The sequence below is a fragment of the Mycobacterium sp. 852014-52144_SCH5372336 genome (assembly GCF_001665615.1).
GTDB classification, from domain to species: Bacteria; Actinomycetota; Actinomycetes; order Mycobacteriales; family Mycobacteriaceae; genus Mycobacterium; species Mycobacterium neumannii_A.
On the sequence record NZ_LZSW01000027.1, the window covers coordinates 1 to 57375 of the forward strand.

The window sequence follows — 57375 nt, forward strand, 5'->3', positions numbered from 1 at the left end:
ATCTCGTCGGCCGGTGACAGCGTCACCACCTACGGCGAGCCGTGGAACATGAACTGACAGACGCTCTCCCGAGCAACGAACAGCCCCCGGAACACTCCGGGGGCTGTTCCGTTGCGATCAGGTTTTGTCGGCGCTCGTGGTTTTCGCGGTGTCGGGGTCGGGACCGGTGCCGGGGGCTGCGCTGTGTGCGCCCGGGGATCCGTTGGTCTCGGCGAGGATGTTGCGGATCTCGGTGAGCAGGGTCAGCTCGGTGTCCTGGGCCTGCTCGACTTCGCCCTTCTTGCGCAGCCGGTTGTACGGCAGCACGACGAGGAAGTACACGACGGCCGCAACCAGGATGAAGTTGATCGCGGCGGACAGCAGAACATTCAGGTCGATTGTCTGGCCCCCGCCGATGCTGATGCGCAGAATGCCGTAGTCGGATTCACCGCCCGCGCCGATGCGGCTGATTAGCGGCTCGATGATGCTGTCGGTGAACCTGGTGACCAGTCCGGTGAACGCCGTACCGATGACCACCGCGACCGAGAGGTCGACGATGTTGCCTCTGGCGAGGAAATCTTTGAAGCCCTTCAACATGTGTCTCAGATCCTCCCTGCCTGGTATGTGGTCGACAGCTACGCACGTTAGCCGCGTTGCCACCGGACAGGGCAGGAATACCCGGCGTGGAGTGGTGTGCCACCGCCCGCCCTCAGTGCAGCGTGAGCGTCACCGTCTCCACCAGCGTCGCGGCGGCCAACTCGTTGGCGGCGTGGGCGGGCAGCGCCACCAGAACCACGCGATCAGTCCCCGCGCCGGTCCCCGTGGGCTTTTCGGACACCAACACGACGATCGCATCGCTGGCCACCACCCGCGGCCGGGTGTCGGAATCGCCACCGGCGGCCAGCACGTCGACCACATCGCCCGGGCGGATCAGATCGAGCACCGCGGTCTCGTCAAGCGACAGCGGCACGATGCGCGCGGTCGGGCCCGCCGCCGCTTCGGCGAGCCGGGGCGACAGCAGGCGGACGTCGGTGAGTGCCTCGCCGCGGCGGACGGGGCCGGCCAGCGTGGCGCCCACGACCGCGGCGGCATCAGTCTGAACACCATCGGGAACTGTTGCGGCGTCGAGCTTTTCGCGCCGAACGTCGTCGGCGGTCAGTTCGCTTCCCGGGCTCAGGTCCCGCGTGGCGACGACGGCGTCGACGTGCTGGTCATCGGGATCGGGGCGCACCGCGGCGGCGGCGGCGAGTACCACAAGAGCGCCCGCGGCGATGCGGCGGGCCAGCACCGTGCGCGTCCAATCGGGCCGCACGATCTCGGTGATCCGATGCAGCGGCGACGGATTGAGTGAGTCCCCCATGCGGCCAAGTTAGGCAGCGCAGCGGGAGGGTGGGCGAGGTACTCGCCGTCCTGTGGATAACTTCGAGCCTCAGCTCGATGCGGCGGCCGCTGCCGGAGAGCCGGACGAGCTCGAGGAACTGCTAGAGGTGCTCGAACCCGCAGAGTCCGACGACTTCTTCTCCGACGACGACTTCTTCTCCGACGAGGAACTCGACTCCGAGGAGCTCGACCCGTTGCTGGAGCCGTTCGACGAGCTCTTGGCGGATTCACGGCTGTCGGTGCGATAGAAGCCGCTGCCCTTGAACACCACGCCCACGTTCCCGAACAGCTTGCGCAGCCGGCCGTTGCACTTTTTGCACGTGGTCAGCGAGGCGTCGCTGAACGCCTGGACAGCGTCGAACTTGTCGCCGCACTCGGTGCACGCATAGGAATACGTAGGCACGGGACCCCTCCCTGGTGGTCAAATCTGTTAGCACTCTACCGGCTCAAGTGCTAGAACCGCTACGTGGCGTGCGTCATTCCCGGCCCGGTCGCCCGGTCGAGGGCCACCAACCCGCGCCGCGGTGTCAGCGCGTGGGTCATCGACACGTCGTGCGGTTCGGCGGGCAGTCGGTCGACGAGTTCGTCGTCGCGCACGACCGCCACGAGCCGCGCCGACCGCGATGCCAACCGCAGCGACCGGTCGTAGAAGCCGGCACCGCGGCCCAGCCGCACACCACCGCGATCGACCGCGAGCGCGGGAATCAGCAATGTCGCGGCAAGCGCGATGGTCTCGGGTTCGAGCCGCGGCCCTTCGGGTTCCCGAAGGCCGAACCGCCCCTCCGCCAATTCGCCGGGCACGTACTCGCCCCACTGCAACGGCTGCGGATTACCCGCGACGTCGTACCTGGCGACCGGCAGCAGCACCCGCACGCCGCGCCGGTGAAGGGCGTCGATCATCTCGAGGGAGCCGGGCTCGGAGCCGACCGGAACGTAGGCGCAGACAGTCGTTCCGGTCGAGACGAGTGCCGACACATGCTCGGTCAACGCGTATGCCTCGGTGTCGTGCTCGTGCGCGGGCAGGGCCCGGCGGGCCACCAGAATCGAGGCCCGTAGCTCCGCTTTGGTCGCGCTCACATCATCTTCCCCAATCGGTCTCAACACGCCCGACCTCGCAACGTTCAACCTGCCCATGGACGTTAGTGTGTGAACGATGACACGGCCTCTGGTCTCGATCCCCCACACGGCGGTGGTTCCTGCGGCTGGCCTGGGCACTCGGTTCCTGCCGGCCACCAAGACGGTCCCCAAGGAACTGCTCCCGGTCGTCGACACACCGGGCATCGAACTCGTCGCCGCCGAAGCGGCCGAGGCGGGCGCCGAACGACTGATCATCATCACGTCCGAGGGCAAGGACGGGGTCGTCGCGCATTTCGTCGACGACCTCGTGCTCGAAGGCACCTTGGAGGCACGCGGCAAGAAGTCGATGCTGGAGAAGGTGCGTCGCGCACCGGCCCTCATCAAGGTCGAGTCCGTGGTGCAGGCCGAGCCGCTCGGCCTCGGCCACGCGGTCAGCTGCGTGGAACCGAAGCTGAGCCCCGACGAGGACGCGATCGCGGTGCTGCTGCCCGACGACCTCGTGCTGCCGACCGGCGTGCTGGAGACCATGTCGAAGGTGCGCGCCAAACGCGGGGGGTCGGTGCTGTGTGCGATCGAAGTGCCGCGCGAGGAGATCAGCGCTTACGGCGTCTTCGACGTCGAACGCGTCGCCGACACGAACAACCCGAACGTGTTGCGTGTGAAGGGGATGTACGAGAAGCCGAAGGCCGAGGATGCCCCGTCGCCGTACGCCGCGGCCGGTCGATACGTCCTGGACCGGGCCATCTTCGACGCGCTGCGGCGGGTTCCGCGCGGCGCGGGAGGTGAGATCCAGCTGACCGACGCCGTGGCGTTGCTCATCAACGAGGGACATCCGGTGCACGTCGTCGTGCACCGCGGCTCTCGACACGACCTCGGAAATCCCGGAGGCTACCTCAAGGCTGCGGTTGACTTTGCGTTGAAGCGCGATGACTACGGGCCGGAACTCCGGCGGTGGTTGGTGGAGCGATTGGGGCTGATCGACTGCTGATGAGCCCCGACGCATAGATAGGGGTGCAGTGCGTTCGGTCGAAGAACAGCAGGCACGCGTTGCGGCCGCGGCGGTGGCGCCGCGGCCGGTACGGGTGGCGATAGCCGAGGCGCAGGGGTTGATGTGCGCCGAGGAAGTGGTCACCGAGCGTCCGCTGCCCGGATTCGATCAGGCCGCGATCGACGGGTACGCGGTCCGCAGCGTCGACGTGCTCGGCGTCGGCGAGGCCGGCGACGCGCCAGACGGGGAAGAGCCGTCCGACGGCGAAGTGAGCCTGCCGGTGATGGGACTGATCGAGGCCGGCGCCCGGACCCCGAGCCGACTGCAGCCGCGTCAGGCCGCGCGGGTCCAAACCGGCGCCCCGATGCCGACGCTGGCCGACGCGGTGCTCCCGCTGCGCTGGACCGACGGCGGCGATGCGCGGGTGAAGGTGCTGCGCGGTGTGCGCTCGGGCGCCTACGTTCGGCGAACGGGCGACGATGTCCAACCGGGCGACGTCGCGGTGCGGTCGGGCACCATCATCGGCGCCGCGCAGGTCGGCCTGCTGGCCGCGGTCGGCAGGGAGCGGGTCTTGGTGCATCCGCGGCCGCGGTTGTCCGTCATGTGCGTGGGCGGTGAACTCGTCGACATCTCCCGCACACCGGGCAACGGTCAGGTGTATGACGTGAACTCCTACGCGCTGGCCGCCGCGGGGCGTGATGCGGGCGCCGAGGTGAACAGGGTCGGCATCGTCGACACCGACCCCAAGCGGCTGCGCGAAGTCGTCGAGGGTCAGCTCAACCGCGCCGAGGTGGTCGTCATCGCCGGGGCGGTCGGCGGGGCGGCCGCCGAGGGAGTCCGTTCAGTGCTCGCCGAACTCGGGGAGATGGAGGTGACCCGCATCGCCATGCACCCGGGCTCGGTGCAGGGGTTCGGCCAACTGGGCCGCGACGGCGTCCCGGTGTTCCTGTTGCCCGCCAACCCGGTCAGCGCGCTGGTGGTGTTCGAGGTCATGGTGCGTCCACTGATCCGGTTGTCGCTGGGCAAGCGGCATGCGCACCGCCGCATCGTGCAGGCCCGCGCGTTGTCACCGATCGAGTCGGTCGCGGGCCGGACGGGATATCTGCGCGGTCAACTCATGCGGGATCAGGACACCGGCGAGTACCTCGTCCAGGCGCTCGGCGGTGCGCCTGGCGCGTCGCACTTGCTGGCCACACTGGCCGAGGCGAACTGTCTCGTCATCGTGCCCACCGAAGCCGAATCGGTCCGTACCGGCGAGATCGTCGACGTCGCTTTCCTGGCACAACGCGGCTGATCCGCGCGGGTGTCGACGTGAACCTGTGGCGGTCGAGTTCGGTACATCCGGGTTGGCCGATGTCTGCGGGTCCGCTGCGTGTGGCGGCCGGCGTGGTGCGGTTGCGCCCGGTCCGGCTGCGCGACGGCGCGCAGTGGAGCCGCATCAGGCTGGCCGACCGCGCGCACCTGGAACCGTGGGAACCGGCCGCGGGTGTGGACTGGGAGACGCGACACGCGATCACGTCGTGGCCCTCGGTGTGTTCTGGGCTGCGGTCCGAGGCGCGCAAGGGCCGGATGGTGCCCTTCGTGATCGAATTGGATGACCAGTTCTGCGGGCAGCTCACGATCGGCAACGTCACGTACGGGGCACTGCGATCGGCCTGGATCGGGTATTGGGTGGCCAAGGCGGTGAACGGCGGCGGGGTCGCGACAGCGGCCTTGGCGTTGGGAGTGGACCATTGTTTCGGTCCGGTCGGACTGCACCGGGTCGAGGCGACGGTGCGCCCGGAAAACGCAGCTAGCCGAGCGGTTTTGACGAAGGTCGGCTTTCGGGAGGAAGGGCTGCTGCGCCGGTACCTCGATGTCGACGGCGCCTGGCGCGACCACCTCCTGGTGGCCATCACGATCGAAGAGATCACCGGTTCGGCGGCCGCGACACTGGTGCGACAGGGGCGCGCCGAGTGGGCATAGGCGTGTGATTTCGCGAGACGTACACCGGGGTCGCGAACCACGGCGAAACACCGCCCTGGTGTACGTCTCGCGAAAGCCGAACGCCCTCCGCTGTTACCAATGTGACATTTGTGACTGTTGGTGCTTGTCTTGTGTGAATTACAGGTGTGTAATTGCTTCGGCGCGCCGCCCACGGATGCGCAGGTCACAGACCTAGCCTTTAGGGGAAAGGAGCAGGCGACATGCCAAGCATCCCCCAATCTCTTCTGTGGATATCTCTCGTCGTTCTCTGGCTCTTCGTGCTCGTGCCGATGCTGATCAGCAAGCGCGACACCGTGCGCCGGACCAGTGATGTCGCGCTGTCCACACGCGTGCTCAACAGCGGCCGCAATGCGCGGCTTCTGAAACGACGTGGTCCGGCGGCCGGCCATGCCAGCGATCCGGACTGGCGCCCCTCCGAAGAAGACCTCGACGAGGAGATCGAACCCGAACCCGAACCCGTCAGCAGCCGCGCGGTCGTGCGCGCCGCCGCGGTCACCGTCGAGGAGAAGGCCGAACCCGACTACCTCGACGTCGATGTCATCGGCGAAGACTCCGGTGCTCTGCCCATCGGAGTGTCCGACCGTCCGGAAGCCGAAAAAGAAGAGCTGACACTGCAATTCGACGAGCCGGCGGATGAGGCGGTCGACGAGGAGGCGGTCGAAGAGCAGGAAGCCGAGCCCGAGGACGTCGACGCCGACGACGAGTACGAGACCGTTGACGACTCATCCGGCTTGGAGGCACCGTCGGAAGCGGACCTGCGGATGGCCGATTCGCTGTCCGAGGCGCGCCGGCGCAGGCATGAGTCCAAGACGGCAGCCGCGGTCAGCGAGCGCAAGTACCGGTTCCGCAAGCGGATGTTGACAGCGCTCGGCGTGCTGTTGGTGGCGACGGCGGCCGCGGCGTTCACGCTGAGCGCGACGTTGTGGTGGCTCTGCGGCGCTGTCAGCGGGTTCACCGTCCTGTACCTGGGCTACCTGCGGAGGCAGACCCGGATCGAGGAGCGGCTGCGTCGCAGACGTGCGCAGCGCATCGCTCGCTCGCGACTGGGCGTCGAGAACACCGATGACCGCGAGTTCGACGTGGTGCCTGCGCGCTTGCGGCGGCCGGGTTCGGTGGTGCTGGAGATCGACGACGAGGATCCGATCTTCGAGCATCTGGACTACGCGCCATTTGCGCGGCACTTCGACCTGCCGCGTGCTGCGGGGCAGTAAGCCCACCACAGAACATCGGGGCCGTCGATTTTCGGCGGCCGTCCGGCGACTGGTAGCCTGCTACCGGTATCAGGGGCTATGGCGCAGTTGGTAGCGCGACTCGTTCGCATCGAGTAGGTCAGGGGTTCGATTCCCCTTAGCTCCACAGAGTTTGATCAGGTCAGAGTCGATGCTTCCGCCGCCCGATGATCGCACTGGAAGTCACCGGAATCTCGCGGCCGGCGTGACGACCCACCCTTCGTTTTATGGCTCGGTTTACCGACTTGCCAAGTGGGGCACAGTTCGCGGCAGTGGGTGGCGATCGGTGAGGGTTGCACCGGTGCCACCCGCGAGGCGGTCAGCGGGGTCAACCTCTTTGTTGAGCAGACAGCTCTGCCTCGCTGCCCGTCGCCCTCGAGTCACTTGCTCGCAGTCGTGGCCAGTCCGCCGTCGACGGGGATGATCGCCCCGGTCAGGAACGCTCCGGCGCGACTGGCCAGGTAGACCGCGATCCCGGCCATGTCGTCGTCGCGTCCGATCCGACGCAGCGGCGCCGACGCCGCGATCTCATCGCCGAACGCATCCAAGGTCGCGGCCATCATCTTCGACGGGAACGCGCCTGGCGCAACGGCGTTGACCGTGATGTGCTGCGGCCCCAGTTCGCGGGCGAGTACACGCGTGAGCTGATGGACGGCCGCCTTACTGGCGCTGTAGGAATACGTCGGCAGTTCGGGCACCCGGATGCCGTCGACGCTGCCGAGGTTGATGATCCGGGCCGGATCGTTCGCGGTGCCTGCGGCACGAAGCGCGGGCAGGAACGCCTGAACGAGCCAGAACGGCGACTTGACGTTGACGTTGAGGATCTTGTCCCACGCGGAGTCGGGGAAGCTTTCCAGTGGCTCGCCCCACGTCGCACCCGCGTTGTTGACGAGGATGTGCACCGGCTCGCCGCCACCGGTCACCTCGTCGGCAAGCCGCAGGCACTCGTCGTGTCGTGAAAGGTCCGCAGGTATCGCGCGCACCTGGCCGAACCGGGACAATTCTTCCTGCGCGCGTTCGCAGGCGTCGGCTTTTCGCGAGCTGATCACCACGCTGGCACCGGCCTGCAGCAGACCGCGGCTCATCATCACGCCGATGCCGCTCGTGCCACCGGTGACGACGGCGCGCTTGCCGGTGAGGTCGAAAAGTTCTGTATGCGTGCTGAACTGACCGTCACTCATCGACAAGCGCCTCCATCATCGCCATGGCGGCGCGCGAGGCCGCCCCGCTAGAGACTAGAAGATGAGCCCGGATGCCTTGCTGGTGGCCGCGGCGAACCGGTTCTGGACGTCCTCCCAGTTCACTACGTTCCAGAACGCCTTGACGTAGTCGGCTTTCACGTTCTTGTACTGCAAGTAGTACGCGTGCTCCCACATGTCGACCTGCAGCAGGGGGATGATGCCCAGCGGCACGTTGGCCTGCTGGTCGTACAGCTGGAAGGTGAGCAACCCTTGACCCAGGGTGTCGTAGCCGAGCACACCCCACCCGGAGCCCTGCAAGCCGTTGGCGGCGGCGGCGAACTGCGCCTGGAACTTGTCGAACGACCCGAACTGGTCGTCGATTGCGGCAGCCAGCTCGCCGGTCGGCTTGTCACCACCGTTCGGTGAGAGGTTCTTCCACCAGATGGTGTGGTTGACGTGTCCGCCGAGGTGGAACGCGAGGTTCTTCTCGTTCAGGAAGATCGCCGCGTGGTCGCCATTGGCACGGGCCTCTTCGAGTTTGGCGATTGCGTCGTTGACGCCCTTCACGTAGGTGGCGTGGTGCTTGCTGTGATGAATTTCGTTGATCTGACCCGAGATGTGCGGTTCCAGTGCGCCGTAGTCGTAGTCAAGATCAGGCAGGGTGTACTCAGCCATGAACTTCCTTTCTGGAGGGGGTCGACGCTGTGTACCCGCGCTGGCCGAGATTCCACAGATGGCCTCGGCGTCGCGCAGAAGGGCTCCGCGCAGCCTATGCGGGAGGCCCGATATCTGTCTAGATGTTCAGATGTTGTGCTAACTTGGCGGTTGCGGGCGGCCGCCGAGTACATCGATGCAGCACATCATGTAGCGACTTGTCTTCCGACGGGTGGCGGAGCGCCGCGGCCGACCCGCGCCAACCCCGACGATTTGCTGGTCGATCGATTCGGTGATTGCCGCGCGACCGATGCCGCTGACGGGTGACTCGCGCGGTTCCTTGCTCGTGGCGAGGAGCAGCCCGTAGCCTCGTGAGGTGGCCGGCCTGACCGGCGTTCGCGCCGACGAACTCACTGCGCTGGAAATCTTTCGTGGCTATCGGTCCGAGGATCTCGTGCCGCTCGCGGCCCAGCTGACGCCTCTGAATGCCGCCTCCGGCCAGGTCCTCATGCACCAGGGCGAACTCGCGTTGTCCTTCTTGTTGATCGGCTCAGGCGCTGCCGAGGTCACGCACGTCGGAGACGACGGGCACGACACCGTCGCGCGGCTGACGCCGGGCATGATCGTCGGCGAGATCGCATTGCTTCGGGACACCACCCGCACCGCGACGGTGATCGCCACCGAACCTGTGCGCGGTTGGGTCGGGGCGCGCGAGGCGTTCGCGATCCTGCTCGAGATCCCGGGCATGCTCGACCGGCTGCTGAGCACCGCCCGACAGCGCCTCGCCGCATACGTCAGCCCCGTTTCGGTCCGGATGCGCGACGGGACGGAGTTGTTCTTGCGGCCGGTGCTGCCGGGGGACAACGAACGGACGTCCAAGGGTCCGGTCGAATTCTCCAGCGAGACGCTGTACCGGCGTTTCCAATCGATGCTCGTGCCGAGCAGGTCGCTGATGCGCTACCTGTTCGAGGTCGACTACGAACACCACTTCGTGTGGGTGATGACCGACGGTCCCGACGGACCGGTGGTCGCAGACGCGCGGCTCGTTCGCGACGAAGCGGATCCGGCCGTCGCCGAGGTCGCGTTCCTCGTCGCCGATGCATACCAGAACAAAGGTATCGGATCGTTTCTCATGGGGGCGCTCGCGATCGCTGCGAAAGGCCTTGGCGTACAACGTTTCACCGCGCGCGTGCTCGCCGAGAACTACCCCATGCGCACCATCCTCACCCGCCACGGCGCACACTGGCAGCGAGATGACCTCGGGGTGGTCACCACGACCATCGACGTGCCGCGCCCGGCCAATCCGCCGTTCTCGACGGAACTGACCAGGCAGATCCGCGATATGGCCACTCAGGTCGTGCGGGCGGTCGGCTGATGCGCGTTCCGCTGTCCAAGGACACCAGGCTGTGCATCTCGTTGGCGGGTCGGCCGAGCAACATCGGCACCCGGTTCCACAACTACCTCTACGACCTGCTCGGCCTGGACTTCATCTACAAGGCTTTCACCACAACGGATATCGCCGCTGCGATCGGGGGAGTGCGGGCGTTGGGCATCCGCGGTTGTTCGGTGTCGATGCCGTTCAAGCAGGATGTGCTGGAGCTGGTCGACGACATCGAGCAGTCGGCTCGCTGCATTGACGCCGTCAACACAATCGTCAACGACGACGGTCGGCTCACCGCGTCGAACACCGATTACCTTGCGGTGCGGGGGCTTATCGCCGAACACAGTTTGCCACCGTCACAGTCCGTGCTCGTGTACGGCAGCGGGGGGATGGCCAGTGCGGTCGGGACCGCGTTCCGCGACGCCGGATTCGACCACGGCACCATCGTGGCCAGGAATCCTGAGACCGGTCGTTCCTTGGCCGACCGGCTCGGCTACGACTACCTCGCCGAGGTCGGCGCGCGCCTTGCGGACGTACTCGTCAACGTCACCCCCGTAGGGATGGCCGGTGGGCGTGAGGCCAACGAAACGGCGTTCGGCGAAGAGGCCATCGCCAACGCGCACACCGTCTTCGATGTGGTCGCTATGCCGTCGGAGACACCGCTCATCAAGGCCGCGCGCGCGGCGGGCATCGGCGTGATCATCACCGGCGCTGAGGTGATCGCGCTGCAGGCCGCCGAGCAGTTCGAGCGTTATACCGGGGTTCGGCCGACGCCCGATCAGGTGATGGCCGCGTCGGCGGTGTCGCGCGCCTGAGTCAGGGCGTGATCTTGGTCTGTTCGTCGATGACGGACGTCGCGTCCATCAGGGCCATCATCTGATCCTCGCGGCCGTCGGCGTTGAGTTGCAGGACATACAGCCCGTCTTGGCCGGGGATCACGACGGTCTTCTGGGCGATCGCGCGCAGGACACCGTCTTTGGTGTACGTGCCGCCGATCTGCACCGCATCGAAATCGGAGAGCGTGGAGGGCGAACCTTCCTGTGCGCCATCGTATCCGGGTAGGTTCTTGATCTCATTGGGAGCGAATTCAAGAATCTTCGCCGGGTCGACGTTGCCGGTCAGCTTCGACACGAGCGCGATGATGGTCGGGGGGTCTTCGGCCATGGCTGGATCGTCGGAAACTATTGCGGCATAGGCCCATTGGGGCTTGCGTGGTCCGGCGTCACTCCAGCCGGGCGGAATCGGCAGATCGATGGTCGGCGAAGCGGGGTCGCCGCGCTGGACCGGGGTCTCCGTGATGTCGTTCTCGCGGATGTAGTCGACGATTGTGTAATTCGCGCCCTGGGCTTGAGGCGACGTGGGGGGTGCGGGCGAGGCACTGGTTTCCGATGTGGTCGTTTCCTCTGAGGTCGTCGTATCGGACGTCGCCTCGCCCTCGGTGTCCGAGCTGCAGCCGGCGAGGCCAAGGCCGAGTGCCACGGCCGCGACCGCGATGATGCCGGCCCTCATAGACGTACCCATTTGCTCCTCCATCGGTCTGGTCTGCGCCGTAGCCTACGGCCGCCGTTCGGCGTTTGCAGTGGAAAACGCGCGTAACAGCGGTTACACAGGTGTTACTGTTCGGAACAATATTTTGCTACGACGCTCCTACGTGGTTAGCTGGGAGACACTTCTGCGTGACAGCGGCGATGGGGTGAGAGGGAGACGCGATGCGGGGTCGGAATGCTCGACTGAAGACGACATTGCGTTCGCTAGGGGCGATGGTTCTGGCGGTGTTCGCAGCGATCGCCGTGGCGGTGGCGTGGACGACCGCAACCGCGGTTCAACTGGCGGCGAGCGCTTTGATCATGGGCGGTACTGAACACCCGTTGACCTCGCCCCCGGATGACCCCGCCTACATCAGCCAGTACTTGAGCAACGCTGTTCTGGGATTCATCAACCCGGCCTCGGGTACTGCCACGACGAGTCCCGACGTCCCGCCGATCGACGACGTCGACGGCAATGTCTATGCGGTCGTCTACCCGGCGGCGTTCTTCCCGGTGTTCGGGAGCAAGACCTTCGATAATTCGGTGGGCGAAGGCGTGAGCAGTCTCAACGGCTGTGTCCGCGGAAACTCGAACTGCGTCTACAACGGGGACGCGAGCTACGACATCGACGATCCTGATCAACCGGTGACGGCTCCCTCGGCAGACGAGGACTACGTCATCTTCGGCTATTCGCAGAGCGCCGTCGTGGCTTCGTTGGTGAAGCGGGACCTCATCGCGAACCCGAGGGACGCCGGCGAGACCTCGTTCTTCTTGCTGGCCAATCCGATGCGCCCCAACGGCGGCATCCTTGCGCGCGGCCCGGAAGGTCTCACGATCCCGATCATCGGCATCACCTTCTACGGCGCAACACCTACGGACAGCTGCGATCAGGGCCCCTGCATGCCGACGGTCGACGCCGCGGCCCAGTACGACCTTCTCGGAGGCGACGCACCCGCCAGCCTCACCAACGTGTTGGCTATCGCCAACTCACTGGCCAGTTATTACTACCTGCATGGCGATCTGCAGAACGAGAACTTCGGAGACGCTGTTTATCAAGGCTCTTACGGCGACACCGACTACTACCTATATCCGGCCGAACGGCTGCCGATCCTGATGCCGTTCGAAGCATTTGTGCCGTCTCCGATCCTGACGGCACTGGATGCACCGCTTCGGGTGCTGATCGAGGGCGCCTATGCACGCGACGTGAACCCGGGTGTCGCGACGAAGGTGGGCCTGCTGCCGTTCCGGAACCCGATCGCCACGGCGATCAATCTGGCGAAATCCATCCCGACGGGCCTCGACGACGCGATCGAGGAGGTCTCCGGGGACCGCCCGCTGGGCACCGAGGAGACCACCAGCCCCTTCGGTGTCGGCGGACCCGAATTGCCCACGCACCCAGCAGAAGACAGCACCGCGACGACGGTCGAAGACAACACCGCGAGGACGATGTCGTGGGCGCACGCGGCAGACGCCGACCAGACCGAGCAGACTGTCGTCGCCGACGACGTAGCGCCCGTTGTCGGTGACCCCGGGCCCTCGGGTGACCAACTCGGCCAGGCTCCTCCGATGGGAGACACCACGATTCAGGCCGTCGAGAACCCGGCACCGCCCGGTGGCGAAGGCGTGACGACAAACCTCCGCCAGGACGCGGTCGTTGAGGAGGCCGTCGGCGGTACCGGCTCCGAGAACACCGGAAACGGTGTCCTCACCGACAAGGCGCCGAGGGTCGGCCTCAAGCCCGCGCTGCCCAAGCTGCCGAAGCTGCCCAAGTTGCCGAAGCTGCGCGGGCCGATCAGCTTCGATTCACCGGTTCGGCTGGGCCCCTCGCCCACGAGTCGGCCGGATCGCAACCGGACAAGCAGCACCGAGACGGTTTCAGAGCCCGAGAACAAAACGCCTGCCGGCGGTGAGACGGGCGGCGAACCCGGCGGACAGGACGCCGCTGCCTGACGGGATCAGCGGGAGCAGTTGAGCGAGACGGTGATCGATCTGCTCACCACGACCGTGATGAACTCGCGGTCTTCACCCTTGCCGACCGCGAACGTCTGGGTGACTTCCTGTGGGTTGCGCACGCTGGTGACAATGCACTCGTTGATCGGACCACTGCCGACCCGGTCGATAACGACGTCGTAGCCCTGGTCCTCCAACTCGGCGATCGTGCGCGGCGCGTCACCCGGTTGCACCGGTTGTGCGGCGGCAACACCCGCGGTGACCAGAATGGCGCCCGCCGCTGCCGCTGTTGCTGCCACACTCCGAAGAGCACCCATGACAGCCTCCAATCATGAGGGTCGATGTCCCCACTTGTTGATCGCCTAAGGGCCGCCGATCGTTGCATCATCGCGGCCGCCGCGGTGCTGATGATCTGCGTGGGCGCGTGCGGGACCGATCCCGGCTCGTCTCCTGCCGACCATTCCTCGTCCGAGGAACCCGCACAAGTCAACCCGGCGAGAATCGATCGCACGCGCAGTGCGCTGCCGGCCGGATACGAGGTGACCGACCTCGTCGGCCCCGTCGGCCCGATCACCGCGTGGGGATACGGTGCGCAGTGGACCACCGACCCCGAGCGATGTGCCGCGCTGGCCGACCCCGCCGCGGGCGCAACCCGCACCGACGGCTGGTCCGCGTCGGGGCCCGGCGGCATCGTCTACGCCGTCGTCGCCGCCGCGCCGGGAGAGCTCGACCCGTCGGTGGCCGACGAGTGCGCGCGCTGGACCATTGCGGGCGGACGCACGACGGGGACCGTCACGCTTGAACCCGCCCCGGCCATCGATGGGGCCTCGACCATCGCGATGGCGACGTCGAGCAGAACCGTCGTGGAAGGCGGCACTGAAACCCTGTCGCGCGCCGAGACCGTCACGGCTTACCTGGGTGACCATGTCGCCTTCGTCGCCGTCGTCACCGACCCCGGCTTGCCCAATCCTCAACTCGGTCCGGATTTCGCCGCCCACCTGTTGACCGAAACGGTGTCCGCGTTACGGGGCTGAGCCGTGGTTGCCCGGTACATTGTGCGGCGATGTCGAAGAGGACCATGGTCGCGGTGGCGTGCGCCGCTGCGCTCACCGCGTGTGGGAACGGCCAGCCGAGCGACGATTTGTCGCACGCCGACATAGGGCGCGTCAAGGATGTGCGGACCAGCTTCGGACCCGGCTTCAAGGTCACCGACGTCGGGCCGACCGGGATCGACCCGCGGTTGCTCGCACGCCAGGAACTGCCCGAGGGCGTGAAGTTCGAGCCATCCGACTGTGCGTCGTTCGCCAACCAGCAGATGGTCCCGGCGGGCGCCAAGGGCAATATGGCGGCGACGACGGCCGAGGGCGATGGCAACCGGTTCATCACGATCGCCGTCGAGACGTCCGAAACCGCGTCGGTCAACGCGCCTGCCGAGAACTGCCGCAAGGTCGGGTTCGCGGGCGGCGCGATGCGCGGGCTGGTCGAGGTCGTCGAGGCGCCGCAGATCGAGGGAGCACAGACGCTGGGAACTCACCGCGTGGTGCAGACGACGGTGGACGGTAAACCGCGCACCGGCGAGCTCTACAACTACCTCGCCAGCTTCGGTCCGTTCCTGGTGATCGTCACCGCGAACCCGTTGGTGCTGCCCGACAAACCCGTCGCGAAGGTCGACACGCAGCGCGCCCGCGACCTGTTGGTCGCGGCGGTGAACGCCGTCAGGGCCTAGCGCACATCGTGCGGACGGAACTGGATGCTGATCCGGACGCCCACGGGGCGCGTCGTCTTGGGGATCGCGTGCTCCCACGTGCGCTGGCACGACCCGCCCATCACGAGCAGGTCGCCGTGCGCATGTTGCAGCCTTAGCGACTTGCCCCCGCCGCGTGGTCGAAGCGCGAACGTTCTGGTCGCACCCAAGCCGATGATCGCGACCATGGTGTCTTCGGTGCTGCTGCGACCGACGGTGTCACCGTGCCAAGCCACGCTGTCGTTGCCGTCGCGGTACAGGCACAGCCCCGCGGTGGTGAACGGCTCGCCGAGTTCACCCGCGTAGGCGTCGTTGAGGCGACGCCGGAGTTGTTTGAGGCGTGGATGCGGCGGCGGGTCATCGACCAGGTTGTGGAAGCTGACCAGGCGCGGGACGTCGACGACGCGGTCGTACATCGGCCGGCGCTCCGCACGCCACGGGACGACCTCGGACAGCTCGGTGAACAACGAGTCGGCATCCTCCAACCACCCGGATCGAAAGTCGATCCAGGCCCCGTTGCCGAGATGGCGGCGTTCGGCGTGCTCGAACAGCGAGCTCTGCAGCGCCAGCTCCATGGCCGCGATTCTATCGCACAAGCGTTCGATGCATCAGAGCCGCACCGCACCGGGTCCTTGGTCGGCGAGGACATCTCCGGGGTTCGTCAGCGCGCATGTCTTCAGGCTCAGGCAGCCGCAACCGATGCAGCCGGTCAGGTTGTCGCGCAGGCGTTGCAGGTGCAGGATGCGGTCGTCGAGGTCTTGGCGCCAGCCCGCCGACAGCCTGGCCCAGTCCTTGCTCGTGGGCACCCTGTCGTCGGGCAGGCTGGCCAGTGCTTCCCGTATGCGGGACAAGGGGATTCCGAGCCGCTGTGACATCCGGATGAACGCGACACGGCGCAACGTCTCGCGGGCATAGCGACGCTGGTTTCCCGAGGTGCGTCTGCTGTGGATGAGGCCTTCGCGCTCGTAGAAGTGCAGCGCCGAGACCGCGACACCGCTGCGGGCGGACATCTCGCCGGGAGTCAGCTCGTGAATCAACTCCATAACATCAACCATAGTTGAGGTGGGGTTGCGGGTTACGGTGCTAGATGTGACGTTGGGCTGCGACTCCGAGGTGGGTCGGCTGACTGCGGCCATCCTGCACCGGCCCGGCGCCGAGTTGCAGCGGTTGACGCCGCGCAACAACGATGCGCTGTTGTTCGACGGGCTGCCGTGGGTGGCCAGGGCTCAGGCCGAACACGACGCGTTCGCCGCGTTGTTGGTCGAGCGGGGCGTCGAGGTGATGCTGCTGGCCGATCTGCTGACCGAGGCGTTGTCGCACAGTGGCGCGGCACGGATGCACGGAATCGCTGCGGCGGTCGATCCACGACGGCTGGGTCTGCCGCTGGCGCAGGAACTTTCGGCGTACCTCCGCGTGCTGGAGCCGGCACCGCTGGCCCATGTGCTGATGGCGGGTATGACGTTCAACGAGTTGCCGCTCTCGGGTGCGGAGCTGTCGCTGGTTCGGCGGATGCATCACGGGGGTGACTTCGTCATCGATCCGCTGCCGAATCTGTTGTTCACTCGCGACTCGTCGTTCTGGATCGGCCCGAGGGTGGCGATCACGTCGCTGGCGCTGCCGGCGCGTGTGCGCGAGACTTCGCTGACCGACGTGATTTACGCGCACCACCCGCGATTCCTCGGGGTTCGGCGGGCCTACGAATCGCGGTCGGCGCCGGTCGAGGGAGGAGACGTGCTGCTGCTCGCGCCTGGTGTGGTGGCGGTGGGGGTGGGGGAGCGGACCACACCCGCGGGTGCGGAAGCGTTGGCGCGCAGCCTCTTCGACGACGACCTCGCCCACACCGTGCTGGCGGTGCCGATCGCGCAGTCGCGAGCGCAGATGCATCTCGACACGGTGTGCACGATGGTCGACATCGACGCGGTGGTGATGTACCCGCCGGTTGTGGATTCGTTGTCGGCGTTCACAATTCATCGTGATGGGAACGGTGGAGTGTGCATCGACGACGAGGTGCCGTTCGTCGACGCCGCCGCGGCGGCGATGGGTATCGAACGGTTACGCGTCATCGCCACGGGGTTGGACCCGGTGACGGCCGAGCGTGAGCAGTGGGACGACGGCAACAACACGCTCGCACTCGCGCCGGGTGTGGTGGTCGCCTACGAGCGCAACGTCGAAACCAATGCGCGGTTGGCGGATGCCGGTATCGAGGTGCTGCCGATCCAGGCGTCCGAACTGGGCACCGGCCGCGGCGGCCCGCGGTGTATGTCGTGCCCGGCGGGTCGCGACCCGCTCTAGCATCTGCTGTTTCGCGAGACGTACACCAGGGCCGTCAGCTTGTCGGCTCTCACGACCCTGGTGTACGCCTCGCGAGCGGAGACCATCCGCGACGCTCAGCGGCTTCCCGTAGCCGGTGCAGCGTGAAGCCGCGGCTGTGCTCCTTGACCACATGGATGTCGAGCCAACCCTGCTTCTCGACCATCGCGTTGCGTCCGATGTCATGAACGAATCGAGGTCGGTCGGTCTGATGCTGCTCACCGTCATAGTCCAACGCGATCATCGGCTCGTCCCAACCCATGTCGAGGAAAGCCTCGGCGGCACCGTCGCAAACCCGGATCTGTGTGCGAGGCCGTGGATACCCTGCGTCCAGGACGAGGAGGCGCAGCCACGTCTCCTTCGGCGACTGAGCACCGCCGTCCATCAGGTCCAGTGCGATGCGAGCGCGCTTCATTCCCCGCCAACCGCGATACCGCTCGACGAGCGGCGCTACGTCGTCCACCTTCACGCCGGTCGCCGCCGCTAATGCGTCGAGGTGCCTTACGGCTAAGTCGCGGTTCAGGTGTCGAGCGAGATCCAGCGCTGTGCGAGCCGGCGTGGTGACTGCGAGTTCACCGATCGTGCAGATCTCATCCCAATCGATCCGTTCATTCCGAACGACCACACCTGATCTGAGTCGTTCGCGCGGGCCAATCAATTCGATTACCGTTTCGGGTGAGACCCATTGGGCTCCATGAAGTGAAGCCGCCGCTCGCCCGGCGACGATGCCCCGCCGATTGCTCCAGAGCCAAGCCGCGTGCGCCTTGAGCTGGAGCGATGGCAAGGCGGCCCGTGGCACGTATACGCGGGGGTGAACAGACCTGTAGCGCCAGCGTAGTTGGCTGCGGGTGAGGCCGCCCTCACGTAGTTCGTTGCCGAGAAATGCTCGTTCCATGCGTCGGATGCTGGGTGCGCGCACTGACAAATCGACCCACGATTCGCGATATCTACACCAGGGCTGTGGATAACTCGTCGACTGCGACCCTCGTGTGTGTTTCGCGAAAACAATTAGTGTCCGAGAGCCGACCAGCGTGGCTTCCGCGCCAAACTCTCAACGCCAGGACGGCAGCCAGATCTGCATGTTCCAGGTGTTCTGCGATATCGGGATGCCGGTCAGGATCGGGTACATCCACGCGAAGTTCGTCAGCACCAGTGCGACATAACAACTCACCGCGATCAGCCCGAGCGTTCGGCGTTCAGCGTTCTGGTTCGGCTTGTGCAAGATGTCGCCGAGAATCAACGCGATCATCATCACCAGGAACGGCGCCATCGTCGCCGCGTAGAAGAAGTACATCTGGCGGTCGATGCCGGCGAACCAGGGCAGGAAGCCCGCGCTGTAGCCCACCAGCGCGACGCCATAACGCCAGTCGCGCTTGACGAATGCCCGCCACACCGCCCAGCCCAGCACCGGCACCGCCAGGAACCACATCGCGGGCGTGCCGACCAGCATCACGGCCTTCACGCACGACTGCGCCCCGCACCCGGGCACGTCCTGGTTGTCGATCGCATAGAGCACCGGGCGCAACGACATCGGCCACGTCCACGGCTTCGATTCCCACGGGTGATGGTTTCCGTCGGCGTTGGTCAAGCCGGAGTGAAACCGGTACGCGGCATGCGTGTAGTGCCACAGCGAGCGCAACGCATCGGGGATCGGCAACACGCTGTCCGGGCCGATCGACTGCCCGACTTCATGGCGGTTGATGGCCGTCTCCGAGGCGAACCACGGCGTGTACGACGCGAGGTACACCCCGAACGGGATGAGCACCAGCGCGTACAGCGACGGCCCCAGATCGCGACGGAATGCACCCAGCCACGGTCGCGGGACGCGGTACTGACGGCGCGCGAGGATGTCGAAGACCATCGTCATGATGCCGAAGAACGCGATGAAGTAGACGCCCGACCACTTTGTGGCGCAGGCCAATCCGAGCAGCACCCCCGCCCCGAACCGCCACCACCGGACCCCGAGCCGCGGCCCCCACACCGTCTCGCCGATGCGGCCCTCCAACAGCGCGATATGCATGCGCTCACGCACCTGGTCCCGGTCGACGATCAGGCAACCGAACGCGGCCACCACGAACGTCACCAGGAACCCGTCGAGCAGAGCGGTCCGCGAGGCGACGAAGCTGACCCCGTCGGCGATCACCAGCAGCCCCGCGATGCCACCCACCAGCGTCGAACGGCTGATGCGTCGCGTGATCCGCGCGACCAGGACCACGACGATCACGCCGCACACGGCGCCGGAGAACCTCCAGCCCAGCCCGTTGTAGCCGAACAGCGCCTCGCCGATCGCGATCAACTGCTTGCCGAGCGGCGGGTGCACCACCAGGCCGTAGCCCGGGTTGTCCTCGACGCCGTGGTTGTGCAGCATCTGCCAGGCCTGCGGCGCGTAGTGCTTCTCGTCGAAGACGGGGGTACCGGCGTCGGTCGGCGATCCGAGATTGAGGAACCGCGTCACCGCGGCCAGCGCGCCGATCACGGCGGTCATCACCCAGCCCTGCAGCCGGTCGACCGGGCCGAAGTCGGCGGCGGGCACCTGCGGCGCGGGGCTGATGACCGGGACCGCGCGCGGCTCTTTGGTGGCGGGGGCGGTCACGAGAGCGATCGTAGGCTGTCGGCATGAGCCCCGGACGACTGCTCATCGGCGCCACGCCCCTGGGTCAGCCCTCCGACGCCTCGGCGCGGTTGGTCGGCGCGCTGGGCAGCGCCGACGTCATCGCCGCCGAGGACACCCGCCGGGTCCGCACGCTGGCCCAGTCGCTGGAGGTGAGGCTGACCGCGAAGGTGGTCAGCCTCTACGACCAGAACGAGGCGTCGCGGATCGCGGGCCTGCTCGACGGGATTCGGGCGGGCGCGTCGGTGCTGATGGTCAGCGACGCCGGGATGCCGCTGATCAGCGACCCCGGCTATCGCCTGGTGACGGCGTGCATCGAGGCAGGGCTCCCGGTCACCTGCCTGCCGGGCCCGTCGGCGGTGACCACGGCGCTGGCGGTCTCCGGGCTACCGGCCGAGAGGTTCTGCTTCGAGGGGTTTGCGCCCCGCAAGCAGACCGCCCGCAAGACGTGGCTGACGACGTTGGCGACCGAGCAGCGCACCTGTGTGTTCTTCGAGTCGCCCCGCCGGTTGGCCGGCACGCTCGCCGACGCGGTCGAGGTGCTCGGGCCGGACCGCCGCGCCGTGGTGTGCCGGGAGCTGACCAAAACGCACGAGGAGATCGTCCGGGGGCGGCTAGAGGAACTCGCCGATTGGGCGGCCGACGGGGTGCTCGGCGAGATCACCGTCGTGCTGGCCGGCGCCGTCCCGAAAGCGGACCTCGAGACCCTGGTGGCCGCGGTCCACAAGCTGGTCGACGACGGCGCGCGGGTCAAGGACGCCTGCGCCGACGTGGTCGCGGCGAATCCGGGCTCGCCGTCACGGCGTGAGCTCTACGACGCGGTGCTGCGGTCGCGCACGTGAGGCGATAATCGGTGCCGCCTTGTGCAGGCACTCCTCCCACTCGCAGTCCGGATCCGAGTCCGCGGTGATACCGCCGCCGACACCGAGCACCGCATTCCCCGACGCGTCGAACTCCACCGTCCGGATCGCCACGTTGAGTTCGCACCCCGCCACAGGAGACGTCAGTCCGACTGTGCCGCAATAGATTCCCCGCCTGACCGGCTCCCACTGCTCGAGCAGTTGGCGTGCCCGCGTCTTCGGTGTCCCCGTCACCGACGCCGGTGGGAACGTCGCGTCGAGCACCGTCGACATCGGCACGTCGACCGGCACGCGCGCGGACACTGTCGACACCAGATGCCACACGCCGGGGGCCGGCTGCACGACCAACAGTTCGGGCACGTTGACGGTGCCGACATCGGCGACGCGGCCCAGGTCGTTGCGCACGAGGTCGACGATCATGATGTTCTCGGCGACATCCTTGACCGAGCCGCGCAGCGCGTCCGGATCGGCCGAACGCGGCAGTGTGCCCTTGATCGGGCTCGACGCGATGTGCTCACCGCGCCTGCGCAGGAACAGTTCCGGCGACAACGACGCCACCGCCCCCCAGCTCCCCGCGAGGTACGCAGCACGCGCGGGCGACGTGCGGTGCACGGCGTCGGCGAAGAAGTCGAGTGGTGAGCCCTCGAGTCGGCCGCGGAACTGCGTGCACACGCACGCCTGGTAGACCTCCCCGGCGGCGATCGCATCGAGGCAGTCCAGCATCCCCCGGCGGTGCGCCCCGCGATCGGCTTCACCCCACTCGACGAGCGACGGCCGTGGCTCGACCGGCACCCGCAGCGCGTCAGCCACCCATCCGGGAAGCGTTGCGTCGGAGAGGCTTTCGAACCACCAACGCCCGTCACCGTCCTGGCGCAGCACGCAGTCCGACCAGCCGCCCGCAGCCTCGGGAATCCGCGGACCGAGACCGTCGGCCGCCGCATCCGGATACGACAGAAAACCGAACCAGCCGCCCCCGACCGCCTCGCCATCACCCGACCCGCAGGGAACGTCGAAGGCACGAGACGCGTCGACCGGCGCGACATCGACCGTCGGCGCGATGACCGCGCCCGAATCGAACCACTCGCCGATCACGGCGGCAGGCGGCGCCAGCCCGCGATCGGCGGCGGCGTATCCGACGGCGCGCAGAACCGCTGGGGCGCTGCCGAGGTCGCCGAGCAGGTCGATGCGCACCGACTCAGCTTGTCAGATGCTCCGCGTGACTTCCCGCGGGATCTCCACCCCGGTCAACTTGTCCGGGTTGCGCATCACGTAGAAGTGCGAGATCCGGCCCTCGGTGATCTCGAGGTTGATGAGCCCCTCGAAGTGGTCGCCCAGGTAGAGCTTGAGCGCGGGCGCGTGGTTGTACATCGCCGGTTCCACCCGGCCGGCCTCGCCCGCCACCCGCACCAGCCCGATGAGCACCCTGGCGACCTTGTCGGCACCGACCACCGGTCGCCGCGCCGCGCTGACCTTGCCCGCCGAGTCGGCGGTCCACTGGACGTCATCGGTCAGCATCTCGAGCAGCGCATCGACGTCACCGGAGGACGCGGCCGCGAAGAACCGCTCCGTGATCTCCATCGACACCTCGGGATCGACGGGCTCGAACCGCTTCCGCCGCGACTGCACGTGTTCGCGCGCGCGGTGCGCCATCTGCCGCACGGCGGCCGCCGACTTGCCCACCGCCTCGGCGATCTCGTCGTGTCCGAAACCGAACACCTCGCGCAACACGAACACCGCGCGCTCGTCCGGGCTCAGGGTCTCCAATACGACCAGCATCGCCATCGACACCGACTCGGCGAGAACGACATCCGATGACGGGTCGTGTGCGTCGAGCAGCAGCGGTTCGGGCAGCCACGGGCCGACGTACTCCTCGCGCCTTCGCGACTGTGCCCGCAGCGCGTTGAGTGACTGGCGGGTGACGAGCTGGGCGAGGTAGGCCTTGGTGTCGTGCACCTTGGCGAGGTCCACCTCGGCCCAGCGCAGGTAGCTCTCCTGCAGGACGTCGTCGGCTTCGGTTGCGCTGCCGGTGATCTCGTAGGCGATCGTGAACAGCAGCGGACGCAGCACCGTGAACCGTTCGGCGTGTTCGTCACCCGTGTCGCTCATCGGATCGCGGGCCTTTCACTCCGTGCCGACACCACCACGTGCCCGCGGCGCGGGTTCGTCTTCCAGGTGTAGGAGCCCGGCTTATCGGCCTCGCCGCGGATCCACTTCAGCGTCAAGCGGCACACCTGCTCTTTGACCAGGGCACCGGTGCGACCGCCGATGTACCAGCGACGTGGGGTGTCGTCGACGTCGGCGAACTGGAACGTACCTGCCTTGCGGCCCAGGCTGATGCACTGCCCGGCCATCGCGTGGTTCACCGAGGCGGGGTCCTGTCCGGCGAGCCGCGCCAGCACCGTGTTCGCGGCTTGCGCGCCGAGCGGAAGGGCGGCCTGGCAGCTCATGCGCCACGGCACGTCCGACGGTGAGGCCGCATCTCCGGCACCCACGATGCGCACGTCGTCGACACTGGTCAGCGTCTCGTCGGTGAGGAGCCGTCCGAGCTCGTCGGTGGCCAGGCCGCTGGCGGCGGCCAGACCCGGCACGCCGAATCCGGCGGTCCACACCGTCACCGCGCTCGGCACCTCGCGGCCGTCGGCCACCACGACCCGGTCGGCCGCGACTTCCGCGACGGCGCTGCCCTCGACGATGACCACGCCCAACTTGGCCAACCGCTTGGCCACCGATCGGCGCCCGCTGGCCGCCAGCGAAGGCCCGAGGACATCGGTCACCAACGTGACGGGGCGACCCGCCTCGGCCAGCTCTGCCGCGGTCTCGATTCCGGTCAACCCGCCGCCGACCACGACGACCGGCGCCGACTGCGGAACATCGGCCATCCGCGCGGTCAGCCGTTGCGCCTGCTCCAATTCACTGAGGGGGTAGGCGAATTCGTCGGCCCCCGGCACCGCCGCCGGAATGGTGCCCGTGCTGCCGACGGCGTACACCAGATAGTCGTAGGGCAACGACGCACCGGAGCTCAGCGTGACGGTGCGGGCGGCCGCGTCGATCCGGTCTGCTCCGTCGACGACGATCCGCACGGCGGGCGACAGCACGGCCGAGTAGTCGGCGACGGCGTCGTCGTTGCCGGCGACCAACTGGTGCAGGCGGATCCGTTCGACGAACTCGGCACGCGGGTTCACCAGCGTCACGCGGGCGTGCGGGGCGAGCCGATTGGCGGCCATCACACCGGCGTAACCGCCGCCGATCACAACGACGTGGGTGCTGGGCTCGGTCATCATGTCGATCTCCTCGGGTCATCCGGCCTGCCGCGCCCGCCGGGATGGCGGTTCGGCTCAGAGCCGGTCTGACCTCAAGACACCGGGCATCTCCGCAGTGTGACATCTCGAAGGCGAATGTGGCACAGGTCACTGCCGGCTGATGCTGCGGGGGGTCGTGATGCCCGCCAGCTTGTCCGGGTTGCGCATCGCGTACAGGTTCGTGATCTTGTCCTCGATCACCTCGAACACGAACAACCCCTCGAGGTGGTCGCCGGTGTAGACGACGACGGCGGGCGCACTGTTGTAGACGGCCGTCTCGAACCGGATCTCCGGCGTCTCCCTGGCCACCTCGAACAGCCGCGCCATCAGCGCGGCCACCCGGCGGGCGCCGACGACCGGCCTGCGGATCGCGGTGGCCTTGCCGCCGTGGTCCGCGGTCCAGGTGACGCCGGGCGACAACAGCGACATCAGGCCGTCGATGTCGCCGGTGGCCGCCGCGGCCAGGAACTGTTCGGTGATCTGCTCGGTTCGCTGTTCGTCCACCGGGCCGAAGCGGTTGCGCCGCGCGTGAACGTGTTCGCGGGCGCGGTGCGCCATCTGGCGCACGGTCGACGCGGATCTGCCCACCGCGCCCGCGATCTCGTCGTACTCGAAGCCGAACACCTCACGCAGCACGAACACCGCGCGCTCGTCGGGGGTCAGCGTCTCGAGCAGCACCAGCATCGCCATCGACACCGATTCGGCCAGCACGACATCAGAGGACGCATCGCGTGACTCGAGTAGCAGCGGCTCCGGTAGCCACGGACCGATGTACTCCTCGCGGCGACGTGACCTGGCGCGCAGCGCGTTGAGTGCCTCGCGGGTCACCAACTGCGCCAGATACGACTTCGTGTCGCGCACGGTGCTCAGATCGACGTCGGCCCAGCGGAGATAGCTGTCCTGCAGCACATCGTCGGATTCGGTTGCGCTGCCCAGGATCTCGTAGGCGATCGTGAACAGCAGCGGCCGAAGGACGGTGAACCGCTCGGCATGGTCTCCCGGTGTGGTGGTCACCTCTTCGTGACCACCTTCGCAACGGGAACCGGCTGTTGGGGACGGGGGCCGCCCTTGAGCCAGAACGTCCAAGCCGGCTTGCGGGCCGAGCGGCGCATCGCCCACAGGGTGCCCTTGCAGACCGCCTCTTTGAACTTGGCGACGGCCCGACCCGCGAAATAGATGTCCACCGTGGTGTCGTCCTTGCGGGTGAATTGCAGCGTCGCGGTGCGGCGCCCCAGGCTGATGCAGGATCCGGCGTACGCGTACTCGAATGCGGCGGGCGTCGTGCCCGCGATGCGGCTCAGCACGGTGTTCGCCGCCTGCGGAGCGAGTTGCGTTGCCGTGGCACAGCACATCCGCAGCGGCTGATCTGACGGAGCCGCACAGTCACCGGCCGCGACGATACGCTCGTCGTCCACGCTCGTCAGTGTCTCGTCGGTGATGAGGCGACCAATTGCGTCGGTACGCAGTCCGCTCGCCGCCGCGAGTTCAGGAACACCGAACCCGGCGGTCCAGACGGTGATCGCACTCGGACGCACCGCTCCGTCGGCGAAAACCACCGCGCCGGCGCGTACCTCGGTGACCACGTCGGCCTCCATGACCGTCACGCCGAGCTTGGCAAGCGCCTTGGCGGTGGAGCGTCGGCCAGGTTCGGACAGCGACGGTCCCAGGCGCCCGCCGCAGACCAGCGTCACGTTGCGGCCCTGTTCGGCGAGTTCCGAGGCGGTCTCGATGCCCGTCAGGCCTGCGCCCACGACGGTGACGGGGGCGGCGGGATGCAACCGCTCCAGTGCGGTGCGCAGTCGCTGTGCCTGCTCGAATTCCGCTATCGGGTAGGCGAACTCGGCCGCACCGGGGATGGTTTCCGGCACCGTGCCGGTGCTGCCGACGGCGTAGATGACGTAGTCGTAGTCGAGTTCGCGCCCGGACGCCAGGCGCACGGTGCGTGCGGCGGTGTCGATGCGCGTCGCGGTGTCGACGACGAGCCGGATGCCTTCGCCGAGCAGCGTGCCGTAGTCGACTCCGGCGTCGTAACCGGCGGCTACCAGCTGGTGGAGCCGAATCCGTTCGACGAACTTCGGCCTGGGGTTGACCACTGTGACGTCGACGTCGTCGCGCGTCCGCAGGTGGTTGGCCGCCAGGATTCCGGAGTAGCCGCCGCCGAGGACGACGACGCGGGTGTGGGCGGTGGAGTCTGTGCGTGCGATGAAATCAGTCATGCCCTCTAGACACCGGCCGGCGCCGGGACGTGACAGTTTGTGATGCGCGTCACATACGACGTCAGACCAGGCCCAGTGCCAGCATCGCGTCGGCGACCCGGATGAACCCCGCGATGTTCGCGCCTGCCACGTAGTTGCCGGGTTGGCCGTACTCCTCGGCGGTGACCAGGCAGCGGTTGTGGATCCGCCGCATGATCTGCTCCAGGCGCTGTTCGGTTTCGACGAACGTCCACGAGTCCCGCGAGGCGTTCTGCTGCATCTCCAAGGCGCTGGTGGCGACGCCGCCGGCGTTGGCCGCCTTGCCCGGTGCGAACGTCACGCCCGCGTTGGCGAAGTGCTTGAGCGCGGTTGGTGAGCACGGCATGTTCGCGCCTTCGGCGACGACGCGGCACCCGTTCTCGATCAATGCCAGCGCTTCGTCGCCGTTGATCTCGTTCTGTGTGGCGCACGGTATCGCGATCTCACACGGAACGTCCCAGACGTTGCGGTCGGCGACGAACTCCGCTGTGCCACCGCGCATCTCGACGTAGTCGGCGATCCGGCCGCGGCGCACCTCCTTGATCTCCTTGAGGACGTCGAGGTCGATGCCCTTCTCGTCGACGACGTAGCCGCTCGAATCCGAACACGCGACCACGGTGCCGCCCAGTTCCTGGATCTTCTCGATCGCGTAGATCGCCACGTTGCCCGAACCGGACACCACGGCGCGCTTGCCCTCGAACGTGTCGTTATTGGCCTTGAGGATCTCGTTGACGAAGAAGACCGTCCCGTAGCCCGTGGCCTCGGTGCGGACCTGGGAACCACCCCACGTCAGTCCCTTGCCCGTGAGGGTGCCCGACTCGTAGCGGTTGGTGATCCGCTTGTATTGGCCGAACAGGTAACCGATTTCACGCGTGCCCACGCCGGCGTCACCGGCGGGTACGTCGGTGTACTCACCGAGGTGGCGGTACAACTCGGTCATGAACGACTGGCAGAACCGCATGATCTCGCTGTCGGAGCGGCCCTTGGGGTCGAAGTCGGCGCCGCCCTTGCCGCCGCCGATCGGCATTCCGGTCAGCGAGTTCTTGAAGATTTGTTCGAAGCCCAGGAACTTGACGATTCCGAGGTACACCGACGGATGGAACCGCAGGCCGCCCTTAAACGGCCCCAGCGCGGAGTTGAACTCGACGCGGAAGCCGCGGTTGATCTGCACGGTGCCGCGGTCGTCGACCCAGGGCACCCGGAAGATGATCTGGCGTTCGGGTTCGCACAGCCGCCGGATGACCTCGGAGTCGACGTATTCGGGGTGCTTCTCCACCACCGGTCCGAGGCTGTTGAGCACCTCGTAGACGGATTGATGGAATTCGGTCTCGCCTGCGTTGCGTTTGGCGACCTCTTCGTAGAGGTCGTGCAGTTTCTCGTGTAGTCCGTTCACTTTTCGAATCACTCAGCCTGGTAGCGGGGGAACACACCGGTCGGGGCCGGTAGGGCGGTGCCTGGCTTCAGCCGGGTGCTGATAGCGGCGAAGGTTCGTTCGTCGGGGTTCTGCCCGAGCAGATCGAGCAGCTTGGCCGACGAGTCGGGCATCACGGGCTGCGTCAGCAGCGCGGCGATCCGCACGACCTCGAGCGTCGTGTATAGCACTGTGCCGAACCGACGCTGATCCTGCGCCGCCTCCGACTTGCGCAGCACCCACGGTTCCTGGGCGGAGAAGTACCTGTTCGCCGCGCCGAGGACCGACCAGATCGCCTCGAGCGCCAGGTGCATCGCCACGGCGTCGTAATGGCCACGCACCCGGTCGATCAGCGCGTCGGCCGATTCGAGCAGAGCCGCGTCGTCGGCAGTGAGGTCCCCTGGCTCAGGGACGATTCCGTCGAGGTTTTTGGCCACCATCGACAGCGAGCGCTGCGCCAGGTTTCCCAACTCGTTGGCCAGGTCGGCGTTGATGCGGCCGATGATCGCGTCCTCGCTGTAGCTGCCGTCCTGACCGAACGGCACCTCACGCAGGAAGAAATAGCGCACCTGGTCGAGCCCGAACGTGTCGACGAGGTTCACCGGGTCGATGATGTTGCCCACCGACTTGCTCATCTTCTCGCCGCGGTTGAGCACGAATCCGTGCGCGAAAACCCTGCGCGGCAACTCGATTCCCGCCGACATCAGGAACGCGGGCCAGTAGACGGTGTGGAACCGGATGATGTCCTTGCCGATCATGTGCAGATCGGCCGGCCAGTACCGCGTGAAGGCTTCCGACGCGGTGTCCGGGAAGCCGACGCCGGTCAGGTAGTTGGTCAGCGCGTCCACCCACACGTACATGACGTGGTCGGGATGGTCGGGCACCGGCACGCCCCAGTCGAAGGTGGTGCGCGAGATCGACAGGTCTCTGAGCCCGCCGGAGACGAAGCTGACGACCTCGTTGCGCCGCACTTCGGGCTCGATGAACTCCGGGTGCGCCCGATAATGCTCCAGCAGGCGGTCCGTATAGGCCGACAGCCGGAAGAAGTATGTCTGCTCCTCGGTCCACGTCACGGGCGCGCCGGTCTCCACAGCGACCCGCACGCCGTCGGCGCCGACGTTCGTCTCGGCGTCGGTGAAGAACCGTTCGTCGCGTACCGAGTACCAACCGTGGTAGGAGTCCAGGTAGATGTCACCGGCGTCGTTCATCCGGCGCCAGATCTCCTTCGAGGCCTCGAAGTGGTCGGCGTCCGAGGTGCGGATGAACCGGTCGAACGAGATGTTCAGCTTCTCCTGCAGGCGCTCGAACACATCGGAGTTCTGCCGCGCCAGGTCAGCCGTGGAAATGCCCAGCGTTTTCGCCGCCTCGGCCATCTTCAGCCCGTGCACATCGGTGCCGGTCAGGTACCGCACGTCGAATCCGTCCAGCCGCTTGAACCGGGCGACGGCGTCGGTGGCGATGTACTCGTAGGCGTGGCCGACGTGCGGATCGCCGTTCGGGTAGGCGATCGCAGTGGTGATGTAGAAGGGCGCGCCTGGGCTATGCGCTTGCGCCCCGGGGACAGCGGTAGTCATTTCAACTCAGCTTATGGTGTGGCGGTGAACGCGAAGCGCTCAGGCGGAAGGGAGCGGCCCCCCGCTCCGGATCCGCTGAGCCCGCTGATCGACGCGCACACCCATCTCGACGCATGCGGTGCGTCGGACGCGGCCGACGTCACCGCGATCGTCGACCGGGCGGCAGCGGTCGGCGTCCGGGCCGTCGTCACCATCGCCGACGACCTCGCCTCCGCGCGCTGGGCCACCGAGGCCGCCGACGCCGACGAGCGGGTCTACGCCGCCGTCGCCCTGCACCCGACGCGAGCCGACGCCCTGACCGACGACGCCAAGACCGTCGTGGAGCGACTGGCCGGGCATCCCCGCGTCGTCGCGATCGGCGAGACCGGCCTCGACCTGTACTGGCCCGGCAAGCTGGAAGGCTGCGCGGAACCGGCCACCCAACGGGACGCATTCGCCTGGCACATCGACCTCGCCAAGCGGACCGGTAAGCCGCTGATGATCCACAACCGTGAGGCCGACGACCAAGTGCTCGACGTGCTCGCCGCCGAGGGCGCCCCTGACATCGTGATCTTCCACTGCTTCTCCTCGGGACCGGAGATGGCGCGTCGGTGCATCGACCAGGGCTGGCTACTGAGCCTGTCGGGCACCGTCAGCTTCAAGAACGCCAGAGCCCTGCGCGAAGCCGCACAGCTGATTCCGCCCGGGCAAATGCTCGTCGAGACCGATGCGCCGTTTCTGACGCCCCACCCGTACCGCGGCGCGCCCAACGAGCCGTACTGCCTTCCCTACACTGTGCGGGCGGTGGCGGAGATCGTCGGTAAGCCGGCGGAGGCCGTCGCACGTGAAACCACCACCACAGCCGAGCGCGCGTACGGCCTCGCGAGTTGCTGACTCGAGGCCTCTCCGTTACCGTGCTGTGACCGAAAGCGAAGCACCGCAAGGGCGCGGAGTTCCGTCCGATAGTCGGGGATATACGACGTTTTGAACACTTTCACAAAGCTCCACGAGGCGCGTTCACCGCTACTTCGTCTGCTGGTCGGTGCGACGTTGCTCGCACTCACCTTCGCCGGCGGTTACGCGATAGCTGCGCACAAGACCGTCACGCTGACCGTCGACGGGTCGTCGACGACGGTGGCGACCATGAAGTCGCGCGTGATCGACGTGGTCGAGGAGAACGGCTTCGAGGTCGGCGACCGCGACGACCTGTTCCCGGCCGCCGATCAGCCGGTGAACCAGGCCGACACCATCGTGCTGCGCCGCAGCCGTCCGCTTCAGCTTTCACTGGACGGCGAGGACAGCAAGCAGGTGTGGACGACCGCGTCGACGGTCGACGAGGCTCTCGCGCAGCTGGAGATGACCGACAAGGCGCCCGCGGCCGCCTCGCGCGCCAGCCGGGTTCCGCTGGCAGGAATGTCGCTGCCCGTGGTTAGTCCCAAGACCGTGTACATCGACGACGGCGGAGCGACGCGCAGCGTCACCCTGGCCGCCCCGAACGTCGCGGGTCTGCTCGCCGAGGCGGGTGCCCCGCTCGAGCAGCGTGACGCAGTGGTTCCTGCCGCATCGGCCCCCGTCACCGACGGTATGCACGTGCAGGTGACGCGCAATCGGATCGACAAGATCGCCGAGCGTGTGCCGCTGCCGCCCGGCCTCAAGCGCATCGAGGACCCGACGCTGAACCAGAGCCGCGAGGTCGTCGAGGACCCGGGGATGCCGGGCACCCAGGACGTGATCTTTGCCGTGGCGAAACTCAACGGTGTGGAGACCGGCAGGTTGCCAGTAGCCAATGTCGTTGTAACGCCGGCCCGTGAAGGGGTCGTGCGAGTGGGCACCAAGCCCGGAACCGAGGTGCCGCCGGTGTCCAACGCAGCGACCTGGGACGCCCTTGCCCGGTGCGAAGCCGGAGGTAATTGGGCGATCAACACCGGCAACGGATATTACGGCGGCGTTCAATTCGACCAAAACACATGGGAGCGCAACGGCGGTCTGCGCTATGCTGCGAGAGCCGACTTGGCAACAAGAGAAGAACAAATCGCGATTGCTGAAGTCACTCGGGCGCGACAAGGGTGGGGCGCGTGGCCGACTTGTAGCGGGAGGATTGGTGCGCGCTGACCATTCGACTACTCGGGCGGACCGAGATACGACAACTGGCGAAGGCGATCGACTTTCGGCCGCGCAAATCGTTCGGCCAGAACTTCGTCCATGACGCCAACACCGTACGGCGAATCGTTTCGGCGTCCGGTGTCCACAAGCACGACCACGTTCTCGAGGTCGGGCCCGGACTGGGCTCGCTGACGCTGGCGTTGCTCGACCGCGGCGCGCGGGTGACCGCCGTCGAGATCGACCCCGTACTGGCCCGGCAACTGCCGACCACCATCGCCGAGCATTCGCACAGCGAGATCAACCGGCTCACCGTGCTCAACCGCGACATCCTCGGATTGCGCCGCGAAGAACTCGACGAGGAGCCCACGGCCCTGGTCGCCAACCTGCCCTACAACATCGCCGTGCCGGCGCTGCTGCATCTGATGGCCGAGTTCCCCTCGATCCGCACCGTGATGGTGATGGTGCAGGCCGAGGTGGCCGAGCGGCTCGCGGCCGAACCGGGCGGCAAGGATTACGGCGTTCCGAGTGCCAAGGTGCGCTTCTTCGGCAAGGTCCGGCGGCACGGCATGGTGTCGCCGACGGTGTTCTGGCCGATCCCCCGGGTGTACTCGGGCCTGGTCGGCATCGAGCGCTACGAGTCGTCGCCGTGGCCGACCGACGAGAGCTTCCGTGAGCAGGTTTTCGAGCTGATCGACATCGGGTTCGCGCAGCGGCGCAAGACGGCGCGCAACGCGTTCGCCGAATGGGCGGGTTCGGGTAACGAGTCGGCGCGCAGGCTGCTCGCCGCCAGCATCGATCCCTCACGCCGTGGTGAGACCCTGTCCATCGCCGACTTCGTCCGGCTGCTGCAACGGTCAGAAGAGGTCGACAAGCCGGTGGTTCGGGAAACCAAGGGCTCGATCAGCGTCCGCTGACCGCACGCACGACCAGCGCGACGAACTCCCGGCAGGACTGGTAGCGGTCCGCGGGCGCCTTCGCCAGGGCTTTGGCCACGATCGAGTCGAAGGTGCGTGGCAGCCAGTCGAATTCAGCCGAGAACCGTGGTGGCGGGCGATGCAGGTGCGCCTCGACCAACCCGACTCGGGAGTCCTCCCGAAACGGCGGTGACCCGGTGATCAGTTCGACCGCCGTGCAGGCCAGTGCGTATTCGTCGGTGGCTTCTGTCGGCGCCCGACCCGCGATCAGCTCCGGCGCCGAGTACGGCAGCGAGGCCTCCACCTGCGAAGGGCGGCGGCCGATGTCGTCGGTGATCTCGACCGCGACCCCGAAGTCGATCAGCACGGCGTGCGAGCGGTCGGGCTCGACCAGGATGTTGGCGGGTTTGACGTCGCAGTGCACGATCGCGCGGTTGTGCATGTAGTCGAGCGCGTCGGCGATCTGGCCGAGGGCGGCGAGGCGGTCGGGGACCGTCGGCAGGTTCTGCACTCCGCCGCCCGCGACGAACTGCATCGTCAGCCACCCCGGGCCCCGCTTGTACACGGTGACGATATAGGGGTGGTCGAGCCGGCTGGCGAACTCGAACTCACGCCGCAGCCGGGCCACGTGCGCTCGATCGCGAGCGTGTTCGGCGAGGACCTTCAACGCGACCACCAGCTGCGGGTTGTCCGCGGGATGCGCTCGGTAGACCGTGGCCGATCCACCCTGGCCGAGGACCTCGTCGACCACGTAGTCGTCGAACCGGTCGCCGGCGGACAGCACGAGCTCACACTAGTGCCGCCGACTGCGCCGACTCGCCGACAGGACGACTGGTCGGCGACTCCTTTCGATAGTGTCGTGCCGTGCCGGGCTGGAACGGGAACACCGCCTCCGAGTGGGTGCCGACGGGGTCGGTCACCGTGCGAGTGCCCGGGAAGGTCAACCTCTACCTGGAAGTGGGTGACCGCCGCGACGACGGCTACCACGAGCTCACCACCGTGTTCCACGCCGTCTCGCTGCTCGACGAGATCATCGTCAGCAACGCCGACATGCTGTCGCTGGAAGTGTCCGGTGAAGGGGCCGAATCGCTGCCGGCCGACGAGCGCAACCTCGCGTGGCAGGCGGCTGAGTTGATGGCCGAACACGTGGGGCGGGCACCGGATGTGGCGATCTCGATCGACAAATCCATCCCGGTCGCCGGCGGGATGGCCGGCGGTAGCGCTGACGCGGCGGCGGTGCTGGTCGCAATGAACACGCTGTGGGAGTTGGGGGTGCCGCGGCGCGATCTGCATGCGCTGGCGGCCCGGCTGGGCAGCGACGTGCCGTTCGCTCTGCACGGGGGGACCGCGTTGGGCACCGGGCGCGGTGAGGAGCTGGCGACGGTGTTGGCGCGCACGACGTTTCACTGGGTGCTCGCCTTTGCCGACGGTGGGTTGTCGACCCCGGCGGTGTTCGCCGAGATCGACCGGCTGCGCGACTCTGCGGGCCCGGATCGCGAGCCGCCGCCGCGCCTCGAGGACGCCGAACCGGTGCTGGCCGCGCTGGCCTCCGGCGATCCGGCTCAACTCGCCCCGCTGCTCGGCAACGACCTGCAGCCCGCCGCGCTGAGCCTCGATCCGGGGTTGCGCCGCACGCTGCGCGCGGGCACCGAGGCCGGAGCCTTGGCGGGCATCGTGTCCGGGTCGGGGCCGACGTGCGCTTTTCTGTGCGCCTCGGCGGGCCAGGCGGTCGACGTCGGCGCGCAGTTGGCGGGCGCGGGCGTGTGTCGCACCGTGCGCGTGGCCAGCGGCCCCGTCCAGGGCGCGCGGGTGGTGCCGACGCCGTCGACGTCGGCGTGACCTCGTGTCGCCGGGGAACAGTTTGGTCACGAGAGGGTGTGACCCAGACCTCAATACTCGCGAGAGTTTGGCGGCTACTTAAGAGTTGCATAAGATGGCCGATGGTGAAGATTAGCTGTCATGCATCGGACACGACTTTCTTTCCCGCCGGAGACCTCGGTGGGCGCCTCGTCGGATATGGCGAAGGCCTCGGTGCATCACCAATTCGAGACGAAACCGCTCCCGACTCGTGTGCGCGCCTTCGCGACCACATCTCTGATCGGGCGGAGCATATGACGAGGATTTTTGCGCTGAGCCCCATGCCGCAGGCGCAGCGGCTCCAGGAACCGAGGAGGGTGTCGTGAGCCGATTCACCGAGAAGATGTACCGCAATGCCCGCACCGTGACGACGGGCATGGTCACCGGTGAACCGTACGAACCCGTCCGCCACACCTGGGGCGAGGTGCACGAGCGCGCCCGCTGCGTCGCAGGCGGCCTCGAGAAGGCCGGTATCGGACTCGGCGACGCGGTCGGCGTGCTGGCCGGCTTCCCCGTGGAGATCGCCCCGACCGCCCAGGGTCTGTGGATGCGCGGCGCCAGCCTGACCATGCTGCACCAGCCCACCCCGCGCACCGACCTCGCGGTCTGGGCCGAGGACACGATGAACGTCGTGCGGATGATCGAGGCCAAGGCCGTCATCGTCTCCGAACCGTTCATGGTCGCCATCCCGGTGCTCCAAGAGCAGGGCATCACGGTCCTCACCGTGCCGGACCTGATGGCCTCCGATCCGATCGATCCGATCGACGTCGGCGAGGACGATCTCGCGCTGATGCAGCTGACCTCTGGCTCCACGGGCTCGCCCAAGGCGGTCCAGATCACGCACCGCAACATCTACTCCAACGCCGAGGCGATGTTCATCGGCGCCGAGTACGACGTCGAGAAGGACGTCATGGTCAGCTGGCTGCCGTGCTTCCACGACATGGGCATGGTTGGCTTCTTGACCATCCCGATGTACTTCGGCGCGGAACTGGTCAAGGTCACCCCGCTGGACTTCCTGCGCGACACCCTGCTGTGGGCCAAGCTCATCGACAAGTACAAGGGCACGATGACCGCGGCGCCGAACTTCGCCTATGCGCTGTTCGCCAAGCGGTTGCGCCGCCAGGCCAAGCCGGGTGAGTTCGACCTGTCCACGCTGCGGTTCGCGCTGTCGGGCGCCGAGCCCGTCGAGCCCGCCGACGTCGAGGACCTGCTGGATGCCGGCAAGCCATTCGGCCTGAAGCCCGACGCCATCCTGCCCGCCTACGGCATGGCCGAGACCACGCTCGCGGTGTCGTTCTCTCCGTGCGGCGCGGGACTGGTGGTCGACGAGGTCGACGCCGATCTGCTGGCCGCGCTCCGCCGCGCCGTACCCGCGACCAAGGGCAACACCCGCCGGCTGGCCTCGTTGGGACCGCTGCTGCGCGACCTCGAGGCCCGCGTCATCGACGAGCAGGGCAACGTGATGCCGCCGCGCGGCGTCGGCGTGATCGAGCTTCGCGGTGAATCACTGACCCCGGGCTACATCACCATGGGCGGATTCATCCCGGCGCAGGACGAGCACGGCTGGTACGACACCGGCGACCTCGGCTACATCACCGACGAAGGCAACATCGTCGTGTGCGGCCGGGTCAAGGACGTCATCATCATGGCCGGCCGCAACATCTACCCGACCGACATCGAGCGCGCCGCATGCCGTGTCGAGGGGGTCCGGCCCGGATGCGCCGTCGCGGTGCGCCTCGACGCGGGCCACTCGCGGGAGACGTTTGCCGTCGCGGTGGAGTCCAACGCCTGGCAGGATCCCGTCGAGGTGCGCCGGATCGAGCAGCAGGTCGCCCATGAGGTGGTCGGCGAGGTCGACGTGCGTCCGCGCAACGTCGTCGTGCTCGGACCCGGCACCATCCCGAAGACGCCGTCGGGCAAGCTGCGCCGCAGCACCTCCGTCTCGCTCGTCACCTAGTCCTCTAGGTGCGCGAGCGACCGTGTTTGCACACGGACACGCCGCGTAGCGCCTGCATTTTGCGGTCGCTCGCCACGTAATGAGCTGTCCGTGAGTGGCGATACGTTCGGTGTCATGCCTTCCGCTCCCGCCATCGAGGCGATCGATCTTGTGAAGCGCTTCGGCGACGGCGAACCGGCCGTCGACGGCGTCAGCTTCACCGTTCCCCCCGGTACGGTGCTCGGGCTGCTGGGTCCGAACGGCGCCGGCAAGACCACCACAGTGCGGATGATGACGACGTTGACCGCACCGACCAGCGGCACCGCCCGCGTCGCCGGCTACGACGTCGTGCGCGAACCCGATCAGGTGCGCCGCAACATGGGCCTGACCGGGCAGGTTGCCACCGTCGACGAGCTGCTCACCGGCCGCGAGAACATCCGGATGATCGGCGGGCTCTACGGCATCCGCAAAAAGGACCTCACCAAACTGGGTGATCAACTGCTGGAACAGTTCTCGATCGCCGACGCCGCCGATCGCGTGGTGAAGTCCTACTCGGGCGGCATGCGTCGCCGGCTCGATCTCGCGGTGAGCCTGCTCGCCTCGCCGCCGGTGTTGTTCCTCGACGAGCCGACCACCGGCCTGGACCCTCGCAGCCGCAGCGAAGTATGGGACGCGCTAAGAGGTCTCGTCGAGCAGGGCACCACGCTGCTGCTGACCACGCAGTACCTCGAAGAGGCCGATCAGCTGGCCGACAACATCCTGGTGATCGACAAGGGGCGCATCATCGCCGAGGGTTCGCCACTTGCGCTCAAACAGCAGGCAGGCAACGCCAGCCTGGTCGTCACGGTGACGAACGTCGAGGACCTCTCCGCGGCCGAGGCGCTGCTCGCCGCGGACGGTAGCGAAGTGTTCGTCAACGCAGGCGCACGCGAGTTGACCGCGGCCGCCGAGGGCCTCGACGACATGATCCGCGTCGCGGCAATGCTGCGCGATAACGACATCGCCGTCGACGACATCGGGTTGTCGCGACCGAGCCTCGACGACGTCTTCCTCTCGCTGACCGGTCACCGCAGCGAAGAGGAGGACGGTGCATGACCATCGAAGGCGACATGACTACCGTCGCGCCACCGGCACACGCCCCCAGGAAACGGGTCGCGATTCGGCGAACCAACAATGCCCAGCAGTCCTGGATCATGGTCAAGCGCAACATGATCCACACCAAGCGCATGCCCGAGATGCTGAGCGACGTCACCACCCATCCCATCATGTTCGTGTTGCTGTTCGCGTTCGTTTTCGGCGCGTCGATTCCCAACCCGGGGGGCACCAACTACCGCGAATTCCTGCTGCCGGGCATCCAGGCGCAAACCATCGTGTTCTCGGCATTCGTCGTGGCATCCGGTATCACCGCCGACATCGAGAAGGGCATCATCGACCGGTTCCGCTCGCTGCCCATCTCGCGATCGTCGGTGCTCATCGGTCGCAGCATCGCCAGCCTGATCCACTCGTCGCTGGGCGTGGTGGTGATGGCGCTGACGGGCCTGGCGATCGGCTGGCGCATCCGCGGCAGCGTCGCCGAGGCGGTACTGGCCTTCGCTCTGGTCCTGGTCTTCGGTTTCGGAATGATCTGGTTCGGCATCCTGATCGGCTCACTGCTGCGCACCGTCGAGGCCGTCAACGGCGTGATGTTCACCGTCTTGTTCCCGATCACGTTCCTGGCCAACACATTTGTCCCGACCGAGCCGATGCCTCACTGGCTGCGGGTCATCGCCGAGTGGAACCCGGTGTCGTCGCTGGCTCAGGCGATGCGCGAACTATGGGGCAACGGCGGACCCGCGCCCGACAGTGCGCAGCTGCCGCTGCACCATCCGGTGCTGGCCACCATCCTCTGGTCCCTGCTGCTGACGGCGGTCTTCGCGCCGTTCGCCCTGCGCGCCTACGCCCGCCGCACCGGCAGCTAGGCGCGAATCGACGCCACCGTCCATGCGGGCAGGATCGGCGCCCTGGTGAGGAAGTGCTCCGACTGCCCGGTCGCCCGCAACAGGACCTGCGTCCGCAGGATGCAACACCCCATGCGGACCATCGCGAATATCTCGTACCAGTCGAGATCTTCGAGCGGCCTGCCGAGCATCTCCTCGTAGCGCCCGACAACCGAAGCGCGGCTGTCGAAGCCTTCCAGTTCGGGGTCGAGATCCAAGCCGTTGACCTCGAGCATCTGCTTGCGGGTGGCCAGCCACCACGCGACATCGGCTTCGGCGGGGCATACGCAGGCCTGCTCCCAGTCCAGCGCGCCGACGAGTTCGCCGGAGTCGTCGAAGATCGCGTTCGACAACCGCGCATCGCCCCAGCAGATACTCAAATCAGTTGTGGCGGAGGGTGTGCGCCGCGTCAGCCAGTCGAACGCTTCGGTGATGACATCGGGGACCTGGTCATCAGTGCCCCATCTGACGTACTCGCGCCACCACTCGAGCTCGGTACTGACACCGACTCCCTCGGGTCGGACCAGCCACGGAGCCTGCTCGGGGGGCACCCGATGCAGGCGCGCCATCGTTTCCAGGAACGAGTCGTGCACTCGGCGCTGCACGGTCATGCCGGCGTCGTGCAACCAACCGCGCGTGGCATAGCTGGTGTCCGACGGTGTGTGGCCGACGATCCGTGGCATCACAAGGAATTTCGAGCCGATCCACGACTCGTCGGGCTCGTAGACGATCGGTGACGGCGTCGCGACACCGTGTTCGTGGAGAAGTCGCTGCGTCGCGGACTGCGCGTCGAGGTCGTATTCGGGAAAGATCCCGCCGCCCGCAGGCGGTATCCGGATGACGTGCTCGTCATTGCGTCCGCCGGTTTCGACGTTGAACACCAGTGTTTCGCTCGACCAGCCCGCGGCCCGGTTCGCCGGCCGTAGTTCGGAGAGGACGACCTCGTCGGTGTGCCGGTTGGCGAACCAGTCCCGCAGCCTGGCGCGGGTGGCCTCGAGGTCGCGTCTGACCAGAGCGATGCCCGCCATGCAGAAAGGCTTACACGCGGGCGGTGAGATGTAAAGGAGCAACCTGTTACGTCCGACATCTCGTATGTAATACGCTCGCGAAGTGACCCGACCGCAGGCTCTCACCTTCGGCGACATCGACGACCACGACCGGCCACTGGCTGTCCTGGTTCACGGCTTCCCCGACACCCCGTTCACGTGGCGCCACCTCGGACCGCATCTGGTCAACCACGGCTATCGCGTCATCGCGCCGTGGCTCCCGGGATACGACACACCGATCGGGCACCCGGTCAGCGTGGGCACGTACGTGCGCCACGTACGCCAGGTCGCCCAAGCGAGGGGAGCCGACGACCGCGCGGTGCTGATCGGTCACGACTGGGGTGCGCACGCGGGCTACGGCGTGGTCGCGGGCCCGGCCCCGGTCTTCGGGCGTTTCGTGGCGCTCGCCGTACCGCCGATCGGTGTGCTGGCGACCGGCCTGTTCACCTACCGGCAGCTCAAACGGTCGTTCTACATCTGGTTCATCCAGCAGGTCGGGTTGGCCGAGGCGGCGTTGCTCGCGCCCGGGTTCTGGGAGTCCCTGTGGGCGGACTGGTCACCGGGATACGACTGCGCCGAAGACATCGCCGAACTGCGCGGGCACGTCACCGCCGAGAACATCACAGACGTCGTCGGGCCGTACCGCGCGTCGTTCAATCCGGAGTTCGGCGATTCCGAAGCCGCCGACGAGACCGCGGCGACGGCCGTGCCGCCCCCGGTCCCGACGCTCTACCTGCATGGCCGCAACGACGGCGCGATAGGCGCCGAGCTGCTCGCCGACCTGGGCGAGTACCTGCCGACCGCTGGGTCGTCGCACGAAGTCATCGACGGAGTCGGGCACTTCCTGCACCTCGAACAGCCCGACCTGATCGCGGCCAAGATCAGCGACTGGCTGGACGCGGGGTGAGCGATGCGGAACGGCCGTTGCGCGCGGCGTCGAGGCCTGCGGCGTGGCGCAGTTCGGCGAGGAAGTTCTCGGGGCTGGCTCCTCCGAGCAGGTAGTGGCACACCGCGATGCGCACCACGGCCGCCGCGGCGACGTCCTTGTTGTCGCCGGGGATGATCCGCGCGATCCGCTCGTGCATGATCGGCAGCACACGCCTCATCTGCGCGAGCACGTGTTCGGGTTCGATATCGGCGAGCGATCCTAGGGAGTAGGTGCTCTGAAACTCGACGATGAAGCGCAACGCCGCATCGAGGCGGTCGCGGCCCACGAGGCCCGCCATCGCGCTCGCGATTCCCGCATCGAAGTTGTCCTGTTCGTAGAGGCCGAACGCCTCGAGCAACCCCTCCTTGGAACCGAAGTGGCGGTACAGCGTCGGGCGGGAGACGCCTGCTTGGGCGGCGACATCGGACAGCTGCAGCTTCCGCCGACCGTCACGGGCCAGCACGACGAAAGTGGCCGCGAGGATGCGCCGCCGCGTCGACTGCTCGGCATCCTCGGTGCGGACCACGATTAACCTTTACATCTGCAGGGTCAAATGTCACACTAACGCTACATCAAGCCCGAGCACCCCATTGACGGGTGAGTCACCGGATGCGCAGTGCCACGTCCGGTGCGGAGGAGAGTAACGGTGACCGACCTCATCGTCCGTAAGATCGGATGGGAGTTCGACGCCTCGGTGCCGTTCATGTGGCAGCCGGCCAACCCGAATTTCGGACTGTTCTGCAACGCGTTCACGTTCATCGCGGTGCCCTTCGAGCGCTACATCGTCAGCGCGGTGCGGATGGCCGCTGACCGGTTGGCCGAAAGTCCCGGCGTCGCGGAGGAAGCCGAGGGGTTCCTCAAGCAGGAAGCCCAGCATGCCGCCGCGCATCGCAAGCACATGCTCGCGCTGATCGACCGCTACCCCGACCTCGAGCAGTGTTACGCCGACGCCTGCGCGGCCTACGACGAGCTGCTGAGGAACGAGCCGGTCGCCTTCCACCTCGCCTACGTCGCCAACCTCGAGGCCACGTTCACCCCGCTGTTCAAAGTGATTCTCGACCACCGTGATTCGCTGTTCGGCGGAGGCGATGTCCGGGTCGCCTCGCTGATGATGTGGCACTTCGTCGAGGAGATCGAGCACCGCAGTTCGGGGCTGATCCTGTGCAATCACGTCAACCCCCACCCGTGGTCCCGCGTCAAGCACATCAAGAGGACGTTCAGCCATGTCGCCGCCATCGCGGACGCGATCGCGACGGTGTTCGACGAGGTCGTCCCGATCGAGGATCGCGGCGTCTCCACCCGCGAGTTGTTGTCCGGCGACTTTCTGACCGGTGAACTCAAACACCGCCTGCCCATCGTGCGCCGCCGACGGGACGGCGGGGGAGCACCGACGATCTTCCAACCGGTGCCGACCGCCGACCTGGCGAAAATGGTATGGCGACTGGCGCTTTCGCAGACGCCGTACCACGATCCGGCCGATCAGCCGCTGCCCGCGTGGGCGCAGACCTGGATGCGCGCCTACGACAACGGCGCAGATATGACGACGTTCGCCCGGTCGTCGTCCACCACGGGAAGGTGACATCGATTGTTGACGACGAACTACGGCGGTCTGGTGCCCGAAGACGAGTCGCTCACCCACCAGATCGTCGACACGTTCGCAACGGTCAGCCAATCGGATCCGTCGTGGACGGAGAAGATCTGGACGCTCGCGCATGCGCGGGACAACTCGCTGCAGGTCGTGCTCGGCGTCGGAAAGTACACCAACCGTGGCGTGTTCGACGGTGCGGCCGGGGTGTGCCGCGGCACCGAGCAGTGGACCGTGCGCGGCGGGCGCCGCCTGTCGGCCGATCCCTCCTCGACCGCCGTCGGGCCGATCCGCTATCGCGTGTTGGAGCCGCTGCGGTCGATTCAGGTGAGCCTCGAGCCGACCGAACACGCGCCGATCTCGTTCGACGTGGTCATGCAGGGCAGCTTCGATGCGGCGCTGGAGGATCCGTGGCCCGACCGCAGCCCGGACGGCTACCGCGTCTCCCATAATGTGTTGCGCTACCACCAGATCGGCGTGGCGTCCGGCTGGGTCGAGGTCGAAGGCCGTCGCACCGAAATTCGCCCCGACGAGTGGATATCGGTGCGCGACCATTCTTGGGGCCTGCGCCCCGGGGTCGGTAAACCCATCCCCGGCCTGCCTCGTGGTGGGCGCAAGATCAAGCAGATGTTCATGACCTGGCTGCCGATGACGCTGACGCGCCCCGACGGATCGGCGTACTCGCTGTTCGTGATGTATCAGGAGGAGCGTGGCGACGGTTTTCTCGAAATCCGTTGCCAGGCAGAGCAACAGAACGACGACGGCACATCGCACCGGTTTGTCTCGGTGGAACAGGATCTGCACTTCAACGACGAGAACCGGCGACTGACCCATGGCACGGTCACGTTGATCGACTCTGACGGATCGCGGCGACCGCTGACGATCACCGCGGCCGGACCGACGGGCTTTCACCTCGGCACGGCCGGCTACTACGGCTGGAACGACTGGGTCTACGGCCAGTGGGTCGGCGATCTGCGCGTGGAGGGCTACCACGTGACCGACTGCGACACCGCGGAGAACGCGCGCAAGCTGCATCAGCTTCGGGATCTGCTGGTCCGCGTGGACGATCCGGTGGGCGGCGGTTCCGGCCTCGGCAACGCCGAGACGTTCGCGCTGGGCGAGTTCCCCGAGCGAGGGCTCACCGCCCAGAACTCGTTCCTCTGAAAAGTGTGACGCGGACCGCGGACCGCGCGCGGAATACATCGTCAACGGCTGGGCGTTTGGCCATGCATGAAGACGAGACTGCCGCTGCGTCGGCTGATGATCATGGTTGCGGCAGTATTCATCTCGGGTGCGGCGCTGGGCGCACCGCTGATGACGTCGGCAGCACCGGCCGCTGCGGCGCCCACCGGGGAGTGTCCCGACGTGCAGGTGGTATTCGCTCGCGGCACCGGGGAACCGGCGGGCGTCGGCCGCGTCGGCCAGGCGTTCGTCGACACGTTGCGACCGCTCGTGGGTGACGAGTCCGTCGCCGTCTACGCGGTCAACTATCCCGCGACACGGGACTTCCTGCGCGCCGCCGAGGGCGCCAACGACGCCAGCCTGTTCGTCCAGAACATCGCCACCACCTGCCCGGACACCAGGATCGTGCTCGGTGGGTACTCACAGGGTGCCGCCGTCATCGACGCCATCGCCCTGGCGAACACGCCCACACTCGGCTTCACCCAGCCGATGCCCGCCGCGGTCGCCGACCACGTGGCCGCCGTCGCGGTGTTCGGCAACCCCTCCATCCGCCTGCTCGGCGGTCCGCTCACCGCGCTGAGCCCGGCCTACGGGGCCAAGACCATCGACCTGTGCAACGGCGCGGATCCGGTGTGCTCCAACGGAAATGACGTCGCGGCGCACAGCCTCTACGTCGAGTCGGGGCTCACCGCTCAGGCGGCGCAGTTCACCGCCGACCGCCTCGGGGCCGCCGCGCCGATCACGACGCTGTCCGGCCACACCGGAGGCTGACGTCAGCCCCAGGCGTGCACGATGTTCTGCGCCGGCTCCACGCCCTGTGCCACCAGAATCTCGGTGGCGTCGGCGGCCTGCTCGCAGATCGTCGGCACGTCCTTCCACTCCGCGGACGTGAAGGTGCTCAACACGAACTTCGCGCCTTCGGTGCGGCCGGGCGGCCTACCGATGCCGATCCGGACGCGCTGAAAGTCGTTGCTGCCCAACGACAAAGCGACCGACCGTAGCCCGTTGTGCCCGGCCACCCCGCCGCCGAACTTCAGCCGGATCCGGCCGAAGTCGATATCGAGCTCGTCGTGGATCACCACGATGTCGGCCGGTGGCACCGAGTAGAACTTGGCCAGCGGTCCGACCTGCCGACCCGACTCGTTCATGTAGGTACGCGGTTTGGCCAGCACCACCGAGCGTCCGGCGAGGCGGCCGGTGACCACCTCGGCGCCGGACTTCTTGTGCACCTTGAATCCCGAGCCGATGCGATCGGCGAGGATGTCGGCGACGAGGAACCCGAGGTTGTGCCGCGTTGTGGCGTATTGCGGTCCCGGGTTGCCCAGGCCGACCACGAGTAGTGGTTCGGCCATGCCGGACTACTCGGTTTCTTCGGCGGGAGCCGCTTCGGCGGAGTCGCCCTCGACCTCGTCGGCGCCCTCGGCGACCTCGGCTGCTGCCTCCTCCGGCGCCTCACCGCCGCCCTCGGCCTCGAGCTCCTCGGCCGTCGGCGCGACGACGACGTTGACCACCAGCGAATCGGGGTCGGTCACCAGCGTGACACCCGACGGCAGCTCGAGTGAGCCGGCCGTGAACTGCGTGCCGGCCTCGACACCTTCGACCGAGACGACGACGTTCTCCGGAATCGACTGCACGTCGGCTTCGACCTCGATCGTGTTGGTCTCCTGGGTGACCAGGGTCCCGGGCACCGCGTCACCCTCGATGACGACGTTGATCTCGACGACAACCTTCTCGCCACGGCGCACGACGAGCAGATCGGCGTGCGTGATGGTGCGGCGGATCGGGTGGATGTCGAGAGCCCTGGTCAGCGCGAGCTGCTCCTTGCCGTTGATATCGAGGGTGAGCACCGCGTTGGTGCCCGAGTTGCGGAGCACGGCCGCGAAGTCACGGCCGTCGAGTTCGAGGTGCTGCGGATCGGTGCCGTGACCGTAGAGGACCGCGGGCACCTTGCCGTTGCGGCGGGCGCGGCGCGATGCGCCCTTGCCGGTCTCGGTGCGGACCGCCGCGGTCAGGTTGTTGGGGGCGTTCTTCGCCATGATGTGGGTGCTCCTGTCGTGTGCTCAGCACGGCGGGGCTCAACCACAAGGTTCGCGTCGATAACGGTGGCCTCCGCTGGCGCGGCCACCCTCGCCGTGATCACCGGCCAGGGTAGCCGGAAACGGTGCTGCGCCCCAAATCAGAGCGGGAACGCGGTCTCGGTGAGCTGCTCGGAGAGCTCCCACAGTGCCGTCGCCATCCGGCCGTCGCGAGCCAGCGGGCTGCGGAAGCCCGTCGGCCCGGTGGGACCGCGGCTGGCGAAGCGCGGGCCGACGAACGTGTCGCCCGGCAGATCCTCGGCCACCGCGTACAGGGTCTGGCGGGCACCGAAGTCGGGCTCGGTGGCGAATACCCGGTTGGCGGCGAGCCAGAAGCGGGTCCCGATCGGGTTGCCGGTCTGGCCCTGCAGGTTCGTGGCGGAGTAGCCCGGATGCGCGGCGATCGCCCGGATCGGCGAGCCCACCTCGTCGAGTCGACGCTGCAGGTCCTTCGTGAACAGCAGGTTCGCGAGCTTGGACTGGCCGTACGCCGGCCACGCCAGGTACGGCCGGGCCTTCCAGTTGAGGTCCTTGAGGTTGATCCGGCCGAAGATGTGCATGACCGAGGACACCGTCACGACGCGGTCGCTGATCTTGGGCAGCAGCAGGTTGGTCAGGGCGAAGTGGCCGAGATGGTTGGTGCCGATCTGGCTCTCGAAGCCGTCGACCGTCAACGCGTACGGGACGGCCATGATGCCGGCGTTGTTGACGAGCACGTCGACGGCGTCGACACCGTCGGCGAACGCGCGCACGGACGCCAGGTCCTGCAGGTCGAGCTTGCGGACCTCGACGTCCCCGGTGATCGTCGCCGCCGCCTCGTCACCCTTGGCGGTGTTGCGCACGGCGAGGATGACCTTGGCGCCTGCTCCGGCCAGTTCGCGCGCCGTGATCAAGCCGATGCCGCTGTTGGCGCCGGTGACGATGACGGTGCGTCCGGTGAAGGAGGGCAGATCCGCGGCGGTCCAGTCGCTCATGCCGACCACCCTAGTGACGTACCGCGAAATGGCATTCCAGCAGGTGTCCACTCGCACTTTCGCTGCTGGAATGCCATTTCGCGCAAAAACTGGGGCTACTTCGGCGGCGGCTTGGGGACCGCGACGTTGAAGCCGCCGATGATCTTCTCGATGTCGGGGGCCTCTTCGGCGGCTTTCTGGGCGAAACTCGTCACCGTGAACTGGACGAGATAGCGCTGCTTGGCAGGCGGTGCGCCGGTCGCGATGACGATGCGGTTGTAGCTGTGCATCCGGGTGCCGTTGAGGTCGTAGCTGCCCTCGATCATCGCCGACGGGAAACCCTTGAAGTCGTCCATGGACGCGTTGAGGCGCTTGAAGTTCTGCGACATCTCGGCGTCGACGTAGCCGTGCTTGATCGCCTCGCGCGGATCGAAGTCGCCGGTCAACTTCATCACCACCAGCATCGCGATCGGGTACGTCTCGCCCTTGGCGATCACCCTGGTTCCCGGCGCGAAGTTGGTGTTGAAGTACGGCTCCCACCCGGCAGGTGTCGGATATGAAACGGTCAGATCGGTGAGCTTCTCGGGGAACACGGGCTGCCCGGTCACACCGGCCTGTTCCAGGAACGCCGCGACGGGCACCGGCTTGTCATCGGGGTTGGCGGTGGTCGGGGGCGGCGACGACGACGTCGACCACACCGACTGATAATTGGGCGGTTCGGTGCCGCAGCCGGACACAGCGGCGATCGCACCGACAACCGTCACCGCGGCGGCGAGAACCCGAAAGCCTCGACGGCTCACAGAATCTCGCGCACCGCGTCGATCGGCCGGGCCAACCGGGTGCCCTTCGGCGTGACGACGAACGGCCGCTCGATCAGGATCGGGTTGGCGGCCATCGCGTCGAGGAGCTCGTCGTCCGAGGCATCCGCCAAACCCAGTTCGCCGTAGAGGGATTCACGCTTCCGCACGGCGGTGCGCACGTCGATACCGGCGTCGGAGATCATCTTCTCCAGCTCGGCGCGGGTTGGCGGCGTCTTCAGGTATTGCACGATCTCAGGCTCGATTCCGTTCTCGCGCAACAAGTCCAACGTCTTGCGCGAGGTCGAGCACTTGGGGTTGTGGTAGATCGTCGCGTTTGGCATTGGGGCCGACATCTATGCCGACCCGTCGAAAAGGCTTGTCACCGAGCCGTTGTCGAACACCGCGCGGATCGTGTTCGCCAGCAGCGGCGCGATCGAGAGCACGGTCAACTGCGCGAAGTGCTTGTCCTCGCCGATCGGCAGCGTGTTGGTGACGATCACCTCGCAGGCACCCGAATCGGCCAACCGCTCGCGGGCCGGATCTGAGAGCACACCGTGTGTCGCCGCGATGATCACGTCGCCGGCGCCGTCGGCCTTGAGCAGCTTGACCGCACCGGCGATGGTGCCACCGGTGTCGATCATGTCGTCGGTCAGCACGCAGGTCTTGCCCCGCACGTCGCCGACGACGCGGTTGGACACCACCTCGTTGGGTTTGAGCGGGTCGCGCGTCTTGTGGATGAACGCCAGCGGGACGCCGCCGAGGGAGTCCGCCCACTTCTCGGCGACGCGAACCCGGCCGGAGTCGGGGGAGACGACCACCATGTCGTGATGGGAGTAATGCTCGGCGATGTAACCGGTGAGCAGCTTCTGCGCCCGCATGTGGTCGACCGGTCCGTCGAAGAAACCCTGGATCTGGTCGGTGTGCAGGTCGACGGTGACGATGCGGTCTGCGCCCGCGGTCTTGAGCAGGTCGGCGACCAACCGCGCCGAGATCGGTTCGCGCCCGCGGTGCTTCTTGTCCTGCCGTGCGTACGGATAGAACGGAAGGATCGCGGTGATCCGCTTGGCGCTGCCGCGCTTGAGCGCATCGATCATGATCAGCTGTTCCATCAGGTGCTGGTTCAGGGGCGCCGGATGGCTCTGCAGCACGAAGGCGTCGCAACCGCGGACGGATTCGTCGAATCGGACGAAGATCTCGCCGTTGGCGAAGTCCCGCGCGGTCTGCGCCGTCACGGGTACGTCGAGTTCCTTGGCGACCTGTTCAGCGAGTTCGGGGTGCGCCCGACCCGAGAACAGCATCAAATTTTTGCGATTGTCGGTCCACTCGGTGCCCACACTGCGCCCTCAAGGTCGGGGATCGATACCGGCTAATCCTACGTAGCTTGACGCGCCGGCCGTGCCCGGGTGGCCAGATCGTGAACGGCCGGGGCCGCTCACCCGGATTCGACGTCGTCCGTAGCCTGCCCGCCCTCGCCGGCCGATGCCTGCTCCGCGGCCCGCGCCGCCGCCGACCCCGGCCGCTTGCGCGTCACCCAACCCTCGATGTTGCGCTGCGGGCCGGCGGACACGGCCAACGCACCGGGCGGCACGTCGTCACGCACGACGGTGCCCGCCCCGGTGTAGGCGCCGTCGCCGACGGTGACCGGGGCGACGAACATCGTGTCCGACCCGGTGCGGACGTGCGAGCCGATCGTGGTGCGGCTCTTGGTCTCGCCGTCGTAGTTGACGAAAACGCTCGACGCCCCGATATTGCTGTGCTCGCCGATGTCGGCGTCGCCGACGTACGTCAGATGCGGCACCTTGGTGCCGGTGCCGATCGTCGAGTTCTTGGTCTCGACGAACGCGCCGAGCTTGGCGTCGGCGCCCAGCACGGTGCCCGGCCGCAGGTAGGTGAACGGCCCGACCGTCGCGCCGTCCCCGATCACCGACGAGGTGGCGTGCGTGCGGCAGACGGTCGCGCCGTCACCGACCGTGACGTCGGCCAACGTGGTGTCGGGCCCGACCTCACACCGCCCGCCGATGCGGGTGCCGCCGAGCAGCTGGGTGCCCGGCTTGACCACGGTGTCGCGGGCGATGGTCACGTCGACGTCGATCCACGTCGTCGCGGGATCGACCACCGTGACCCCGGCCCGCTGGTGCGTGGCGACGACGCGCCGGTTCAGCTCCGCGCCGAGTTCGGCCAGCTGCACGCGGTCGTTGACCCCCGCCACCAGCATCGAGTCGTCGACGTGCTTGGCCCGTACGACCAGACCGTCGGACCGCACGATCGAGACGACGTCGGTCAGGTATTGCTCCTGCTGGGCGTTGTCCGAGCTCAAGCGGCCCAGCGCCGACCGCAGCGCGGCGGCGTCGAACGCGTACACCCCGGCGTTGACCTCGGTGATGGCCCGCTGTTCGGGGGTGGCGTCGGCCTGCTCGACGATGCCCATCACTTCGCCGTCCTGGGTGCGCAGGATGCGACCGTAACCCGTCGGGTCGGGCAGCGTGGTGGTCAACACGGTCACCGCCGTCGGCCGCCTGCTGTGCGTGCTGATCAGGTCGGCCAGCGTGTCGGCGTCGAGTAACGGCACGTCACCCGAGGTCACCACCACCGTGCCTGCGAAGTCGGCCGCGAGTGCCGCCAAACCGCACTGCACGGCGTGTCCGGTGCCGCGCTGCTGCTGTTGGGTGGCGGTGTCGATCGGGCGGCCGAGCTCGGCGGCCAGCCGCTCGACCTCGGGGGTCACCCTTTCCCGGTCCTTGCCGACCACGACGACCAGGTGCTGCGGGGCCGCCTTGGCCACCGCGTGCAGTGCGTGGGCGAGCATGCTGCGCCCCGCCAGCGTGTGCAGCACCTTCGGGGTGTCGGATCGCATCCGGGTTCCGGCGCCGGCCGCGAGCACGACCACCGCGGTTTCAGGGGCTGCCGTCATCCGGTCTCCTGCCTATCGGATGTGCGGTTTCATACGCGACACGCCGGTCACGCCGCATGTGAGCGCACAATCGCGGCCAAATTGCTCCGTCGCCAGGACTCGAACCTGAACTATCTGAACCAAAATCAGAGGTGCTGCCGATTACACCACGACGGATCGGACAACTCGTGATGCTAGTCCAATCGCCGGACCCCTCTTCGTTTGTTCCCGACGGCAGGCGCCTCGCCGTCTGATCGACGCCCGACCACGACATCTGCATCTAACCTGGTAGCCGTGGCAGCACTCGACAAGGAGGTCAGGGCACCGCGGGCGCGGATGACGGGCGCCGAGCGGCGCCACCAGCTCATCGAGGTCGCGCGCAAGCTCTTCGCCGAGCGCGGCTACGAGGGCACCTCGATCGAGGAGATCGCCCAGCGCGCGAACGTCTCCAAGCCCGTCGTCTACGAGCACTTCGGCGGCAAAGAGGGCCTGTACGCGGTGGTCGTCGACCGCGAGATGTCGGCGTTGCTCGACGGGATCACCTCGTCGCTGACCCGGATGACCAACAACCGCTCGCGGCTGCGCATCGAACGGGTCGCGCTCGCCCTGCTGACCTACGTCGACGAGCGCACCGACGGCTTCCGCATCCTGATTCGCGACTCCCCGGCGTCGATCACCTCAGGCAGCACCTATTCGACGCTGCTCAACGAGGCCGTCAACCAGGTGTCCTCGATCCTGGCCGGCGACTTCTCCCGCCGCGGACTGGACCCGGAGATGGCGCCGCTCTACGCCCAGGCGTTGGTCGGCTCGGTGTCGATGACCGCGCAGTGGTGGCTCGACGTGCGCGAGCCCAAGAAAGAGGTCGTCGCAGCGCATCTGGTCAACCTGTGCTGGAACGGGCTGATGCATCTGGAGAACGATCCGCCGTTGCTCGACGAGTGACGTAGATCTCGTCGGCGGATCCGCGCAAACCCTCGTCGCGGCAAGCCTTTCGGCGCGTGCCTACGATGGAAGCATCATGACCGCATCGGGGACCCTGTCCGTCCCAACCCCGATCGCCGGGCTCGTCGAACTGGCCCTACGAGATCCCTCCCTCGCCGAGATCTCGCGCCGCGCCGCCGACAAGCCCGCCGATCTCGCCATCGTCGGCCCGGCCGCCGCCCGGGTGTTCGTCGCATCCGCGATCGCGCACGCCTCTGCGCTGGTCGTCGTGACCGCCACCGGGCGCGAGGCCGACGATCTGACCGCCGAACTGCGTGGCGTGTTCGGTGAAACCGTCGCGATGTTCCCCTCGTGGGAGACGCTGCCGCACGAACGGCTGTCCCCAGGAGTCGACACCGTGGGCGCGCGGCTCATGTTGTTGCGCAGGCTGACCCATCCCCACGACGCGCGTCTCGGACCGCCGCTGCAAGTGGTGGTCACCACCGTGCGGTCGCTGCTGCAGCCGATGGTGCCCGACGTGGCCGACGTCGAACCGGTGACCTTGAGCGTGGGCGTCGAGGCGGAGTTCGACGATCTGATCGCCCGGCTGGTCGAACTCGCCTACACCCGCGTCGACATGGTCGGCAAGCGCGGCGAGTTTGCGGTGCGCGGCGGCATTCTCGACCTCTTCCCCCCGACATACGAGCATCCGGTCCGCATCGAGTTCTGGGGCGACGAGGTGTCTGAGATGCGGATGTTCGCGGTCGCCGACCAGCGGTCGATCCCCGAGATCGACATCGAAACCGTCATCGCCGTTCCGTGCCGTGAGGTGCTGCTGACCGACGACGTCCGCGAGCGCGCCGTCGAACTGGCCCACGAGCACCCCGTTCACGAGAACACCCTGCCCGGCACCGTGCCCGACATGCTGGCCAAGCTCTCCGAGGGCATCCCGGTCGACGGGATGGAAGCCCTGCTCCCGCTGTTGCGTCCCGACGCGCTGTCGACGTTGTCGGATCTGCTGCCCGACGGCATGCCGCTGCTGATCTGCGATCCGGAGAAGGTCCGCACCCGGGCCGCCGATCTGATCAAGACGGGCCGCGAGTTCCTGGAGGCGTCCTGGTCGACGGCGGCGGTGGGCGGTGACACCCCGATCGACCTCGAGGCTTTGGGTGCCTCGGGTTTCGTCGAACTCGACGATGCGCGCGCCGCGGCCCGCGAGGGCGGACATCCGTGGTGGACGTTGAGCCAGCTGTCCGACGAAGCCGGATTCGAGGTGGACATCCGGCCCGCCCCGTCGGCACGCGGTTCGCAAGCCGGCATCGGCGAGATCTTCGCCATGCTGCGCGCCCACGTCGCGACGGGCGGTTGCGCCGCGGTCGTCACGCCCGGCGCGGGCACCGCGCAGCGCGTCGTCGAGCAGCTCGCCGAATCCGATGTTCCGGCAGGACTTTTGGAGGCCGGTGGCTCGCCCAAGGACGGCGTCGTTGGCGTGCTCAAAGGCCCCCTGCACGACGGTGTCGTGATTCCGGGCGCGAATCTGGTGATCGTCACCGAGACCGACCTCACCGGCAACCGCGCGACCGCCACCGAAGGCAAGAGGCTTGCGGCCAAGCGGCGCAACGTCGTTGACCCGCTGGCGCTCACCGCAGGCGACCTGGTGGTGCACGACCAACATGGCATCGGCCGGTTCGTCGAGATGACCGAACGCGTCGTCGGCGGCGCCCGTCGCGAGTACCTGGTGCTGGAATATGCCTCCTCGAAACGGGGTGGCGGCACCGACAAGCTCTACGTGCCGATGGACTCGCTGGACCAGCTCTCCCGATACGTCGGCGGGGAGTCGCCGACGCTGTCGCGGCTGGGCGGCAGCGACTGGACCAACACAAAGACCAAGGCGCGCCGCGCAGTTCGCGAGATCGCCGCCGAACTGGTGTCTTTGTACGCCAAGCGGCAGGCCTCGCCCGGCCACGCGTTCGCCCCCGACAGCCCGTGGCAGGCCGAGATGGAGGACGCGTTCGGCTTCACCGAGACAGTCGATCAGCTGACCGCGATCACCGAGGTCAAGGCCGACATGGAAAAGCCGATCCCGATGGACCGGGTGATCTGCGGCGACGTCGGCTACGGCAAGACCGAGATCGCGGTGCGGGCGGCGTTCAAGGCGGTGCAGGACGGTAAGCAGGTCGCGGTGCTGGTGCCGACGACGCTGCTGGCCGACCAGCACCTTCAAACCTTCTCCGAGCGGATGGCGGGGTTCCCGGTCACCGTCAAGGGCTTGTCGCGGTTCACCGACCCGGCCGAATCGCGCGCGGTGCTCGAGGGCATGAAGGACGGCAGCGTCGACATCGTGATCGGTACACACCGCCTGCTGCAGACGGGCGTGACGTGGAAGGATCTCGGCCTGATCGTGGTCGACGAGGAACAGCGTTTCGGCGTCGAGCACAAGGAGCACATCAAGTCGTTGCGAACCCACGTCGACGTGCTGACCATGAGCGCCACCCCGATCCCGCGCACGCTGGAGATGAGCTTGGCAGGCATCCGGGAGATGTCGACGATCCTCACTCCGCCCGAGGAACGTTATCCGGTGCTGACCTACGTCGGGCCCCACGACGACAAACAGATCGCCGCCGCGCTTCGCCGCGAACTGCTGCGCGACGGGCAGGCGTTCTACATCCACAACCGGGTCAGGACCATCGACCAAGCGGCCGCGCGGGTTTCGGCACTGGTGCCCGAGGCGCGCGTGGTCGTCGCGCACGGCCAGATGCCCGAGGAACAGCTCGAGCGCACAGTCGAGGGTTTCTGGAATCGCGAATACGACATTCTGGTCTGCACGACGATCGTCGAGACAGGCCTGGACATCTCCAACGCCAATACGTTGATCGTCGAACGCGCCGACACCTTCGGTCTGTCCCAGTTGCATCAGCTCAGGGGCCGGGTCGGTCGTAGCCGTGAACGCGGCTACGCGTATTTCCTGTATCCGCCCGAGGTTCCACTCACCGAGACCGCTTACGACCGGCTGGCCACCATCGCGCAGAACAACGAGCTCGGCGCGGGCATGGCAGTGGCCATGAAGGACCTGGAGATTCGCGGCGCGGGCAACGTGCTCGGCGCCGAACAGTCCGGACACGTCGCCGGTGTCGGCTTCGACCTCTATGTGCGTCTGGTGGGTGAAGCTGTCGAGGCCTATCGGGCCGCCGCGGACGGCGAAACCGTTGCCGCACCGGAAGAACCGAAGGACGTACGAATCGATCTGCCCGTGGACGCGCACCTGCCACCGGATTACATCGGCAGCGACCGGCTCCGGTTGGAGGGCTATCGCAGGCTGGCGGCGGCCGCGGATCAGGAGGCGGTGGACGCCGTCGTCGAGGAACTCGTCGACCGGTACGGTCCGCTGCCCGAGCCCGCGCGGCGCCTCGTGGCCGTCGCGCGTCTGCGGTTGCTGTTGAAGGCCTACGGCGTCACCGAAGTCAGCTCGGTGTCGGAGTCGACGGTGAGACTCTCCCCGCTGCAGCTGCTGGATTCGCAACAACTCCGGCTCAAGCGGATGTACCCGAGCGCCGGTTACCGGGCGACCACGTCGACGGTGCAGGTGCCGATCCCGCGTGCCGGTAACGGCATCGGCGCACCGCGGATCCGCGACCTCGAGTTGGTGCAGATGGTCGCCGACCTGCTCTTGGCGTTGGACGGGAAACCACAGGGCAGCGTCGACATAATTTCAAGCCCGAATTCGGCTGATTGATCGCCTGGTCAGGCGGGTTTTCAAGGGTGCCGCGCCCGGCCCGAACCCAGCAGCGCTGTTAACGCACCGTCATCCCGTTGCGACAAACACGTCGGGGGGTCAAGGTGTTGCTTGCCTTCTAGACCGAGGGAAGTCGTCCAAACCGAGGGCGTCGACCACCTACGACAGGTGGTTAAGCAATTTCCTAAACCGAACATCACACGATGCCACCGAGGAGTCGGTGCGTGTCGCGATGACGCAAGGCGAAGGAGTTTTCGATGGACTTCAAGAAACTGGCAGTGACCACCACGATGACCGGTGCACTCGGGCTCGGCGCGCTTGGCCTGGGCGCAGGTCTGGCACAGGCGCAACCGCACATCAACATCCCGCAACCGCCTCCGGTTCCCGTTCCGAGCGTGAACGTTCCCGATGTGAACATTCCGGCTGTCCACGCGCCGGATGTCGACGCGCCGGCTGTGAACGTTCCTGACGTGAATGTTCCGGGTGTGAACGTGCCGGATGTGAACGTGCCCAGCGTGAACGTTCCCGATGTGAATGTTCCGCGGGTGAACCTGCCCGATGTGGATGTTCCGAGCGTGAACGCTCCCGATGTGGACCTGCCTGAGGTGCAGTTCCCTGAGGTGGACAACTACTTCAAGCTCCCGAACGGGCACATCCCGCCGGGACAGCTGAAGAACTCACCGTTCATCAATGGGGTTCCCAACCCGTTCTACGGAATCCCTCCCGGCCAGCTGAAGAAGCTTCCGGATGTGAACGGGATCGTCAACCCGTTCTTCGATGAGAAGCCGGGCCATTGGGTCCTCCCGGACGAGCCGTTCGAGCCGGTGTCCTGAGCAACCCGATACGGACACGATGGCCGTCCTGCCGCCAGGCAGGGCGGCCATCGCCGGTCGGGGCGCACGAAAGCGGGGAGCCAGGTTCTGCGCGCTTCGGGGGCGGACGAGGTGTTGGTATAACCGAGGTCAGCGATTCGGACAAACGCGTGAGGGGGTGTAGCCCGATGACCGTCGTTTTGGTCGACCCCCGGCGCCCGTCCCTGATCCCGATCGACGCGATCGACCTGCTGGCCGGCGACGTGCAGTACACCGAGGAGATGCCGATCAAGGTGCCCTGGTCGTTGCCCTCGGCGCGGCCGGCATACGACGGCGAGGACGCGCCGGTGCTGCTGTCCTCGGATCCCGAGCACCCCGCGGTCAAGGCCCGGTTGGCGGCCGGAGACAGGGTGATCTCGGCGCCCGAGGCCGCACCGGGAGATCGGCTGGTCGACGCCGTCGCGATGATGGACAAACTGCGCACCTCCGGGCCGTGGGAGAGCGAGCAGACGCACGACTCGCTTCGCCGTTACCTGCTCGAGGAAACCTACGAGGTCTTCGACGCCGTGCACAGCGGCGACGCTCACGCGCTGCGCGACGAACTCGGAGACGTGTTGCTACAGGTCCTTTTTCACGCCCGCATCGCCGAAGACGCACCACAGAATTCGTTCGGCATCGACGACGTCGCCGACGCGCTGGTGCGCAAGCTGGGCAACCGCGTACCCGCGGTGTTGGCCGGAGAGCCGATCTCGCTGGACGACCAGCTCGCCCAGTGGGAGGAGCGCAAGGCGCTGGAGAAGAAGGCGAAGCGGGCGCATTCCACGATGGACGACGTGCCGACCGCGCAACCCGCTCTGGCGTTGGCGCAGAAGGTGATCGAGCGGGTGAGTGCCGCTGGGCTGCCTGCGGACCTGATTCCCCATGCGGTCACGTCGGTGACGGTGGCGGTGGGTAGCGATGCCGAGAACGTCTTGCGTTCGGCTGTTTTGGAGTTCATGGATACGGTGCGACGCGCGGAGCGGGCGATCGCGGTCGACCGTCGAGGTGACGATGTGCCAGAGGAGCTCGACGCCAGCCCACTCGGCGCCGTGACCGAGGACGAGTGGCGCGCGCACTGGCCGTCCGATCGCGCGGACGAAACAGACGGCGAGGACGACGCGATGGAATCAGATGAGACCAATGACGACGCCGATGAGACCACAGAGGCAGAGGTGGCCGATGATGCTGCTGAGGCCGAAGTTGCCGATTCGGCGTCCTGACCCCGTGAAGAATTTGTGCACCCGAATCGCTCCCGACGCTGAGCCGCGACGTCCCGAACACGTGGGACCATGGGCAGCGACCGAAGTTGGTTGAGGGAGTTTGGTGTCGCCGGTGCGTTGGCTGCGTGCTGTCGCCGTTCTAGGAGCGACGGCGCTGCTCTTGGCTTCTAGCTGCTCGTGGCAGCTCGGGACGCCCATCCCTGAGGGCGTACCGCCGCCACCGGGCGACCCGGTGCCCCAGATCGACACCTACGCCAAGGGCCGCCCGGCCGATCAGCTGCACGAATGGGCCGCCGAACGCGCCCCCAAGCTGGGCATACCGGTCGCCGCGCTCGAGGCGTACGCCTATGCGGCCCGGGTGGCGGAGGTGGAGAACCCGGACTGCAAGCTGGCCTGGACGACGCTGGCCGGGATCGGGCAGGTGGAAAGCCACCACGGCACGTACCGCGGCGCGGCGATCGGCGCGAACGGCGACGTCGAGCCACCTATTCGGGGGGTCTGGCTCGACGGCACCAACGGCAACCTCGAGATCTTCGACGACTCCGCGATCAGCCATGACGGCGACTCGAAGCATGCCCGCGCGATGGGCCCGATGCAGTTCATCCCCGAGACGTGGGGCCACTACGGCGTCGACGCCAACAACGACGGCCAGATCAGCGCCGACAACATGGACGACGCCGCGCTGTCGGCAGCGGGCTATCTGTGCTGGACCGGCAAGGACCTGGCCACCCCGCGCGGATGGATGAACGCGCTGCGTGCCTACAACCATTCCGACCAGTACGCGCGGACCGTGCGGGACTGGGCGACCGCTTACGCCAACGGGCACCCCCTCTAGACACGCCTGCCCAATAGGAAGGCTCTAGGCTCGTCGGTTGACGCGAAAACTTCTCGCCCCCACACCGAGGACACCAAGGAGACGCCAGTGCCCACTATCGATCAGGTCGGAGCCCGAGAAATCCTCGACTCCCGGGGAAACCCGACGGTCGAGGTTGAGGTTCTGCTGGGCGACGGGTCGTTCGCCCGCGCTGCCGTGCCGTCGGGCGCCTCGACGG

The 57375-nt window shown here is 67.3% G+C and carries 57 protein-coding genes and 2 tRNA genes (1 of these 59 only partly in view); 29 read left to right on the plus strand and 30 right to left on the minus strand.

The features are described from left to right. Positions 1-117: 117 nt before the first annotated feature. The 4 genes from mscL to A5759_RS04980 all read right to left on the minus strand — a co-directional run bounded on the left by mscL (position 118) and on the right by A5759_RS04980 (position 2436). The gene (gene mscL / locus A5759_RS04965; protein WP_068194636.1) at positions 118-576 is read right to left on the minus strand and encodes a large-conductance mechanosensitive channel protein MscL; all 459 of its coding nucleotides are present in this window, start codon (positions 574-576) and stop codon (positions 118-120) included. Between the two features lie 112 nt (positions 577-688). After that, a complete protein-coding gene (locus tag A5759_RS04970; RefSeq protein WP_068194641.1) occupies positions 689-1339 on the minus strand; it encodes an SAF domain-containing protein in 651 nt (216 codons plus the stop codon). A 69-nt stretch (positions 1340-1408) separates the two neighbouring features. Further along, complete coding sequence (locus tag A5759_RS25545) at positions 1409-1762, minus strand: FmdB family zinc ribbon protein (RefSeq protein WP_082961986.1); 354 nt, start codon at positions 1760-1762, stop codon at positions 1409-1411. Between the two features lie 59 nt (positions 1763-1821). Continuing rightward, entirely contained in the window at positions 1822-2436 is a 615-nt protein-coding gene (locus A5759_RS04980; protein ID WP_068194646.1) for a 5-formyltetrahydrofolate cyclo-ligase, read from the minus strand. Between the two features lie 76 nt (positions 2437-2512). On the opposite strand from A5759_RS04980, the gene A5759_RS04985 reads away from it, so the two are divergent. From A5759_RS04985 to A5759_RS05005, 5 genes are all read left to right on the plus strand, one after another. Continuing rightward, positions 2513-3424, plus strand: coding sequence for a UTP--glucose-1-phosphate uridylyltransferase (locus A5759_RS04985; protein WP_068194650.1), 912 nt, complete (start codon positions 2513-2515; stop codon positions 3422-3424). A 28-nt stretch (positions 3425-3452) separates the two neighbouring features. Continuing rightward, positions 3453-4718, plus strand: a complete 1266-nt coding sequence (gene glp / locus A5759_RS04990; RefSeq protein WP_068194653.1) for a gephyrin-like molybdotransferase Glp — start codon at positions 3453-3455, stop codon at positions 4716-4718. Between the two features lie 17 nt (positions 4719-4735). Then, positions 4736-5389: a GNAT family N-acetyltransferase gene (locus tag A5759_RS04995; protein ID WP_068194655.1), complete on the plus strand. Its 654-nt coding sequence runs from the start codon at positions 4736-4738 to the stop codon at positions 5387-5389. A 221-nt stretch (positions 5390-5610) separates the two neighbouring features. Continuing rightward, a complete protein-coding gene (gene glpR, locus A5759_RS05000) occupies positions 5611-6621 on the plus strand; it encodes a gephyrin-like molybdotransferase receptor GlpR (RefSeq protein WP_068194657.1) in 1011 nt (336 codons plus the stop codon). A 72-nt stretch (positions 6622-6693) separates the two neighbouring features. Next, a tRNA-Ala gene (locus A5759_RS05005) sits at positions 6694-6766 on the plus strand. 253 nt (positions 6767-7019) lie between these two features. Here the strand turns inward: A5759_RS05005 and A5759_RS05010 are convergent. Both A5759_RS05010 and A5759_RS05015 read right to left on the minus strand, forming a co-directional pair. After that, a complete protein-coding gene (locus A5759_RS05010; protein WP_068194659.1) occupies positions 7020-7820 on the minus strand; it encodes an SDR family oxidoreductase in 801 nt (266 codons plus the stop codon). Between the two features lie 54 nt (positions 7821-7874). Then, positions 7875-8495: a superoxide dismutase gene (locus A5759_RS05015; protein ID WP_068194662.1), complete on the minus strand. Its 621-nt coding sequence runs from the start codon at positions 8493-8495 to the stop codon at positions 7875-7877. Between the two features lie 355 nt (positions 8496-8850). On the opposite strand from A5759_RS05015, the gene A5759_RS05020 reads away from it, so the two are divergent. After that, the gene (locus A5759_RS05020) at positions 8851-9849 is read left to right on the plus strand and encodes a GNAT family N-acetyltransferase (RefSeq protein ID WP_068194666.1); all 999 of its coding nucleotides are present in this window, start codon (positions 8851-8853) and stop codon (positions 9847-9849) included. Then, the gene (locus tag A5759_RS05025) at positions 9849-10670 is read left to right on the plus strand and encodes a shikimate 5-dehydrogenase (RefSeq protein WP_197505958.1); all 822 of its coding nucleotides are present in this window, start codon (positions 9849-9851) and stop codon (positions 10668-10670) included. Before A5759_RS05020 ends, A5759_RS05025 begins: the two co-directional genes overlap by 1 nt. A gap of 1 nt (position 10671) precedes the next feature. Here A5759_RS05025 and A5759_RS05030 read toward each other — a convergent pair whose 3' ends face one another. Continuing rightward, positions 10672-11376: an LpqN/LpqT family lipoprotein gene (locus A5759_RS05030; protein ID WP_068194671.1), complete on the minus strand. Its 705-nt coding sequence runs from the start codon at positions 11374-11376 to the stop codon at positions 10672-10674. Positions 11377-11564: 188 nt separating this feature from the next. On the opposite strand from A5759_RS05030, the gene A5759_RS05035 reads away from it, so the two are divergent. Next, positions 11565-13331: a PE-PPE domain-containing protein gene (locus tag A5759_RS05035; RefSeq protein ID WP_231984551.1), complete on the plus strand. Its 1767-nt coding sequence runs from the start codon at positions 11565-11567 to the stop codon at positions 13329-13331. 5 nt (positions 13332-13336) lie between these two features. Here A5759_RS05035 and A5759_RS05040 read toward each other — a convergent pair whose 3' ends face one another. Beyond that, positions 13337-13648: a hypothetical protein gene (locus A5759_RS05040; protein ID WP_068194682.1), complete on the minus strand. Its 312-nt coding sequence runs from the start codon at positions 13646-13648 to the stop codon at positions 13337-13339. 24 nt (positions 13649-13672) lie between these two features. Between A5759_RS05040 and A5759_RS05045 the strand changes: the two genes are divergently transcribed. Together A5759_RS05045 and A5759_RS05050 are read left to right on the plus strand one after the other, a co-directional pair. Continuing rightward, complete coding sequence (locus A5759_RS05045) at positions 13673-14365, plus strand: DUF5642 family protein (RefSeq protein WP_197505959.1); 693 nt, start codon at positions 13673-13675, stop codon at positions 14363-14365. Positions 14366-14394: 29 nt separating this feature from the next. Next, positions 14395-15057, plus strand: a complete 663-nt coding sequence (locus A5759_RS05050) for a DUF5642 family protein (RefSeq protein WP_068194685.1) — start codon at positions 14395-14397, stop codon at positions 15055-15057. Here the strand turns inward: A5759_RS05050 and A5759_RS05055 are convergent. Both A5759_RS05055 and soxR read right to left on the minus strand, forming a co-directional pair. Beyond that, on the minus strand, positions 15054-15650 hold the full coding sequence (locus A5759_RS05055; RefSeq protein WP_068194688.1) for an alpha-ketoglutarate-dependent dioxygenase AlkB: 597 nt from the start codon (positions 15648-15650) through the stop codon (positions 15054-15056). The genes A5759_RS05050 and A5759_RS05055 overlap by 4 nt on opposite strands. A 33-nt stretch (positions 15651-15683) precedes the next feature. Beyond that, the gene (gene soxR, locus A5759_RS05060) at positions 15684-16118 is read right to left on the minus strand and encodes a redox-sensitive transcriptional activator SoxR (protein ID WP_068194691.1); all 435 of its coding nucleotides are present in this window, start codon (positions 16116-16118) and stop codon (positions 15684-15686) included. 37 nt (positions 16119-16155) lie between these two features. Between soxR and arcA the strand changes: the two genes are divergently transcribed. After that, on the plus strand, positions 16156-17367 hold the full coding sequence (gene arcA, locus A5759_RS05065; RefSeq protein WP_156616818.1) for an arginine deiminase: 1212 nt from the start codon (positions 16156-16158) through the stop codon (positions 17365-17367). 49 nt (positions 17368-17416) lie between these two features. On the opposite strand, the gene A5759_RS05070 is transcribed toward arcA, so the two are convergent. Beyond that, entirely contained in the window at positions 17417-18280 is an 864-nt protein-coding gene (locus A5759_RS05070) for a type IV toxin-antitoxin system AbiEi family antitoxin (RefSeq protein ID WP_068194696.1), read from the minus strand. A gap of 156 nt (positions 18281-18436) precedes the next feature. Next, a complete protein-coding gene (locus A5759_RS05075) occupies positions 18437-19978 on the minus strand; it encodes a dolichyl-phosphate-mannose--protein mannosyltransferase (protein WP_068194699.1) in 1542 nt (513 codons plus the stop codon). Positions 19979-20001: 23 nt separating this feature from the next. On the opposite strand from A5759_RS05075, the gene rsmI reads away from it, so the two are divergent. Beyond that, on the plus strand, positions 20002-20838 hold the full coding sequence (rsmI, locus tag A5759_RS05080; RefSeq protein WP_068194703.1) for a 16S rRNA (cytidine(1402)-2'-O)-methyltransferase: 837 nt from the start codon (positions 20002-20004) through the stop codon (positions 20836-20838). On the opposite strand, the gene A5759_RS05085 is transcribed toward rsmI, so the two are convergent. The 7 genes from A5759_RS05085 to metG all read right to left on the minus strand — a co-directional run bounded on the left by A5759_RS05085 (position 20794) and on the right by metG (position 29374). Next, the gene (locus A5759_RS05085) at positions 20794-22047 is read right to left on the minus strand and encodes an aminodeoxychorismate synthase component I (protein WP_068194706.1); all 1254 of its coding nucleotides are present in this window, start codon (positions 22045-22047) and stop codon (positions 20794-20796) included. The genes rsmI and A5759_RS05085 overlap by 45 nt on opposite strands. A 12-nt stretch (positions 22048-22059) precedes the next feature. Then, positions 22060-22962, minus strand: coding sequence for an RNA polymerase sigma-70 factor (locus tag A5759_RS05090; RefSeq protein WP_068194709.1), 903 nt, complete (start codon positions 22960-22962; stop codon positions 22060-22062). Next, the gene (locus A5759_RS05095; RefSeq protein ID WP_068194864.1) at positions 22959-24134 is read right to left on the minus strand and encodes an NAD(P)/FAD-dependent oxidoreductase; all 1176 of its coding nucleotides are present in this window, start codon (positions 24132-24134) and stop codon (positions 22959-22961) included. The genes A5759_RS05090 and A5759_RS05095 overlap by 4 nt, the downstream gene beginning before the upstream one ends. Positions 24135-24263: 129 nt before the next feature. Beyond that, positions 24264-25169 (minus strand): RNA polymerase sigma factor SigJ, encoded by a 906-nt coding sequence (gene sigJ, locus A5759_RS05100; RefSeq protein ID WP_066845973.1) that lies wholly within the window; start codon positions 25167-25169, stop codon positions 24264-24266. Continuing rightward, positions 25166-26371, minus strand: a complete 1206-nt coding sequence (locus tag A5759_RS05105) for an NAD(P)/FAD-dependent oxidoreductase (protein ID WP_068194712.1) — start codon at positions 26369-26371, stop codon at positions 25166-25168. The genes sigJ and A5759_RS05105 overlap by 4 nt, the downstream gene beginning before the upstream one ends. 61 nt (positions 26372-26432) lie before the next feature. Next, positions 26433-27782 (minus strand): NADP-specific glutamate dehydrogenase, encoded by a 1350-nt coding sequence (gdhA, locus tag A5759_RS05110; protein WP_064399548.1) that lies wholly within the window; start codon positions 27780-27782, stop codon positions 26433-26435. An 8-nt stretch (positions 27783-27790) separates the two neighbouring features. Next, the gene (metG, locus tag A5759_RS05115) at positions 27791-29374 is read right to left on the minus strand and encodes a methionine--tRNA ligase (RefSeq protein WP_068194715.1); all 1584 of its coding nucleotides are present in this window, start codon (positions 29372-29374) and stop codon (positions 27791-27793) included. Between the two features lie 24 nt (positions 29375-29398). Here metG and A5759_RS05120 point away from each other — a divergent pair, with 24 nt between their 5' ends. The 3 genes from A5759_RS05120 (at position 29399) to rsmA (ending at position 32370) form a co-directional block, all read left to right on the plus strand. Further along, positions 29399-30247 carry a TatD family hydrolase gene (locus tag A5759_RS05120; RefSeq protein WP_068194867.1) on the plus strand — a complete coding sequence of 283 codons (849 nt, stop codon included), beginning with the start codon at positions 29399-29401 and terminating at the stop codon, positions 30245-30247. Between the two features lie 90 nt (positions 30248-30337). Then, entirely contained in the window at positions 30338-31465 is a 1128-nt protein-coding gene (locus tag A5759_RS05125) for a resuscitation-promoting factor (protein WP_064399551.1), read from the plus strand. Next, the gene (rsmA, locus tag A5759_RS05130) at positions 31462-32370 is read left to right on the plus strand and encodes a 16S rRNA (adenine(1518)-N(6)/adenine(1519)-N(6))-dimethyltransferase RsmA (protein ID WP_068194717.1); all 909 of its coding nucleotides are present in this window, start codon (positions 31462-31464) and stop codon (positions 32368-32370) included. The genes A5759_RS05125 and rsmA overlap by 4 nt, the downstream gene beginning before the upstream one ends. Here rsmA and A5759_RS05135 read toward each other — a convergent pair. Next, entirely contained in the window at positions 32357-33154 is a 798-nt protein-coding gene (locus A5759_RS05135; RefSeq protein ID WP_068194722.1) for a serine/threonine-protein kinase, read from the minus strand. The two genes, rsmA and A5759_RS05135, sit on opposite strands and share 14 nt — an antisense overlap. A gap of 80 nt (positions 33155-33234) precedes the next feature. Between A5759_RS05135 and A5759_RS05140 the strand changes: the two genes are divergently transcribed. The 4 genes from A5759_RS05140 to A5759_RS05155 all read left to right on the plus strand — a co-directional run bounded on the left by A5759_RS05140 (position 33235) and on the right by A5759_RS05155 (position 38121). Further along, entirely contained in the window at positions 33235-34209 is a 975-nt protein-coding gene (locus A5759_RS05140) for a 4-(cytidine 5'-diphospho)-2-C-methyl-D-erythritol kinase (protein WP_066845957.1), read from the plus strand. Between the two features lie 340 nt (positions 34210-34549). Next, positions 34550-36184, plus strand: a complete 1635-nt coding sequence (locus A5759_RS05145) for a fatty acyl-AMP ligase (RefSeq protein WP_066845955.1) — start codon at positions 34550-34552, stop codon at positions 36182-36184. A 114-nt stretch (positions 36185-36298) separates the two neighbouring features. After that, on the plus strand, positions 36299-37258 hold the full coding sequence (locus A5759_RS05150; protein ID WP_068194725.1) for an ATP-binding cassette domain-containing protein: 960 nt from the start codon (positions 36299-36301) through the stop codon (positions 37256-37258). Positions 37259-37272: 14 nt separating this feature from the next. After that, the gene (locus A5759_RS05155) at positions 37273-38121 is read left to right on the plus strand and encodes an ABC transporter permease (RefSeq protein ID WP_068194870.1); all 849 of its coding nucleotides are present in this window, start codon (positions 37273-37275) and stop codon (positions 38119-38121) included. Here A5759_RS05155 and A5759_RS05160 read toward each other — a convergent pair. Next, positions 38118-39167, minus strand: a complete 1050-nt coding sequence (locus A5759_RS05160) for a phosphotransferase family protein (protein WP_068194728.1) — start codon at positions 39165-39167, stop codon at positions 38118-38120. The two genes, A5759_RS05155 and A5759_RS05160, sit on opposite strands and share 4 nt — an antisense overlap. Before the next feature lie 82 nt (positions 39168-39249). Here A5759_RS05160 and A5759_RS05165 point away from each other — a divergent pair, with 82 nt between their 5' ends. Continuing rightward, positions 39250-40092 (plus strand): alpha/beta fold hydrolase, encoded by an 843-nt coding sequence (locus tag A5759_RS05165; protein ID WP_068194731.1) that lies wholly within the window; start codon positions 39250-39252, stop codon positions 40090-40092. On the opposite strand, the gene A5759_RS05170 is transcribed toward A5759_RS05165, so the two are convergent. Beyond that, positions 40067-40639 carry a TetR/AcrR family transcriptional regulator gene (locus A5759_RS05170; RefSeq protein ID WP_231984553.1) on the minus strand — a complete coding sequence of 191 codons (573 nt, stop codon included), beginning with the start codon at positions 40637-40639 and terminating at the stop codon, positions 40067-40069. The genes A5759_RS05165 and A5759_RS05170 overlap by 26 nt on opposite strands. Positions 40640-40759: 120 nt before the next feature. On the opposite strand from A5759_RS05170, the gene A5759_RS05175 reads away from it, so the two are divergent. From A5759_RS05175 to A5759_RS05185, 3 genes are all read left to right on the plus strand, one after another. Further along, a complete protein-coding gene (locus A5759_RS05175) occupies positions 40760-41692 on the plus strand; it encodes a metal-dependent hydrolase (protein ID WP_068194738.1) in 933 nt (310 codons plus the stop codon). Positions 41693-41701: 9 nt separating this feature from the next. Further along, complete coding sequence (locus tag A5759_RS05180) at positions 41702-42862, plus strand: hypothetical protein (protein ID WP_231984554.1); 1161 nt, start codon at positions 41702-41704, stop codon at positions 42860-42862. 66 nt (positions 42863-42928) lie between these two features. Further along, a complete protein-coding gene (locus tag A5759_RS05185) occupies positions 42929-43651 on the plus strand; it encodes a cutinase family protein (protein WP_068194742.1) in 723 nt (240 codons plus the stop codon). A 2-nt stretch (positions 43652-43653) separates the two neighbouring features. Here A5759_RS05185 and pth read toward each other — a convergent pair whose 3' ends face one another. The 8 genes from pth to A5759_RS05225 form a co-directional block, all read right to left on the minus strand. Beyond that, a complete protein-coding gene (gene pth / locus A5759_RS05190) occupies positions 43654-44232 on the minus strand; it encodes an aminoacyl-tRNA hydrolase (RefSeq protein WP_068194745.1) in 579 nt (192 codons plus the stop codon). A gap of 6 nt (positions 44233-44238) precedes the next feature. Next, positions 44239-44916 carry a 50S ribosomal protein L25/general stress protein Ctc gene (locus A5759_RS05195; protein ID WP_068194749.1) on the minus strand — a complete coding sequence of 226 codons (678 nt, stop codon included), beginning with the start codon at positions 44914-44916 and terminating at the stop codon, positions 44239-44241. Positions 44917-45056: 140 nt separating this feature from the next. Further along, positions 45057-45929, minus strand: a complete 873-nt coding sequence (locus A5759_RS05200; protein WP_068194752.1) for an oxidoreductase — start codon at positions 45927-45929, stop codon at positions 45057-45059. Between the two features lie 95 nt (positions 45930-46024). Next, entirely contained in the window at positions 46025-46708 is a 684-nt protein-coding gene (locus A5759_RS05205; RefSeq protein WP_068194755.1) for an LpqN/LpqT family lipoprotein, read from the minus strand. Continuing rightward, positions 46705-47049, minus strand: a complete 345-nt coding sequence (gene arsC / locus A5759_RS05210; RefSeq protein ID WP_082699063.1) for an arsenate reductase (glutaredoxin) — start codon at positions 47047-47049, stop codon at positions 46705-46707. The genes A5759_RS05205 and arsC overlap by 4 nt, the downstream gene beginning before the upstream one ends. Before the next feature lie 12 nt (positions 47050-47061). Further along, on the minus strand, positions 47062-48042 hold the full coding sequence (locus A5759_RS05215) for a ribose-phosphate diphosphokinase (protein WP_064399569.1): 981 nt from the start codon (positions 48040-48042) through the stop codon (positions 47062-47064). Between the two features lie 98 nt (positions 48043-48140). After that, positions 48141-49619: a bifunctional UDP-N-acetylglucosamine diphosphorylase/glucosamine-1-phosphate N-acetyltransferase GlmU gene (gene glmU, locus A5759_RS05220; protein WP_068194757.1), complete on the minus strand. Its 1479-nt coding sequence runs from the start codon at positions 49617-49619 to the stop codon at positions 48141-48143. Between the two features lie 84 nt (positions 49620-49703). Then, positions 49704-49775 (minus strand) — tRNA-Gln (locus tag A5759_RS05225). 159 nt (positions 49776-49934) lie between these two features. Between A5759_RS05225 and A5759_RS05230 the strand changes: the two genes are divergently transcribed. The 6 genes from A5759_RS05230 to eno form a co-directional block, all read left to right on the plus strand. Further along, a complete protein-coding gene (locus tag A5759_RS05230; protein ID WP_064350709.1) occupies positions 49935-50540 on the plus strand; it encodes a TetR/AcrR family transcriptional regulator in 606 nt (201 codons plus the stop codon). 76 nt (positions 50541-50616) lie between these two features. Then, the gene (gene mfd, locus A5759_RS05235; protein ID WP_068194759.1) at positions 50617-54252 is read left to right on the plus strand and encodes a transcription-repair coupling factor; all 3636 of its coding nucleotides are present in this window, start codon (positions 50617-50619) and stop codon (positions 54250-54252) included. Between the two features lie 257 nt (positions 54253-54509). Beyond that, positions 54510-55085 (plus strand): hypothetical protein, encoded by a 576-nt coding sequence (locus tag A5759_RS05240; RefSeq protein ID WP_068194762.1) that lies wholly within the window; start codon positions 54510-54512, stop codon positions 55083-55085. 167 nt (positions 55086-55252) lie between these two features. Continuing rightward, complete coding sequence (locus tag A5759_RS05245) at positions 55253-56323, plus strand: nucleoside triphosphate pyrophosphohydrolase (RefSeq protein WP_068194765.1); 1071 nt, start codon at positions 55253-55255, stop codon at positions 56321-56323. Between the two features lie 103 nt (positions 56324-56426). Then, positions 56427-57158, plus strand: coding sequence for a lytic transglycosylase domain-containing protein (locus tag A5759_RS05250; RefSeq protein ID WP_064419064.1), 732 nt, complete (start codon positions 56427-56429; stop codon positions 57156-57158). Positions 57159-57245: 87 nt separating this feature from the next. Further along, positions 57246-57375, plus strand: the start of a protein-coding gene (eno, locus tag A5759_RS05255) for a phosphopyruvate hydratase (protein ID WP_066845906.1). It continues 1160 nt past the right edge of the window; 130 of the gene's 1290 nt are visible here — the first part of the coding sequence; the start codon lies at positions 57246-57248; the stop codon falls past the right edge of the window.

Excerpts from the sequence above, each read along its gene's own strand:
- arsC (WP_082699063.1), bottom strand. The coding sequence starts at position 47,049 with ATGCCAAACGCGACGATCTACCACAACCCCAAGTGCTCGACCTCGCGC.
- A5759_RS05070 (WP_068194696.1), bottom strand. The coding sequence starts at position 18,280 with ATGGAACGAGCATTTCTCGGCAACGAACTACGTGAGGGCGGCCTCACC.
- glmU (WP_068194757.1), bottom strand. The coding sequence starts at position 49,619 with ATGACGGCAGCCCCTGAAACCGCGGTGGTCGTGCTCGCGGCCGGCGCC.
- A5759_RS05105 (WP_068194712.1), bottom strand. The coding sequence starts at position 26,371 with ATGACTGATTTCATCGCACGCACAGACTCCACCGCCCACACCCGCGTC.
- mfd (WP_068194759.1), top strand. The coding sequence starts at position 50,617 with ATGACCGCATCGGGGACCCTGTCCGTCCCAACCCCGATCGCCGGGCTC.
- A5759_RS05240 (WP_068194762.1), top strand. The coding sequence starts at position 54,510 with ATGGACTTCAAGAAACTGGCAGTGACCACCACGATGACCGGTGCACTC.
- A5759_RS05055 (WP_068194688.1), bottom strand. The coding sequence starts at position 15,650 with ATGGAGCTGGCGCTGCAGAGCTCGCTGTTCGAGCACGCCGAACGCCGC.
- glpR (WP_068194657.1), top strand. The coding sequence starts at position 5,611 with ATGCCAAGCATCCCCCAATCTCTTCTGTGGATATCTCTCGTCGTTCTC.
- A5759_RS05200 (WP_068194752.1), bottom strand. The coding sequence starts at position 45,929 with ATGAGCGACTGGACCGCCGCGGATCTGCCCTCCTTCACCGGACGCACC.
- A5759_RS05050 (WP_068194685.1), top strand. The coding sequence starts at position 14,395 with ATGTCGAAGAGGACCATGGTCGCGGTGGCGTGCGCCGCTGCGCTCACC.
- A5759_RS05155 (WP_068194870.1), top strand. The coding sequence starts at position 37,273 with ATGACTACCGTCGCGCCACCGGCACACGCCCCCAGGAAACGGGTCGCG.
- A5759_RS04985 (WP_068194650.1), top strand. The coding sequence starts at position 2,513 with ATGACACGGCCTCTGGTCTCGATCCCCCACACGGCGGTGGTTCCTGCG.
- A5759_RS05230 (WP_064350709.1), top strand. The coding sequence starts at position 49,935 with ATGACGGGCGCCGAGCGGCGCCACCAGCTCATCGAGGTCGCGCGCAAG.
- A5759_RS05010 (WP_068194659.1), bottom strand. The coding sequence starts at position 7,820 with ATGAGTGACGGTCAGTTCAGCACGCATACAGAACTTTTCGACCTCACC.
- A5759_RS05195 (WP_068194749.1), bottom strand. The coding sequence starts at position 44,916 with ATGGCGAAGAACGCCCCCAACAACCTGACCGCGGCGGTCCGCACCGAG.
- A5759_RS05015 (WP_068194662.1), bottom strand. The coding sequence starts at position 8,495 with ATGGCTGAGTACACCCTGCCTGATCTTGACTACGACTACGGCGCACTG.
- soxR (WP_068194691.1), bottom strand. The coding sequence starts at position 16,118 with ATGGAGTTGATTCACGAGCTGACTCCCGGCGAGATGTCCGCCCGCAGC.
- A5759_RS05090 (WP_068194709.1), bottom strand. The coding sequence starts at position 22,962 with ATGAGCGACACGGGTGACGAACACGCCGAACGGTTCACGGTGCTGCGT.
- A5759_RS05030 (WP_068194671.1), bottom strand. The coding sequence starts at position 11,376 with ATGGGTACGTCTATGAGGGCCGGCATCATCGCGGTCGCGGCCGTGGCA.
- metG (WP_068194715.1), bottom strand. The coding sequence starts at position 29,374 with ATGACTACCGCTGTCCCCGGGGCGCAAGCGCATAGCCCAGGCGCGCCC.
- A5759_RS05035 (WP_231984551.1), top strand. The coding sequence starts at position 11,565 with ATGCGGGGTCGGAATGCTCGACTGAAGACGACATTGCGTTCGCTAGGG.
- A5759_RS05185 (WP_068194742.1), top strand. The coding sequence starts at position 42,929 with ATGAAGACGAGACTGCCGCTGCGTCGGCTGATGATCATGGTTGCGGCA.
- A5759_RS04970 (WP_068194641.1), bottom strand. The coding sequence starts at position 1,339 with ATGGGGGACTCACTCAATCCGTCGCCGCTGCATCGGATCACCGAGATC.
- pth (WP_068194745.1), bottom strand. The coding sequence starts at position 44,232 with ATGGCCGAACCACTACTCGTGGTCGGCCTGGGCAACCCGGGACCGCAA.
- A5759_RS05040 (WP_068194682.1), bottom strand. The coding sequence starts at position 13,648 with ATGGGTGCTCTTCGGAGTGTGGCAGCAACAGCGGCAGCGGCGGGCGCC.
- A5759_RS05045 (WP_197505959.1), top strand. The coding sequence starts at position 13,673 with ATGTCCCCACTTGTTGATCGCCTAAGGGCCGCCGATCGTTGCATCATC.
- A5759_RS05150 (WP_068194725.1), top strand. The coding sequence starts at position 36,299 with ATGCCTTCCGCTCCCGCCATCGAGGCGATCGATCTTGTGAAGCGCTTC.
- mscL (WP_068194636.1), bottom strand. The coding sequence starts at position 576 with ATGTTGAAGGGCTTCAAAGATTTCCTCGCCAGAGGCAACATCGTCGAC.
- rsmI (WP_068194703.1), top strand. The coding sequence starts at position 20,002 with ATGAGCCCCGGACGACTGCTCATCGGCGCCACGCCCCTGGGTCAGCCC.
- A5759_RS05095 (WP_068194864.1), bottom strand. The coding sequence starts at position 24,134 with ATGACCGAGCCCAGCACCCACGTCGTTGTGATCGGCGGCGGTTACGCC.
- A5759_RS05245 (WP_068194765.1), top strand. The coding sequence starts at position 55,253 with ATGACCGTCGTTTTGGTCGACCCCCGGCGCCCGTCCCTGATCCCGATC.
- A5759_RS05025 (WP_197505958.1), top strand. The coding sequence starts at position 9,849 with ATGCGCGTTCCGCTGTCCAAGGACACCAGGCTGTGCATCTCGTTGGCG.
- A5759_RS05160 (WP_068194728.1), bottom strand. The coding sequence starts at position 39,167 with ATGGCGGGCATCGCTCTGGTCAGACGCGACCTCGAGGCCACCCGCGCC.